The following is a 57,671-nucleotide window of genomic DNA, read 5'->3' on the forward strand; positions in this document are numbered from 1 at the left end:
TGACGCTGCCGCAGGGCTGCGCCACGCAGGTGTACCTCGGCAAGGAGCAGGCGTTCTGCGAGGACGCCGGGGCGATCGTCCGCCGGGGGCAGTACTACACCGCCGACGTGACGGTTAAGGTCGGCGACGGCGTGACCGAGCCGGTGCTGCGCGAGGGCGACCTCTTCGCGTACGGGCTGGACGTCGCCGAGGGCGAGCCGGAGGAGGAGCCGCGAATCGCCGGCCAGGCGCAGCGGAAGGCCTTCTCCGAGACCGACATGGGAGACAACCACACGTTCTTCGAGGCCTTCGTCGACCTGTCGGCGCAGCCGAGCCCGACGCCGACGCCGACCGTGGCGCCGACGGCCACCCCGACCGGCGGTCCCACGGCGGTCCCGACCACGACCCCGGGCGGCGGTGGCGGTGGCGGCGACGGCGGGCTGCCGGTGACCGGCGTGCAGGCCGGCCTGATCGGCGGCATCGGCGCGGCCGTGCTGCTGGCCGGCGGCGCGCTGCTGCTGCTCTCCCGGCGGCGCAGGGTCGTGCTGGTGGCGCCCGGCGACGAGAAGTCGACCGACTGACGTACGACCACACAGGGGCGGGATGGGCGACCACCCCGCCCCTGTGGCGTGTCCGGCCCGGTCCTCCCCCGCCGCCGCCTCACGTGTGGCGTTCATGACCGGCGGTCGACCCACCCACCGCCACGGTGGGCCGGGCTGGCAGAGTGGAGGGGTGAGCCGTACCCCGCAGGGCCAGCGCGCCAACCTGGACAAGCAGCCGCACGAGGTCGCCGCGATGTTCGACGGCGTGGCGGCTCGCTACGACCTGACCAACACCGTCCTCTCCTTCGGGCAGGACCGGTTCTGGCGCCGGGCCACCCGGACCGCGCTCGACCTGCGGCCGGGTGAGCGGGTGCTCGACGTGGGTGCCGGCACCGGCGTCTCCACCGAGGAGCTGGCCCAGTCGGGCGCGTACGCGGTGGGCGCCGACCTGTCCCTCGGCATGCTGCGCGTCGGCAAGCGCACCCGTCCCCAGGTGCCGCTGCTGGCCGGGGACGCGTTGAAGCTGCCCTTCGCCGACGCCAGCTTCGACGCGGTGACCATCTCCTTCGCGCTGCGCAACGTGAACGACACCGACGCGGCCCTGCGGGAGCTGGCCCGGGTCACCCGGCCGGGCGGCCGGCTGGTGGTGTGCGAGTTCAGCACCCCGGTGAACCCGGCGTTCCGCACCGTCTACCTGTCGTACCTGATGCGTTCGCTGCCGAGCGTGGCCCGCGCCGTCTCCAGCAACCCCGACGCGTACGTGTACCTGGCGGAGTCGATCCGGGCGTGGCCCGACCAGCCGGCCCTGGCCGCGCGGATCGGCGCGGCGGGCTGGGGCCGGGTGGCCTGGCGCAACCTGACCGGCGGGATCGCGGCGCTGCACCGCGCGGTCCGCGCCTAGGCCGATCCGGCGTCTTTTTCGTAAGTATCCGTTTTTGCTCCACTTTGTTCCGTAAGCTCGCCCCCATGACGGGACGACACCAGGCGGTCGGCGCGGAGGCCACCGACGACGACGCGACCGAGCTCATCGCCCAGCTCAAGGAGCTGGCCGGCGCGGATCCCGCCGACGTCCGTCAGGTCGTGGCCGAGGTGCTGGCCGCCCTGGACCGCGCCGCCGGCGGCGCGCTGCGCGAGCACCTGCCGGAGACGATCCGGCACGACGCCGGCCTCGACCCGGCCACCTCCGCGCGGCACTGAGGCCCCGCCCCGGCACCCCGCTTCCGACCTCGGCCGACGTCGCTCCGGCAAGTTAGGTACCCCTGATCCGGCGTGGTCATGACGTCGGTCATAGACTCCCACCGTCTGGCTTGTGAAGCATTTCACGAGCATGCGGGAGGAGGCGCGGGATGGCCGCGGTGGAACATGACGCCGACGTGATCGTCGTGGGCGCCGGTCCCGGTGGGTCGGCTACCGCGTACCACCTGGCTCGGCACGGCGTACGGGTGCTGCTGCTGGAGAAGACCGAGTTCCCCCGGGAGAAGGTCTGCGGCGACGGGCTGACCCCGCGCGCGGTGCGGCAGCTGATCCGGATGGGCGTGGACACCTCGCCCGAGGCGGGCTGGCTGCACAACCGGGGCCTGCGGGTCATCGGTGGCGGCGTCCGGCTGGAGCTGGACTGGCCCGACCTGGCGAGCTTCCCCAACTACGGCCTGGTGCGCACCCGGCTCGACTTCGACGACCTGCTCGCCCGGCGCGCCGTCGACGCCGGGGCGGAGCTGCGCACCGGCGTGAACGTCACCGGCCCGGTGCTGGGTCCGGACGGCCGGGTCACCGGCGTCGAGGCGGAGGTCGGCCCGGGCAAGGAGCCCGCCGCCTTCCACGCGCCGCTGGTCGTCGCGGCCGACGGGGTCTCCGGCCGTTTCCCGCTCGCCCTCGGGCTGGCCAAGCGCGAGGACCGGCCGATCGGCGTCGCCGTCCGGCGCTACTACCGCTCGCCCGCCAAGCACGACGACAACTACCTGGAGTCCTGGCTCGAGCTACGCAGCAAGGACAGCGGCGACAACCTGCTGCCCGGGTACGGCTGGATCTTCGGGCTGGGCGACGGCCGGGTCAACGTCGGCCTCGGCGTGCTCAACTCCTCGTCCGCGTTCGGCAAGACCAACTACCGCCGGCTGCTCACCGACTGGCTGGCCAACACGCCCGCCGACTGGGGCATGACCGACGAGGCGAACGCGGAGGGCCCGATCCTCGGCGCCGCCCTCCCCATGGGCTTCAACCGGGTGCCGCACTACACCCGCGGCGTGATGCTGGTCGGCGACTCCGGCGGCATGGTCAACCCGTTCAACGGCGAGGGCATCGCGTACGCGATGGAGTCCGGCGAGCTGGCCGCGGAGGTCGCCGTGCAGGCGCTCGCGCGTCCGGCCGGCGCGGACCGGGAGCGTGCGCTGACGGCGTACTCGACGGAGCTGAAGGCCCGCTTCGGCGGCTACTACCGGCTCGGCGGCATCTTCGTGAAGCTCATCGGCCGTCCCGAGATCATGCGGATGGCCACGAAGCACGGCATGCCGCACCCGATGCTGATGCGCTTCGTGCTCAAGCTGCTGGCCAACCTGACCGACCCCCGGGACGGGGACGCGATGGACCGCGTCATCAACACGATGACGAGAGTGGCGCCGGCCGTGTAGCGCGAGGAGTGAGCCTGCGAGCCCCTGCGGCCGGCAACGAGGGCAGCCCCGTGTGACGGTCCCGTCCACGGTCTGCGATGACCGCAGGTGCGGACAAGGGAGATCGACCCCCGCCGACGACCGTCGCGAGGGACGTGAATAGTGTGATTTTTGACAAGGACCAGGGCAGGGAAGGACGAGCAGGAGAAAACGATGTCGCTCTCGCCTTACGCACCGATCATCGGGCTGTTCGCCCTCGCCGCGGGGTTCGCGCTGTTCTCCGTGGGCGCTGCCCGCTTCGCCGGTCCCCGGCGCTACAACAAGGCCAAGCTCGAGGCGTACGAGTGCGGCATCGAGCCCAGCCCGCAGCCGGTCGGCGGCGGCCGGTTCCCGATCAAGTTCTACCTGACGGCGATGCTCTTCATCGTCTTCGACATCGAGATCATCTTCCTCTACCCCTGGGCGGTCTCGTTCGACGCCCTGCCGATCTTCGGCTTCGTGGAGATGGTCCTGTTCATCGTCGCGGTCTTCGTCGCCTACGCCTACGTCTGGCGGCGCGGCGGCCTGGACTGGGACTGAGGGAGGAACCTCAGATGGGTATCGAGGAGAAGCTTCCCGCCGGTGTCCTGCTCACCTCGGTGGAGAAGCTGGTCAACTGGTCGCGGAAGACGTCGGTCTGGGGGGCCACCTTCGGTCTGGCCTGCTGCGCGATCGAGATGATGGCCGCCGGTGGTCCGCACTACGACATGGGCCGCTGGGGCATGGAGGTCTTCCGGGCCTCGCCCCGGCAGGCCGACCTGATGATCGTGGCCGGCCGGGTGAGCCAGAAGATGGCCCCGGTGCTGCGCCAGATCTACGACCAGATGGCGGAACCCCGCTGGGTCATCTCGATGGGCGTCTGCGCCAGCAGCGGCGGCATGTTCAACAACTACGCCATCGTGCAGGGCGTCGACCACATCGTGCCGGTCGACATGTACCTGCCCGGCTGCCCGCCCCGGCCCGAGATGCTCATCGACGCGGTCCTCAAGCTGCGCGAGAAGATCGGGCACGAGCCGCTCGGCCCGAACGGCCGCAAGATGCTCGAGGCGCGCAAGGCGCGCGGCGACGTCCCGGTCGTCCCCTACGGCTCGATGCCGTCGTCGTACCGCAGCGACAAGGCCCGGCGGGCCGAGTGGACCAAGGCGGTCCGTGAGGGTCGCGAGGAGCAGCTGCGGATCGAGAACTGGATGAAGGCCCAGAACCACCTGCACCAGCACGGGGGTGTCCAGAAGTGACCGCGCCTCAGGACAGGAAAGACGACGGCGGCGTGCCGGTGCCGGTCACGCCGGCCGGTGCCAGCAGCACCGCACCCGCCGAGTACCCCCCGGCCAGCCCGGCCGGCCGGGGCATGTTCGGCAACCAGGGATCCGGGGACGTGTCCGGCTTCGGTGGCCTCGTCCGCCAGCGCCGGACCATCGAGGACGCGCCCCGGCCGTACGGGGGCTACTTCGACGAGGTCCGCGACGCGCTGGAGGAGGCGTACCCGGCCTTCGCCGACGCCGTCGAGAAGGTCGTGGTCGACCGGGGCGAGCTGACCCTGCACATCCGCCCCGAGCGGATCGCCGAGGTCTGCCAGGTGATGCGCGACGACATGGCGCTCCGCTTCGAGCTGTGCTCCTCGGTCTCGGGGGTGGACTACCTCGGCGCCGACGCCCGCCGCCTGCACGTCGTCTACCAGCTCACCTCGATGACCTACCGCCGCACGGTGCGGCTGGAGGCCGCGGTCTCCGCCGAGGACCCGCACCTGCCGAGCGTCACGTCGGTCTACCCGACGGCGGACTGGCAGGAGCGCGAGGCGTACGACATGTTCGGCATCGTCTTCGACGGTCACCCCAACCTGACCCGGATCCTCATGCCGGACGACTGGGAGGGGCACCCGCAGCGCAAGGACTACCCGCTCGGCGGCGTACCCGTCGAGTACAAGGGCGCTGAGATCCCGCCGCCGGACCGGAGGAGGTCCTACCAGTGAGCGCGAGGAGTGAGCTTGCGAGCCCCGCAGTCGTGAACGGAGGGCCGGCACTGTGACCACGTCGAACTACGCCACCGAGCGCGACACCACCGAGGGGAAGGTCTTCACCGTCACCGGTGGCGACTGGGACAGCGTCGTCTCGGGGACCGACCCGATCAACGACGAGCGGATCGTCGTCAACATGGGTCCGCAGCACCCGTCGACGCACGGGGTGCTCCGGCTGATCCTGGAGCTGGAGGGCGAGACGGTCCGCGAGGCCCGCTCGGTCGTCGGCTACCTGCACACCGGCATCGAGAAGAACCTCGAATACCGCAACTGGGTCCAGGGCAGCACCTTCGTGACCCGGATGGACTACCTCGCCCCGATCTTCAACGAGACCGGGTACGCGCTGGCGGTGGAGAAGCTGCTCGGGATCTCCGAGCAGATCACCGAGCGGGCGAACACCATCCGGGTCCTGATGATGGAGCTGAACCGGATCTCCTCGCACCTGGTCTGGGTGGCCACCACGGCCATGGAGCTGGGCGCCATCAACATGATGCTCTACGGCTTCCGCGAGCGTGAGTACATCCTGGAGATCTTCGAGATCATCACCGGCCTGCGGATGAACCACGCGTACGTCCGGCCGGGCGGCGTGGCGCAGGACGTGCCGGACGAGGCGATCGTCAAGATCCGCGAGTTCCTGAAGCTGATGCCGAAGCGGCTCAAGGAGTACGAGAACCTCCTCTCCGGGCAGCCCATCTGGCTCGAGCGGACGAAGAACGTCGCGGTGCTCGACGTGACCGGCTGCCTCGCGCTCGGCGTGACCGGCCCGGTGCTGCGCTCCGCCGGCCTCGCCTGGGACCTGCGCAAGACCATGCCGTACTGCGGCTACGAGACGTACGAGTTCGACGTGCCGACGCACACCGACGGCGACGTGTGGGGCCGCTACCTGGTCCGGCTCGCCGAGATCCGGGAGTCGCTCAAGCTCGTCGAGCAGGCGTTGGACCGGCTCAGGCCGGGCCCGGTGATGGTGGCCGACAAGAAGATCGCCTGGCCGGCGCAGCTCGCCATCGGCGTCGACGGCATGGGCAACTCGCTGGAGCACGTGGCGAAGATCATGGGTCAGTCGATGGAGTCGCTGATCCACCACTTCAAGCTCGTCACCGAGGGCTTCCGGGTGCCGCCGGGCCAGGTCTACGTCGGCATCGAGTCGCCCCGCGGCGAGCTGGGCGTGCACGCCGTCTCCGACGGTGGCACCCGGCCCTACCGGGTGCACTACCGGGAGCCGAGCTTCGTCAACCTCCAGGCCCTCCCGGCGATGGCCGAGGGTGGCCTGATCGCCGACGTGATCGCCGGTGGGGCATCGCTGGACCCCGTGATGGGTGGGTGTGACAGGTGAGCGCGAGGAGTGAGCTTGCGAGCCTCGCAGTCGCGAACGGAAGGCGACGCTGATGAGCGTTTTCACTGACGAGACCCGCGAACGGGCACGGGAGATCATCGCCCGCTACCCGGCCGACCGGTCCCGGTCGGCGCTGCTGCCGCTGCTGCACCTCGTGCAGGCCGAGGAGGGCTACGTCTCCCCGGCCGGCGTGGCGTTCTGCGCCGAGGTGCTGGGCCTGAACAAGGCCCAGGTGGGTGCGGTCGCCACCTTCTACACCATGTACAAGCGCCGGCCGACCGGCGACTACCTGGTGAGCGTCTGCACCAACACGATGTGCAACGTGCTCGGCGGCCAGGAGGTCTACGACACCCTCGCCGAGCACCTCGGCGTCGGGCACGACGAGACCACCGCCGACGGGAAGATCACCCTGGAGCACGCCGAGTGCCTGGCGGCGTGCGACTACGGCCCGGTGATGACCGTCAACTACGACTTCTTCGACGGGGTGGACCCGCAGTCCGCGCGTGGCGTCGTCGACGAGCTGCGCGCCGGTGGCCGGCCGATGCCGACCCGGGGCGCCCGGCTCTGCACCCTCAAGGAGATGGCGGTGCAGCTCGCCGGCTTCGCCGACGAGCGGGACGGCGCGGTCGCCGACGGCGGGCCGGGGGAGCCCACCCTGCGGGGGCTGCGGCTGGCGCAGGAGCACGGCATCTCGGTGCCGGGCTTCGACCCGAACACCCCGATCCGGAGCAAGGCCGAGGCCGACAAGGCCGCCGCCGAGGCGAAGGCCAGGAGCGAGGCCGCGAAGCCGGCTACCGAGCCGGCCAGGACCGCCCCCGCCGCGAGCGGCAACGGCGCCGGGCCCGCCACGGCTACCACCGGCAACGCGGGCGCCGGCGCACCGGCGACCCCGGCACAGGCGGCCGGCAGCACCACCCGGGACGTGAAGGCGCCGGACGACAAGTCGCCCGAGGTGCGGGCCGCCGAGACCCGGCAGCCCGACGCGGCGACCGCCGTGCCGGACGCGCCCGGCACCAAGGTTCCGGTGGACACCACGGCGCCGGCTCCCCGCGACGCGCAGGAGGCGGAGGCCGCCGGCGTGGCGGCCAACGCGCCTGCCGGTGACGGCAAGCCCGCCGGCGACGAGGCCGGGTCGCAGGAGCGCAACCTCAAGGAAGCCGAGGCGGGAACGGGCACCGGTGGCGCCGGTTCCGCCGTCGCGAGCGAGACGGGGGTCCAGAAGTGACCACTCCCCGGCCGGAGACCCTGGCCAAGCTGACGCCGGTACTCACCAAGCGCTGGCTGTCGCCGGACGCCTGGCGGATCGGCACCTACGAGAAGCTCGACGGCTACGCGGCCCTGCGCAAGGCGCTCAAGGCGCACCCGGACGACCTGATCCAGTTGATCAAGGACTCCGGCCTGCGCGGTCGCGGCGGTGCCGGCTTCCCGACCGGCCTCAAGTGGGGGTTCATCCCGCAGGGCGACGGCAAGCCGCACTACCTCGTGGTCAACGCCGACGAGGGGGAGCCGGGCACCTGCAAGGACCTCCCGCTGATGACGCACGACCCGCACGCCCTCGTCGAGGGCGTGATCATCGCGTCGTACGCCATCCGGGCCAACCGCGCCTACATCTACATCCGGGGTGAGGCGGTGCACGCCGCGCGCCGGCTGCGCAACGCCGTGCGGGAGGCGACCGCCAAGGGCTACCTCGGCCGGAACATCCTCGGCTCCGGGTTCGACCTGGAGTTGGTGGTGCACTCGGGCGCCGGGGCGTACATCTGCGGCGAGGAGACCGCGCTGCTGGACTCCCTGGAGGGGTTCCGGGGCCAGCCCCGGCTGCGCCCGCCGTTCCCGGCCACCCACGGCCTGTACGCGAGCCCGACGGTGGTCAACAACGTCGGCACCATCGCCAGCGTGCCGTACATCGTGCTGGGCGGCGCCGACTGGTGGAAGACCATGGGCACGGAGAAGTCGTCCGGCCCGATGATCTACTCGCTCTCCGGCCGGATCGCCAACCCGGGGCAGTTCGAGTGCACGATGGGCGTCACCCTGCGGGAACTGATCGAGCTGGCCGGTGGCATGCAGCCCGGCCACAACCTGCGGTTCTGGACGCCGGGTGGCTCGTCGACGCCGCTGCTCACCGCCGAGCACCTGGACGTGCCGCTGGACTTCGAGGGGGTGGCGGCGGCCGGCTCGATCCTCGGCACCACGGCCACCCAGATCTTCTCCGACCAGGACTGCCCGGTCTACGCGACCTACCGGTGGCTGGAGTTCTACCACCACGAGTCGTGCGGCAAGTGCACGCCGTGCCGCGAGGGCAACTACTGGATGGTCCGGGTCTACCGGCGGATCCTCGCCGGTCAGGGCACCCACGAGGACCTGGACACCCTGCTGGACACCTGCGACAACATCCTCGGCCGCTCGTTCTGCGGTCTGGGTGACGGTGCGACCAGCTCGGTGACCTCGTCGCTGAAGTACTTCAAGCAGGACTACCTCGACTACATCGAGGGGCGCACGGCGCCGAAGCTGTCCGACAAGCAGTTGGTGGGAGCCCACTAATGACTGACGTCGTCAAGGCCCCGGAAACCGTCACGCTCACCATCGACGGCGTCGAGGTCACCGCCCCGAAGGGGGCGCTCCTGATCCGGGTCGCCGAGCAGTTGGGCACCGAGATCCCCCGGTTCTGCGACCACCCGCTGCTGGCCCCGGCCGGCGCGTGCCGGCAGTGCCTGGTCGAGGTGGAGGGGCAGCGCAAGCCGGTCGCCTCCTGCACCCAGACCGTCGCCGACGGCATGGTGGTGCGCACCCAGCTCACCTCCCCGGTCGCCAAGAAGGCGCAGGAGGGGGTCATGGAGCTGCTGCTGCTCAACCACCCGCTCGACTGCCCGATGTGCGACAAGGGCGGCGAGTGCCCGCTGCAGAACCAGGCGATGTCCACCGGGCGCGCCGACTCGCGGTTCCACGAGCACAAGCGGGAGTACCCGAAGCCGTTGCCGATCAGCACGCAGGTGCTGCTCGACCGCGAGCGCTGCGTGCTCTGCCAGCGCTGCACCCGGTTCTCCGAGGAGATCGCCGGCGACAAGTTCATCGACCTGATGGGCCGGTCGTCCGCCGAGGAGATCAACATCTACCGGGACGAGGACTACGGCGCCGGCCCGGACGCGGGTTGCCCCGGCCACGCCGACACCGCGGCCGACTCCGGCGACGTGCCCTTCAACTCGTACTTCTCCGGGAACACGGTGCAGATCTGCCCGGTCGGCGCGCTGACCGGCACCCAGTACCGGTTCCGGGCCCGGCCGTTCGACCTGGTCTCCTCCCCGAGCGTCTGCGAGCACTGCTCGGCCGGGTGCGCCCAGCGCACCGACTGGCGGCGGGGCAAGGTGCTGCGCCGGCTGGCCGGCGACGACCCGGCGGTGAACGAGGAGTGGAACTGCGACAAGGGGCGGTGGGGCTTCCAGTACACCCGCGCCTTCGACCGGCTCACCACCCCGCTGGTCCGCGACCCGCAGACCGGCGAGCTGCGTGAGGCGGCGTGGAGCGAGGCGCTGGCCGTCGCCGCCGAGGGGCTGCGCGCGGCGCGGGACGGCGGACGGGGCACGGCGGTCCTCACCGGCGGCCGGCTGACCGTCGAGGACGCCTACGCGTACGCGAAGTTCGCCCGGGTCGCGCTGAACACCAACGACGTCGACTTCCGGGCCCGGCCGGTCTCCCGCGAGGAGACGGACTTCCTGGCCAGCTCGGTCGCCGGGGTCACCGACGTCACGTACGCCGACGTGGAGAAGGCGCCGGCCGTGGTGCTGGTCGGGCTGGAGCCGGAGGAGGAGTGCCCGATCCTCTTCCTGCGGCTGCGCAAGGCGTACCTGAAGAAGAAGCTCACGGTGTACGCGATCGCGCCGTTCGCCACCCGTGGCCTGGAGAAGCTCGGCGCCAAGCTGGCCCGGGTGGTGCCGGGCGAGGAGGCGACCGTGCTCGCCGAGCACGCGACGGTCGCCGAGGCGCTCAGCGCCGAGGGCGCGATCCTGATCGTCGGCGAGCGGCTGGCCAGCGTGCCGGGCGGCCTCTCCGCGGCGGCCGACGTGGCCCGGCGTACCGGCGCGAAGCTGGTCTGGGTGCCGCGGCGCGCGGGTGACCGCGGCGCGGTCGACGCGGGCTGCCTGCCCAACCTGCTGCCCGGTGGCCGCCTGGTCAACGAGCCGGCCGCCCGGGCGGAGCTGGGCGAGGCGTGGGACATCCCCGCCGGGGTCATCCCGAGCCAGGCCGGCCGGGACACCGACGCGATCCTCGCCGCCGCCGCCGGCGGTCAGCTCGGCGCGCTGGTGGTGGCCGGGGTCGACCCGGCCGACCTGGCCGACCCGCGGCTGGCCGAGACGGCCCTGGACGAGGTGCCGTTCCTGGTCAGCCTGGAGCTGCGGATGAGCGCGGTGGCCCGCCGGGCCGACGTGGTCTTCCCCGTGGCTCCGGTGGCCGAGAAGGCCGGCAGCTTCCTGGACTGGGAGGGCCGGCTGCGCCCCTTCGAGGCGGTGCTGCACACCGCCGCGATGACCGACGGCCGCGTGCTGGACGCGCTCGCCGCGCAGCTCGACGTGCAGCTCGGCACCGGCGACGTGCTCAGCGTCCGCCGCGAGCTGGGCGCGCTGCCGCGGACCCGGACCGACCGTCCCGCCGCCCCGTCGGTGGAGCCGGCCGCGGTGCGCGAGCCGGGCGCCGGTGAGGCGGTGCTCGCCACCTGGCACCAGCTGATCGACCTGGGCAGCCTCACGGACGGCGACGAGCACCTCGCCGGCACCGCCCGCCCGCCGGTGGTCCGCCTGGGCAAGGGCACCGCGGAGGCGCTCGGCGTCGCCGACGGCGACCCGGTGACGGTGGGCACCGACCGGGGGGCGCTGACCCTGCCGGCGGCGATCACGGAGATGCCGGACGGCGTCGTCTGGCTGCCGACCAACTCGCCCGGCGCGACCGTGCGACGCAGCCTCGGCGCGACGTCCGGAGCGGTCGTGCGGATCTCCGCCGCCGCGGTCGCCGCCGACGCGGCCGACCGCCCGGGCCCGCTCCTCAACGCAGGGGGTGTACACCAGTGAACGCGGTCTACCTGGCCCAGGACCCGACGCTGGCCGACTTCGGCCGGGACCCGTGGTGGCTGGTCCTCATCAAGGTCGTCTTTGCCTTCGTCTTCGGCCTGCTCGCCACGCTGCTCGGCGTCTGGTTCGAGCGGCGGGTCGTGGGCCGCATGGCGGTGCGGCCCGGCCCCAACCAGGCCGGCCCGTTCGGCCTGCTGCAGACCCTCGCCGACGGTCTCAAGATGGCCTTCAAGGAGGACATCCTGCCGAGGGCGGCCGACAAGGTCGTCTTCTTCTTCGCCCCGACCATCTCGGTGATCTGCGCGGTCACCGCGCTGGCGGTGGTGCCGTTCGGCCCGATGGTGAGCATCTTCGGCCACTGGACGCCGTTGCAGGTCACCGACGTGCCGGTGGCGGTGCTGGTGCTGCTGGCCTGCTCGTCGCTGGGCGTCTACGGCAGCGTGCTGGGCGGATGGGCCTCCGGCTCGACCTACCCGCTGCTCGGCGGCCTGCGCTCGAGCGCCCAGATGATCTCGTACGAGGTCACCATGGGCCTGAGCATCGTGGCGGTCTTCATGACCGCCGGCACGATGTCGACCAGTGGGATCGTCGCCGCCCAGGGGGACGGCACCCGGCTGAACATCGCCGGCCTCGAGATCCCGGCCCCGGGCTGGTACGCGATCCTGCTGCTGCCGAGCTTCGTCATCTTCTTCATCTCCACCGTCGGCGAGACCAACCGGGCGCCGTTCGACCTACCCGAGGCGGAGTCCGAGCTGGTCGCGGGCTACATGACCGAGTACAGCTCGCTGAAGTTCGCGCTCTACATGCTCAGCGAGTACGTCGCGATGGTCACCATGTCCGCGGTCACCACGACGCTCTTCCTCGGTGGATGGCGGGCCCCGGCACCGATCACCACCATCTGGGCCGGCGCCAACTCCGGCTGGTGGCCGATGCTGTGGTTCTTCGCCAAGGTCGTCATGCTCGTCTTCGTCTTCGTCTGGCTGCGGGGCACGCTGCCCCGGCTGCGCTACGACCAGTTCATGCGCCTCGGCTGGAAGGTCCTGCTCCCGATCAACCTGGTCTGGATCCTGGTCCTGGCCGGCCTGCGTTCGATCGAGGACTGGGACTCGCGCAGCAAGCTGATCGCCGTCGGCATCCCCGCCGGCATCCTGCTGCTCGCCACGCTGCTCTGGCCGAGCCGCAAGCCGCAGCCGAAGCCGACGGTCCAGGAGCAGGTCAACGACCGGCCGTACGGCAGCTTCCCGCTGCCCCCGATGGACCTGCAGGTACCACCGAGCCCGCGCACGAGGCGCGTGGTCGCCGAGCGGGAGCCGGCCAACATCGCCGCCGGCCCGGACTCCAGGGAGGTGTGACGTGGGCGCGATCACCGGAACGTTCAAGGGATTCGGTGTCACCTTCTCGCACATGTTCAAGAAGGTCGTCACCACCGACTACCCGTTCAAGCCGCCGGTGTCGGCGCCGCGCTACCACGGGCGGCACATCCTCAACCGGCACCCGGACGGGCTGGAGAAGTGCATCGGCTGCGAGCTGTGCGCCTGGGCCTGCCCGGCGGACGCGATCTACGTCGAGGGCGGCGACAACACCGACGAGCAGCGCTTCTCGCCGGGTGAGCGGTACGCCAGCATCTACCAGATCAACTACGCCCGCTGTATCTTCTGCGGGCTCTGCATCGAGGCCTGCCCGACCCGCTCGCTCACCATGAGCAACGAGTACGAGCTGGCCCGGGACAGCCGGCAGGATCTGATCTTCACGAAGGAGCAGCTGCTCGCGCCGCTGCTGCCGGGCATGGAGCAGCCGCCGCACCCGATGCGGCTCGGCGACAGCGAGAAGGACTACTACGTCGGCGCGCTGACCAACCCGGGCACCTCTGCCGGCGCGGAGCACTCGGCCGACAACCCGGGCCGGTACCAGGTGGAGGAGCACCCCGGTGTGACCTTCCCCGGCGCCGAGCAGCACGCCCAGCGGGCAGCGGCCGCCAAGGGGGACGGAGCATGACCACGCAGACGGTGCTCGCCGCGGCGGGCGGGGTCTCCGGTGGGGAGCAGGTGACGTTCTACATCCTGGCCCCGCTGGCGCTGATCGGCGCGATCGGGATGGTCGCGGCGCGCAACGCCGTGCACTCGGCCCTCTGGCTGGTGCTGACGATGCTCTGCCTGGGCGTGTTCTACGTGCTCCAGGCCGGGCCGTTCATCGGCATGGTGCAGATCATCGTCTACACCGGCGCGATCATGATGTTGTTCCTCTTCGTGCTGATGCTGGTCGGCCGCGACTCCTCGGACTCGCTGATCGAGACGCTGCGGGGCCAGCGGGTCGCGGCGGTCGTGCTCGGGCTCGGCTTCGCCGGCCTGGTCGGCGGCGGGCTGTGGCGCGCGCTGGAGGGCACCACGGCGGTCGGCCTGGAGCAGGCCAACGCCGAGGGCAACGTGCAGGGCATCGCCCGGCTGCTCTTCACCAAGTACGTCTTCGCCTTCGAGCTCACCTCGGCGCTGCTCATCACGGCCGCCATCGGCGCGATGGTGCTGGCCCACGTCGAGCGGCGCAAGGAGGACAAGATGGACCAGCCGACGACGATGCGGGCGCGCTTCGCCCCGGGCAACTACCCGGGCCCGAAGCCCGGCCCGGGTGTCTTCGCGACCTCCTCCTCCGTGGCCACCCCGGCCCGCCTGCCCGACGGCCGGCTGAGCGAGCGGAGCACCCCGGACATCCTGCCGGTGCGCGAGCTCACCGACCGGGAGACCACGCTGAAGGGGACGGACAAGTGACCCCCGACTACTACCTGGTGCTGGCCGCGGTGCTCTTCACCATCGGCGCCGTCGGTGTGCTCATCCGGCGTAACGCGATCGTGCTGTTCATGTGCGTCGAGTTGATGCTCAACGCGGCCAACCTGACCCTGGTCACCTTCAGCCGGATCAACGGTGACCTCAACGGCCAGATCATGGCGTTCTTCGTGATGGTGGTGGCGGCGGCCGAGGTCGTGGTCGGGCTCGCGATCATCATGGCGATCTTCCGGACCCGGCGCTCCGCGAGCGTCGACGACGCCAACCTGCTGAAGTACTGAGGGGTCCTGCGGTGGGAACGATTCTGACGAACGCCCCGGCTGAGCCGGTGGGCACCGTCGCCTACGCGACGGCGGACGGGCTGCTGGGCAGCGTCTGGCTGCTGGTGGCGATTCCGCTGGTCAGCGCAGCGGTCCTGCTGCTGCTCGGCCGGCGGGCGGACCGCTGGGGGCACTGGCTCGGGGTGGCCGCCATCGGCGCCGCGTTCGTGCTGGGCCTGACCTACTTCCTCCAGCTGCGTGGCCTGGAGAACAAGTCGGTCGAACTGAGCCTGTGGGACTTCATCACGGTCGGTGACCTGCGGGTGGACTTCGGTCTGCTCTTCGACCCGCTGGCCGCCGTCTTCGTGCTGCTGATCACCGGGGTGGGCTTCCTGATCCACCTCTACGCGGTCGAGTACATGTCGCACGACGCGGGACGTCGGCGGTTCTTCGCCTACTTCAACCTGTTCGTCGCCGCCATGCTGCTGCTGGTGCTCGGCAACAACTACGTGATGCTCTACTTCGGCTGGGAGGGCGTCGGTCTGGCGTCGTACCTGCTGATCTCCTTCTGGTACGAGCGGCCCAGCGCCGCCACCGCCGGCAAGAAGGCGTTCCTGATGAACCGGGTCGGCGACGCCGGCCTGGCGATCGGCATCTTCATCATGTTCGCCACCCTCGGCACCACCCAGTACGACGAGGTCTTCAACGGGGTCGGTTCGCTGACCGCGACCACGGTGCTGGTGCTCGGCCTGCTGCTGCTGCTCGGCGCGACCGGCAAGTCCGGCCAGTTCCCGCTCCAGGCGTGGCTGCCGGACGCGATGGAGGGCCCGACCCCCGTGTCGGCGCTCATCCACGCCGCCACCATGGTCACCGCCGGCGTCTACCTGATCGCCCGCTCGAACCCGATCTTCTCGGCCAACTCCACCCTCCAGTTGGTGGTGGTGAGCGTCGGCGCGCTGACGCTGCTGATCGGCTGCATCATCGGCGCGGCCAAGGACGACATCAAGCGGGTGCTGGCCTGGTCGACGGTGAGCCAGATCGGCTACATGTTCCTCGGCGTCGGCCTCGGCGGCGCGGCGTACGCGCTGGCGATCGTCCACCTGCTGGCGCACGGCTTCTTCAAGGCCAACATGTTCCTCGGCGCCGGCTCGGTCATGCACGGCATGAAGGACCAGGTCGACATCCGCCGCTTCGGCGGGCTGTCGAAGCACATGAAGATCACCTGGATCACCTTCATGATGGGCTGGCTCGCCATCATCGGCATGTTCCCGTTCTCCGGCTTCTTCTCCAAGGAGCCGATCATCGTGGCCGCGTTCGAGCGGGACGACTGGACGGCCTGGCTCTTCGGCATGGCCGCGCTGCTCGGCGCAGGGCTCACCGCGTTCTACATGACCCGGCTCTTCGTGCTCACCTTCCACGGGCCGAAGCGCTGGACGGAGGACATCGAGCACCCGCACGAGTCGCCGAAGCTGATGACCATCCCGCTGGTCCTGCTCGGCGCGGGTTCGGTCGGGGCCGGTTTCCTGCTCGCCACCTCGGTGCCGGACTGGCTGGAGGCGACCGCCGGGCTGGGCGCCCAGGAGGAGGGGCACCACGCCGTGCTCTCGCACACGGTGATCACCGTGCTCTCGCTGCTGGTCACCGTCCTCGGCGCGGGTCTGGCCTGGTTCCTGTTCCGCAACGGCACGGCCACCGCGCCGCAGCCGGCCGGGGTGCTGGTCACCGCCGCCCGGAAGAACCTCTACACGGACGCGGTCAACGAGGCGGTCTTCGAGAAGCCGGGCATCTTCCTCACCCGGGCACTGGTCTACCTGGACAACCGGGGCGTCGACGGGCTGGTCAACGGCCTCGCGGCGGGGATCGGTGGCGGCTCGGGCCGGCTCCGGCGGCTCCAGACGGGCTTCGTCCGGTCGTACGCCACCTCGATCCTGACCGGCGCGCTGCTGGTCCTGGCGGCGTTCCTGGCCGTCGAGGCGGGGTGGCTGGCGTGATCGACCTCTTCCAGGCGGCCGTCACCGGCGGACCGCGCAGTGACGACGGAGGTAAGGCCGCATAATGTCCGACTTCCCGTTCCTCTCGGTGCTCACCGTGGCACCGCTGGTCGGCGCCCTGGTGGTGGCCTTCCTGCCGCGCAGCCGGCCGGAGCTGGCCAAGCAGGTGGCGCTCGGCTGGTCGCTGCTGGTGCTGGCGCTGTCGGTGGTCATGTGGGTGACCTTCAAGGTCGGCGGTGACCGCTTCCAGTTCCGCGAGTCCTACGCGTGGATCCCGAACTGGGGCGTCAACTTCACCTTCGCCGCCGACGGCATCGCGCTGGTGATGCTGATGCTGATCGCGGTGCTCGTGCCGCTGGTGATCCTGGCGTCCTGGCACGACGCCGAGTCGTCCAAGCGGTCGGTGCCGGTCTACTTCGCCCTGCTGCTCGTCCTCGAGTGCACGATGATCGGCGTCTTCGCCGCCGCCGACGTCTTCCTGTTCTACGTGTTCTTCGAGGTCATGCTGGTGCCGATGTACTTCCTCATCGGCAGCTACGGCGGTCACCAGCGGCAGTACGCGGCCGTGAAGTTCTTCCTCTACTCGCTGGTCGGCGGTCTGTTCATGCTCGCCGCGGTGATCGGCCTCTGGGTCGTCGGCGGGAAGACCTTCGACTGGCAGGCGCTGTCCCAGGTGGACATCTCCACCGGCACGGAGCGCTGGCTGTTCCTCGGCTTCTTCCTCGCCTTCGCGATCAAGGCGCCGTTCTTCCCGTTCCACACCTGGCTGCCGGACGCCGGTGGCGCGGCCCCGGCGGGCGCGGCGGCGCTGCTCGTCGGTGTGCTCGACAAGGTCGGCACCTTCGGCATCCTGCGCTACTGCCTGCCGCTCTTCCCGGACGCGGCCAAGTGGTTCGCCCCGTGGGCGCTGGCGCTGGGCGTGATCGGCATCATCTACGCCGCGCTGCTGGCGGTCGGTCAGAACGACCTGAAGCGGCTGGTGTCGTACACCTCGATCGCGCACTTCGGCTTCATCGGGGTGGGCATCTTCGCCTTCACCACGCAGGCCGGCACCGGCGCGGTGCTCTACATGGTCAACCACGGGCTCGCCACCGGCCTGCTCTTCCTGGTGGTGGGCATGCTCATCGCCCGGCGTGGCTCGGCGCTGATCAGTGACTTCGGCGGCGCCGGCAAGCTGGTGCCGCTCCTGGCCGGGGTGCTCTTCTTCGCCGGTCTGGCCTCGCTGGCGCTGCCCGGCACCGCGCCGTTCGTCTCCGAGTTCCTGGTGCTGATCGGCACGTTCACGGTGAACAAGCCGGTCGCGGTGATCGCGACGCTCGGCATCATCCTGGCCGCCGCGTACGTGCTGTGGATGGTGCAGCGCACCACCCAGGGCACGCTCAACCCGGCGCTGACCCAGATCGACGGCATGAAGCGCGACCTGAACCTTCGCGAGAAGTTCGTGGTCGCCCCGCTGATCGCGCTGATCGTGCTGCTCGGCTTCTACCCGAAGCCGGTCACCGACGTGATCAACCCGGCCGTGCAGGCGACCATGCAGGACGTCGGCCGGACCGACCCCGCCCCGACCTCGGGCGGCACCGTCCAGGAGGCGGCAAAGTGAGCGCGGGGAGCGAGCTTGCGAGCCCCGCAGTCGCGAACGAAAGGTTTGCGCAGTGACTGAGCTGAAACTGCCGTCGATCGACTACGCGGCGCTCGCTCCGACCCTGATCATGCTGGCTGCCGCGCTGCTGGGCGTGCTGGTCGAGGCGTTCGTGCCCCGCCGGCTCCGGCACGTGGTCCAGCTGTCGATGGCCCTGCTGGCGGTGCTCGCCGCGCTGACCATGGTGGTGTTGGCGGCCGACGAGCGGAAGATCACGATCGGCGGGGCGATCGCGGTGGACGGGCCGACGCTCTTCCTCCAGGGCGCGATCCTGGTCCTCGCCGCGATGGCGCTGCTGCTCATCGGCGAGCGCTCGGTGGAGCGGGGCGGGGCGTTCGTCGCCCAGGCCGCGGTCACCGCCGAGTCGGCCGACGACCGCCGGCAGGCCGAGGGCAAGAACGGCCTCACCGAGGTCTACCCGCTGACCACGTTCGCGATCGGCGGCATGCTGATCTTCGTGGCGGCGAACGACCTGCTGACCATGTTCATCGCGCTCGAGGTCTTCTCGCTGCCGCTGTACCTGCTCTGCGCGCTGGCCCGTCGCCGGCGTCTGCTGAGCCAGGAGGCCGCGCTGAAGTACTTCATGCTCGGCGCGTACGCCTCGGCCTTCTTCCTGTTCGGCGTGGCCCTGATCTACGGCTTCACGTCGGGCGTCCCGGGTCGGCCGGCGGGTGTCGACTTCGCCACCATCGACGCCGCCGTGGCGAACTCCCCGGCCAGCCCGGTGCTGCTCTTCGCCGGCATGGCGCTGCTCGCCATCGGCCTGCTCTTCAAGGCGGCGGCGGCCCCCTTCCACGTCTGGACCCCGGACGTCTACCAGGGCGCGCCGACCCCGGTCACCGGCCTCATGGCCGCCTGCACGAAGGTCGCCGCGTTCGGCGCCCTGCTGCGGGTGTTCCACGTCGCCTTCGACGGGGCCCGGTGGGACTTCACCCCGGTCCTCGGCGTGGTGGCGGTGCTGACCATGCTGGTCGGCGCGGTGCTGGCGGTCACCCAGACCGACATCAAGCGGCTGCTGGCGTACTCGTCCATCGCCAACGCCGGTTACCTGCTGGTCGGCGTGCTGGCGCCGGGGGCCGACGGGATCTCCGGGACGATGTTCTACCTGGTCGCGTACGGCTTCTCGGTGCTCGCCGCGTTCGCCGTGGTGACCCTGGTGCGCGACGCCGACGGGGAGGCCACCCACCTGTCCCGCTGGGCCGGGCTGGGGCGGCGCTCGCCGTTCTACGCCGGGATCTTCACCTTCATCCTGCTGGCCTTCGCCGGAATCCCGCTGACCAGCGGCTTCACGAGCAAGTTCGCGGTCTTCGGCCCGGCGCTAGACGGCGGGCAGGCGTGGCTGGTGATCGCCGGCGTGCTGACCAGCATGGTGCTGGCCTTCCCGTACCTGCGGGTCGTGGTGATGATGTGGCTCTCCGAGCCCGGCGAGTCGACGCCGACCGTCGCCGTGCCCGGCGGGCTGACCTCGGCCGCGCTGATGATCGGCGTGCTCGCCACGCTGGTGCTCGGTGTCGCGCCCGCGCCGCTGCTCGACCTGGCCACCGGCGCCGCCGAATTTGTCAGATGACCGACGCTCACGCCCGCGGGGGCCGGTACGCCACGGCGTGCCGGCCCCCGCGCCGTATCCCCCGTCCCGGGCAGGTCGGAGGGGTGTGGCATGGTTGATGGCGTGGTGAATCCGGCTGGCGAGCGTTCAGGTGCCTCCGGGTCCGGCGGCCGTCGGACCAGGGTGAGCACGAGTCAGTTCGGCGCGCTCGGCCTCTATCTCGCCGATCCCCGCGTCGAGGCGTCCGTGCTGGGCCTGCTGGAGGGCGTCGAGTCCGAGTTGCGGGCGAGCGTGGCCAGCGCCGACCCGTTCGTCACCGAGGCCGCCCGGCACCTCGTGGAAGCCGGCGGCAAGCGGTTCCGGCCGCTGCTGGTGGCGCTGGGCGCGCAGTTCGGCGACCCGGCCAGGGCGCAGGTCGTACCGGCCGCCGTGGTGATGGAGCTCACCCACCTGGCGACGCTCTACCACGACGACGTGATGGACGAGGCCGCCGTGCGCCGGGGGGCGCCGAGCGCCAACTCCCGGTGGACCAACTCGGTCGCCATCCTCGTCGGCGACTACCTCTTCGCCCGCGCCGCCGACATCGCCGCCGACCTGGGCATCGAGGCCGTACGCCTCCAGGCGCGCACCTTCGCCCGGCTGGTGCACGGCCAGATCGCCGAGACCGTCGGCCCCCGCCCCGGCGACGACCCGGTGGCCCACTACCTCGACGTGATCGCGGGCAAGACCGGCTCGCTGATCGCCACGTCGGCCCGCTTCGGCGGCATGTTCGGCGGTGCCGCCCCGGAGCACATCGAGGCGCTCGCCGGCTACGGCGAGACCATCGGCGTGGCCTTCCAGCTCTCCGACGACCTGCTCGACATCGCCTCGGAGTCGGTGGAGTCGGGCAAGACGCCCGGCACCGACCTGCGCGAGGGCGTACCGACCCTGCCGGTGCTCTACGCGCTCGGCTCGGACGACGCCGACGCCGCCTCGGTGCGGCTGCGGGAGATCCTGGCGACCGGCCCGCTGACCGACGACGACCTGCACGCCGAGGCGCTCGGCCTGCTGCGCGAGAGCCCGGCGCTCAAGCGGGCCCGGGAGACGGTCCGCAGCTACGCCGAGGACGCCCGGGAGCAGCTCTCGCCGCTTCCGCAGGGCCCGGCCCGCCGCGCCCTCGAATCCCTCTGCGACTACATCGCCGACCGCACCAGCTGACGCCCCGCCCGTTCGACGGGCGGCCACCGTGCTGGTGGAGCCGGAACCCCGCACGACGACGCGGCGGCCGGCGCCGACAGGGTCGGGCCGGCGGGCCCAGGAGGCGAGCAGGCGGCTCAGGGGCGGGCGAGCAGCCGGCTGCCGGCGAGCATCAGGGCGGCGGCCAGCAGCATCGACCCGGCGGCCACGAGCCACATCGCCGGGTAGCCGGCGTGCGCGGCCACGGCACCCAGGCCGAGCGGGCCGAGGCAGCCGCCCGCGTACACCCCGGTCTGGGTGACCGAGGTGGCGGCGGCCGGGGCCTGCGGGTGCAGCCGGACCACCGCGAAGGTCATCAGGCCCGGCCACGCCCAGCCCAGGCCGAAGCCGAGCAGCACGCCGGCCACCAGCGGCACCGGCCCGGCCGCCGCGAGCAGGCCGAGCCCGGCCGCGCCGACCACGAGCATGCCGGCGATGAGGGCGACGTGCCCGGTGGCGCGGCGGTCCGCGAGCCAGCCGACGACGACCCGGGCCGCCACGCAGACCGCGCTGCCCAGGGTCAGGGTCAGCCCGGCCAGCCCCGGTGACAGCCCCCGGCCGGCGGAGGAGTCGACGACGAAGGTGCCGAGCGCGTTCGCGGCGGCCGCGGCGAAGGTCCCGGCTGCTCCGACCACCACCAGGGCCGCGGTGGCGCGGCCGCCGCGGGTGGGGGCGGCCGTCCGGGCGGGGCGCGGCTCCCGCGCGGGTACGGCCGGCAGCGCCGCCAGGGCCGCGGCGGCGGCCGCCACGAACGCCCAGCGCCAGCCGGCCGTCAGCGCCACGGTCGGCACCGCCGCCCCGGCCAGCAGGGTGGCGACGGGGATGGCGGCCTGCTTCACGCCGAACGACAGCCCTTGTCTGCGGGCCGGCACGTGCCGGGCGAGCGTGGCGTTGCTGGCGAGCTGACCGAGGGCGTTGGCGGTGCCGGCGAGCGCGAGCAGCCCGAGCAGGACCGGGTACGAACGGGCCAGCCCCGCCACGGCCAGCAGGCAGGCGGCGGAGAGCAGGATGCCGGCGCGCGCCACCACCGTCGACCCGTGCCGCTCGGCGAGGGCGCCGGAGGGCACCGAGGCCAGCGCGCCCACCCCGAAGTAGACCGACACGGCCAGGCCCAGCCCGGCCGGGGAGAAGTCCAGGTCCTCGCCCATCTGCACGGCGAGCCCGCCGAGCAGGAAGACCGGCAGGACGCAGGCGATGGTGACGGCGACGGCCCCGCTCACGGCCCGGACGGGCCGGGGCGGGGTGACGCCCGGGGCGGGCTGCAACGCGAGGTCGGTCATGGTCCGGCAAACCTACGCGAGCGGCGTTTGCGTCACGGAACGTGCCTGTCGAGCAACGCGGCGTTCATGACGATCTGGCATCCTCCACCCGAACAGGCATTTCGCACCGGGCCTGTTTTTCATATGGTGTAAGTCCCCGGCGGCGGAGGTGGTTGTGCGCGACCCCTTGGCGGAACCTTCGGATCTCATCCGGAGTGTGTCCCGCGCGCTACGAGTGCTCGAATCGGTCGGTCGCGCCCCGAAGGGGCTCACCGTCAAGCAGATCGCGCGGCGCTGCGAGCTGACCGTGGCGACGACCTACCACCTGGTCCGCACCCTGGCTTACGAGGGCTACGTGATCCGGCGCGAGGACGGCACGTACATCGTGGGCCTGGAGGTGGCCGACCGCTACCGCGAGCTGGTGACGGCTTTCCGGGGGCCGCCGACGGTCGGGGAGAGCCTGCGCCGGGCCGCCCTGGACACCGGCTACAGCCACTACCTCGGCCGCTTCGTGGGCGGCCAGGTGGCAGTCACGGCCGTGGCCGAGGGCCCGCGCTCGCCGTACCTGGAGGACGTGGTGCCCGGGTTCGACGAGGGGGCGCACGCGACCGCGCTCGGCAAGGCGCTGCTCGCCACGCTGACCGCCGAGCAACGCTTCCGCTACCTGCGCGACTACGGCATGCGTCCGTTCACCTCCGCCACCCTGACCACCGCCGAGGCGTTCGAGGTCGACCTGGCCGCCGGCGACCGGCGGGGCATGCAGCTGGAGCTGGGCCAGTTCCGGCAGGGCGTGGCCTGCGCGGCGGTGCTGGTCAGCCCCGACAAGGACATGGAGCGCCGGGTCGTGCTGGCCTGCGCGCTGCCGGCCGGCGAGATGATGACCTCCGCCCGCGTGGTCCGGGCGAAGCTGCTCACCGTCGCCCGGACGATCGCCGACAACCTGGCCGCCGACAGCTGATCCCGCCCGCCGCCGGCCGGGCGGGCCGCTCCGGGGGACGCTTCCGTGTCCCGCCCGCCGTCCCGGCGCCGACCGCGTCGGGCCGCAACGACCGAGGGCCCTCTCCCCGGCTGGGAGAGGGCCCCGGCGGCGTCCGGCGCCGACCGCCCGAGGAGTGGTCAGCTGCCGATCGGCCCGCCGTCCAGGCGCCAGGCCACCACCACACCCGGCTTGGCGTAGTCGCCGTCCGGCCAGTTCGAGGCCGGCTTCTCGACCGAGGCGCCGCTGAGCTCGCCCGGGTGCTGCACGGCCACGAAGACCGACCGGTTGTCCCCGGTGATGAACGGGCCGCAGGCCTCCGCACCCACCGGCACGGTGAGGAACTGCTTCAGGTGGCCCCGCTCCGGCCCCTCGACGGCCGTGGCGAAGAGGCCGTCGTTGCTGCCCAGCGCGTTGCCGTCCGTGGAGATCCAGAGGTTCCCGGTGGCGTCGAACGCCACGTTGTCCGGGCAGGAGATCGGGGAGACCTTCGTCTTGTCGTACCCGGCGAAGAAGGTCGACGGGTCCGTTGGGTCACCGGCGACGATCGGCAGCGACCAGGCGAAGGTCTCGCCCGCGTTGTCGCCGTGGTCCTCGACCAGCTCCAGCACCTGACCGTGCTTGTTCAGGTTGCGCGGGTTGGCCTCGTCGGCGGCCGGCTTGCCGGCCTTGCCCCGGTCGGTGTTGTTGGTCAGCGCCACGTACACCTTGCCGGTGAGCAGGCTCGGCTCGACGTCCTCCGGGCGGTCCATCTTGGTCGCCCCGACCTTGTCGCCGGCCAGCCGGGTGAAGGTGAGCACGTCGGCGGCCGTCATCCCGTCGACGTACGAGCGGTTGCCGCTGACCAGCCTGATCCACCGGCCCCGGCCGTTGAACGCCCCGTCGGAGGGGAGCCTGCCGGAGCCGTCGATCTCGCCGGCGCTGGTCTCGTCGAGCTTGGCCACGTAGAGAGTGCCGGACTCCAGCAGCGTCAGGTTGTGCCGGCGGGCCACCCAGGAGTTGCCCTTCATGAACTTCTTGTCGGAGACGAACTTGTACAGGTAGTCGAACCGCTCGTCGTCGCCCATGTACGCGACCACGTGCCCGCTCTTCGCGACGATGACGTTCGCGCCCTCGTGCTTGAACCGGCCCAGCGCGGTGTGCTTGCGTGGGCGGCTCTCCGGGTCGTACGGGTCGATCTCCACGACCCAGCCGTGCCGGTTGGCCTCGTTGGGGTGCCTCGCCAGGTCGAACCGCTCGTCGGCGCGCTCCCACTTGCGGCTGCCGCTCGGGTAGCGGGTGGTGGTGGTGATGCCGTAGCGGGCCAGCTTCGGCTTCACCTCCTCGGCGACCGCGTCGCCGCCGACGAAGTACTGGTTGAAGTTCTCCTCGCCGGAGAGCACGGTGCCCCACGGGGTCACCCCGCCGGCGCAGTTGTTCAGCGTGCCGACGACCGTACGGCCCTTCGGGTCGGCGGCGGTCCGCAGGTGCGCCGAGCCGGCGGCCGGCCCGGTCAGCTCGAACTTCGTGGCCAGCGCCGTGACCCGCCGGTTGTACTGCCGCCGGCCCTTGGTGACCGGCCGCCACTGCCCGGTGCCGTCGACCCGCTCCAGCTCCACCACGGACATGCCGTGCGCGGCCATCGCGATCCGCAGCTGCTCGACGCTCAGCGCGTCCTGGCTGGTGAAGCCGGGGAACATCAGGTCCTCGTTGGTGTACTCGTGGTTGACCACGAGCAGCGCCCGGCGGCGCCCGTCCAGCGGCAGCACCCCGACGAAGTCGTTGTTGTAGCCGAACTGCCGGGCCTGGGCGGCGGCGGTCTGGGCGTGCACGTCGAAATCGGGGGCGCCCGGCACGACCGGGTCGCCCCAGCGCAGGACGACCGCGTGGTCGTACCCGTTGGGCACGACGAGGCTGTCGAGGGTGTTCGGCGGGACCGGCTTGAAGGTCAACGCGCCGTTGCCGACGCCGCCGGCGGGGCGGCCGAAGCCGGCCGCCTCCGGGACCACGGGGGTGGCGGGGGCGGCCGCTGCGGGGGCGGCGCCGGCGACCGCGCCGCCGAAGCCGAGGACCAGCGCGCCGACCGCGCCGGCCCGGACCACGCCGCGCCGGGACACCTCCGCGTTGACCACGTCTCCGAAGTACGCGTTGTCGGACGTGTTCGGCACCGGGTGGTCGCACGCGTTGCCGCACCGGTAGAGACAGGTCATGGCGTCGCGGCTGCCGTGGCGGGTGGCGCCCAGCAACGGGAGCAGCCGGGGACGGTCGCTCATGGAAGGAGCCTCCTGATGGGGGTCGGTGCACGCCGGACCAGCCGCTGGCGTGCGTACCCGCCGGACGCTAGGAGGGCGCGGTGAGCGAGCGTCGGCGGCGGCGTGAACCGGGCGTGAACACCTTGGCCGGGAATCCCACGGTGACCTGCGGCTGAACCGATCGGGGCGACGGCACGTATTCCCGGGCGTACGCCACTGCCGGACTCGCGCCGACAGCGAGGAGACCGCCATCAGCGACCACGACGCCCACCTGCTCCGCGCGCTGCACGACGAGCACGCCGAGGCGCTGTACGCGCACGCCCTGCGGCTGGTCAACGGCGACCGGCAGCGGGCCGAGGACCTGGTGCAGGAGACGCTGCTGCGGGCCTGGCGGCACCCGGAGTCCCTCGACCCGACGCGCGGCTCGGTCCGGTCCTGGCTCTTCACCACCGCCCGCAACCTGGCCATCGACGCCTGGCGGCGCCGCTCCGCCCGGGTCGGCGAGGTCTACACCGACGAGCTGCCCGAGCCCCCCGAGGCCGTGGACGAGGCGGAACGCGCGGTCGAGGCGTGGACCGTCGCCGAGGCGCTGAACCGGCTCAGCCCCACCCACCGTGAGGTGCTGGTCGAGTGCTTCTACCAGGGACGGTCGGTCGCAGAGGCGGCCTCCAGGCTGGGCGTACCGCCCGGCACGGTCAAGTCCCGGACCCACTACGCCCTGCGCTCACTACGGTTGGTCCTGGCCGAGATGGGGGTGACGGAATGACCCGGTGCGAGTTCGCGCACGACGACGGCGCGTACGTGCTCGGTGCGCTGGCCCCCGCCGACCGGGTGGCCTACGAGCGGCACCTCGCCGGCTGCGCCGCCTGCCGGCAGGCGGTCGCCGAGATCGCCGTCCTGCCCGGACTGCTCGGCCGGCTCGACCCGGCCGGGCTGGAGCAGTTCCTGCCGCCGCCGGAGGATCCCCGGGTGCCCGAACTGCTCGCCGCCGCGCGGGAGCGCCGTCGCCGCGAGCGGTCGGCCACCCGCCGCCGGTACGCCCTCACCGCAATCGCGGCCGCCGCGCTGGCCCTGGTCGTCGGCGTCGGCACCGCCGTCCTGCTGCCCCGGGAGGCGGCCGGCCCGACCTCGGTCGAGGTGCGGATGGTCGCCATGCAGCCGGTCGCCGGGACGGTGCCGGTGCACGCCGAGATCGCCCTCAACGGCACCGAGTGGGGCACCGAGGTGCGGATGCGCTGCGGGTACGACGCGAAGGCCGGCTACGCCAAGGCGTACACCTTCCGGCTGGTGGCGCACGGCCCGGGCGGCGCGACGGAGCAGGTCGGGTCCTGGCTCGCCGCGCCCGGTGACGACCTGCGGATCACCGGCGCGACCCGGTTCACCGACGCGGATCTGGTCCGGCTGGAGCTGCTGCGCGCCGACGGCACCCCCGTCCTCGTCTACGACGTCCGCTGACCCGCGCCGGTCAGCGGGGCGCGGCGGCGGCCTCGGCCCGGCGGGCGGCGAGGGTGGCGGCGCGGGTATGGCGGGAGTGGCGCACGGCGTCGACGGTGAAGACGATCAGCGCGGCCCAGACCAGGGCGAAGCCGGCGAGCCGGGCCGGCGGCATCGGCTCGTGGAAGATCAGCACACCGCAGCCGAGCTGGAGGATCGGGGCGAGGTACTGGATCATGCCGAGACCGGTGAGCGGAAGCCGGTTCGCCGCCCCGGCGAAGAGCAGCAGCGGGATCGCGGTCGCCGCCCCGGCCGACACCAGCAGCAGGGTGTGCCCGACCGACACCTGCCCGAACGTGCCGTCGCCGGCGGCGGTGAGCCAACCCAGGTACGCCAGCGCGGGCAGCGCCAGCACCGCCGACTCGACGAAGAGCCCCTCGGCGGCGGGCAACCCGAGCTGCTTCTTGGCCAGCCCGTACCCGGCGAAGCTGAACGCCAGGACCAGCGCCAGGTACGGCAGCCGGCCGTAGTCGACGGTCAGCACGGCCACCGCCAGCCCGCCGATGCCGAGCGCCACCCACTGCGTGGGCCGCAGCCGCTCGCGCAGCACGGTGACGCCCAGCAGCACCACCACCAGCGGGTTGATGAAGTAGCCGAGGGCCGTCTCCACCACCCGGTCGGAGTTCACGCCGTAGATGTAGGTGCCCCAGTTCACCGCGATCAGCGCGGCGGCGACGCCGATGCCGGCCAGCGCCCGGGGCCGGCGCAGCAGCGCCCGCAGGAAGCCGACGTTGCGCATCGCCGCCAGCAGCAGGGCGACGAACGCCACCGACCAGACGATGCGGTGGGCCAGGATCTCGATCGACCCCGCCGGCCGCAGCAGCCGCAGGTAGAGCGGGAAGAACCCCCAGAGCAGGTACGCGACGAAGCCGTAGAGGTAGCCGAGGCGGAGTGGCGTCACGCCTCCACCGTAAGGGCCGGGTGGCCGCCCGGTTCCTTGCCGGTGACCGGGCTCACCGGCTGGTTGCGCTGGTCGAGCTGCATCCAGCGGTGCGGATCGGTCATCGGGGCGAACCCGACCTTGGCATACACCGCGTGGGCGTCGGCGGTGGCCAGCAGGATCCGGCGTACGCCCAGGGCGGCGAGGTGGTCGCGGACCGCCCCGGCCAGCCAGGTGCCCAGCCCCCGGCCGCGCTCGCCGGGGCCGACGTAGACGTCGCAGAGCCAGGCGAAGGTGGCCCGGTCGGTGACCACCCGGGCGACGGCGACCTGGCGGCCGTCCCCCGGGCGGTAGACGCCGAACGGCACCGACCCGGCGAACGCCCGCGCCACCGTCTCCCGGTCCCGCCCGATCGCCCAGTACGCGTCCGTGCAGAGCCACTGGTGCACCAGGTCCAGGTCGATCCGGTCCGGGTCGGTGCTGAGCAGGTAGCCGTCGTCGCGGGTCACGGTGAACATGCCCGCGACGCTAACCCGGCCGCCCGGCCCGATCAGCAACCAATTCCCGCCCTCTGGTCGCGGCCCGCGCATCTGGTCGGTTCGGGTCAGTCCCGGTCCAGGGCGGCCCCGAGGATCCAGGTGACGATGCCGACGAAGAGCGCGCCGAGCACCGCCTCCGGCCAGAAGCCGTCGACGTGGAAGGGCAGCCCGGCCTGGTCGGCGATCCAGCTCGTGAGCAGGAACAGCAGCCCGTTGACCACCAGCGCGATCAACCCGAGGGTCAGCAGGTAGAAGCCGCAGCCGACGGTCTTGATGATCGGCTGGAGCACCGCGTTGACCACGCCGAAGATCACCGCGACGAGGACCAGCGTGACGACCGCCTCGCTGGCGGACGCCGAGTCCAGCGTGATGCCCGGGATGAGCAGCGTGGCCAGCCAGAAGGCGAGCGCCGTGCTGCCCAGCCGGATCAGCAGCCCTTTGAGGAAACCCATGGCCGGGATCGTGCCACGGACGGACAACGTGCGGAAGGCGCGTGACCGTCGCCTGTGCTCAGCGGCGGGACGGGCGGCCGACCAGCTGGGACTCGATCGGGGTCGGGGAGAGCAGCGCCCAGCGCAGCGCCCGGCGGTTGACCACCGCGACCATGTCGTCCCGGATCCGGGTCAGCCACTCCGCCGACCCGCCGAGCCCCAGCGCGGCGCCCGCCACGGCGGCCTCGGCCGGGTCGAGCGGTTGCAGCACGGCCAGATCGGCGCGGCCCAACGCGTCGGCGTCGGCGGGGGTCAGCTCGTCGCGCACCAGCAGCGTGGTCCGCCACGGGGACCCCGGCTCCGTCTCGCCGGGCGTGGGACCGGCGTCCACCACCACCAGCAGCGGGCGCAGCGGCGAGCCCGGCTCGCCCACCGGACGGCCCGGCGGCACCACCGGGATCATCGCGCCGGGGGTGCCGACGCCCCGGACGAACGGCTCCCACCCGCGCGGGCGGGCGGTCTGCACCACCACCCGGGCCCCGAGCGCCATCGCCCGCACCGCCACCAGCTGCGCCGCGCGTATCCCGCCGACCAGCATCACCCGGGTGCTCTCCGGCCGGAACAGCCGGACGGTCACCGCGCCGCCGTGCCGGTTCGTGCCGACCATCAGCCCCGCCTCGCCGAGGGTCAGCTCCAGGCCGTCGGGTGCCGGACCCGGACCCGCCGCGCCCGCCGCCGCGAGCGGCAGCGTGCCGGCCAACCCGTCGAGCTGCGCGCCGTCGAGCCGGTGCACCTCGCCGCCCGCCTCGGCCACCAGCCGGCGCAGCGCCTGCGCCGCGATCGAGAGCTCCGCCGGGGTGGCGGCGGCAAGTCGTACGGCCAGCTCGGTCGGCGCCGACGCGCAGTCGGCGCCGGCCCACGGCCCGACGCCGAGCGAGACGGTGGTCGCCGTCGCGGGCAGCGCGAGCAGCCGGGTCACCAGCCGCCGGCCGGCGTCGGTACGCGGGTCGGGCCAGCGGCGCAGCCGGAACGTGGTCTGGAGCAGGTCGCCCGCCCGGACCGCCTGCCAGGACTCCTGCGCGGGATGGTTGTCGTGGTGGGCCAGCTCCGCCAGCACCCGCAGCGTCGCGTGCTCGCCCAGCGGGCGGGCGGTGACGGGCCCGACCCGGCGCGCGATGCGGCGCACCGTTCCGGAGAGCGCCCGCCGCAGCTCCTCTGCCGTCCAGCCCTCGACGCGCAGCACCCGCACGGCGAGCACGGCCCGTTCCCGGCCGGCGAGCCGCCCGTCGGTCAGCTGCCGGTACGAGGTGGCGACGGCGCCGCCACCCGCGACCAGGGTCGGCGCCGGTGCGCCCGTCAGCAGGAGCTGGATCAGCACCGGGGGGCCGTCCGGCGCGGCGGCCGGCAGCAGCGTCGCCGGGACGGGCAGCGCGCGGGGAGCGTCGCCGAGCAGGTCGGCCGGGTCGCCGACCTCCAGCACGGCCACCATGCCGGCGGCGTCGTCCAGCACGGCGGCCGGCGTGCCGGCCAGCTCGGCGGGGCGCACGACCGCGCCCGGGTCGACCAGGTCCAGCAGGGCCGCCGGGCCGGCGGCCGGAGGCAGGGCCCGGCGGCGGGTGGCGTAGCCCAGGCCCGTGGTCAGCCACTCGAAGAGCCACCGCCCCCGCAGCCGCACCCAGGCCAGGGGCAGCAGCAGCGCGGCCACCCCCACGGCGGCCAACGTCAGCAGCACGCCCCGGCCGGCGGCCGCGACCACGGCGGCCACCGCCACCTGCGTGGCGACGACCTGACCGGCCCGGAGGCCGGTGCCCCTGCGTTGGGCGGCCGGGTTCCGCGACGGCGACAGGGCGGCCGGGGGTGCGGGCGCGCCGGCCACGGTGCCGATCGGGCCGACCACGGTGCCGATCGGGCGGGTCGACCCGGGCGGTGCCGGCGCGAGGGCCGCGGCGGTCGGGCCGGGATCGTGGCCCGGGGCCGGCCGGTGCGGGCCCGCGCCGGTGGTCACCGTCACCGCGCCTCCTCGACCGGTCACTCGCCGCGACATCGACGCCGCCCATCGTAAGGGGCGTGCCCGGCGGGGTGGGGGCCGCAGTCGTCCACAGGGGATGGCCACGGGGTAGCAGAAACGCGACCGGGCCGCTACCGTCAGCGACGAGTTTCGCTGACCCCCGCGCCCGCCGTGTTCGACATCCGGGCGGCGCGAGCCGACGGCCAGCCACGATCGATGAGACGAGGTGACGTCCCGGGTGTCCCAGACCCAGGCAGAAGCAGCGGTGATGCAGCAGACCGCCGCGAAGTTCGAGCAGGTCGACCAGTCCCTGCAGTCCATGCTGAGCAGCCTGATGGCCGAGTTGGAGGTGTTGCAGCAGGCCTGGCGCGGTGCCGGCGGGCGCTCGTTCGAGCAGGTCAAGCAGCAGTGGGCACAGGACCAGGCGGCGCTGCAGCGGGCGCTGCGGGAGACCGCCGGCGCCGTCCGCAGGGCCGGCCAGCAATACGACGTCTCGGACACCGAGGCCGCCAGCCGGGTGTCCACCACCAACCGCGGCGGCATCCAGCTGCCGCTCTGACCCGGTCTCGGGGGAGGAGACATCCGATGGACCACGGTGTACTGGTCGTCAACTTCGCCGCCCTGCAACAGGCGAGCGCGGACATCCAGAAGGCGCTGAACGCGCTCGACTCGCAGCTCGGGCAGCTCGAACGGGACGCCGCCCCGCTCGTGGCGAGCTGGTCCGGCGAGGCCCGCCAGGCCTACGAGCAGCGGCAGGGCCGGTGGCGTTCGGCCTCGCAGGACCTCCAGGCCATGCTGCGCGACATCAAGCTCGCGGTGGACGACTCCGCCACCGACTACCTCGACACGGAGAAGAAGAACGTCGGCCTGTTCCAGTGAGCCCCGCCCGGTGGTGGCGTCGACCGTGAGCCGGTCGGCGCCACCACCGGCCGTTCCGGGCGCCGACCAGCAGGTCGCCGAGGCGGCGGTCGGCCGGTTCGCTGTCGACCGCCGGCCGGGTCAGGCGGGGTCGGCCGGCCGCCAGCGGCGCCGGGCTCCGCGCGGCACGACGAGCGCCAGCAGCGCCGCCAGGGCCACCACCGTTCCGCTGGCCCCCGCCACCAGCAGCGCCCGGTCCCGGGCCGTCGTCCGGCGCGCCCGCTGCGCCAGCACCGCCGGTTCGGGCCGGCCGTCCGCGAGCGCGCTGGCCCGGAGCGCCCGTTCCGGCGTCCCGCCCCCGGTCTCGGTGACCGCCCGGTGCGGGTTCAGCACCCCCGCGCCGTACCCGCCACCCCGACCGTCGCCCGGGGCAGGATCGGCGGTCGCCACGATCCGCTGCGCCACCTGCGCCGCGGTCAGCTCCGGCCGGTACTGGCGCAGCAGTGCGGCGGTGGCCGTCACGAAGGGCGCCGCGTAGCTGGTGCCCTCGGCCCGGTGGTGGCCCTCGCCGGGGGCGGCCATCAGCACGTCGCTGCCCGGGGCAACCAGGTCGACGTACGAGCCGGTCTGGGAGAACGGTGCCCGTGCCCCGTCCGCCCCGATCGCGCCCACCCCGAGCACCCCGTCGTACGCGGCCGGGTAGGGCCGGGGATCACCGGCGTCGTGCAGGTTCCCGGCGGCGGCCACCACGACCACGTCCCGGTCGACCGCGTAGCCGATCGCCGCCCGCACCGCCGGGTCGTCCGCGTACAGGACGACGGAGAGGTTGAGCACGTCGGCGTCGTGGTCGACCGCCCAGCGGACGGCGCGGGCGAAGTCCCCGGCGCTGACCGTGCGCCCCGACTCCCGGCCCTCGACCACCTGCTGCTCGCTGACCCGTACCGGCAGGATCCGGGCGCCCGGGGCCAGCCCACGGAACGCCGTACCGTCGCGGGGCGCGGCGGCGATGATGCTCGCCACACCGGTGCCGTGGCCGGCGCAGTCCCGGCTGCCGTCGCCGCCCGGGTCGAGCAGGTCGGTGCCGTCGAGCACCCGGCCGGCCAACTGCGGGTGCCGCCGGTCCACCCCCGAGTCGATCACCGCCACCGTCACCCCGGCGCCGGTGGCCAGCGGTGCCAGCCGCTCCGGGGCGTACCGCTGCTGGGGCCAGGGTCGCGCGGACACCGGCCGGACCGGGGCGAGCGGCGAGGCGCAGCCGGGGGCCGCGCGGGCGACGGTCGGCGCGGATGCGGACCAGCCGGCCGGCATCGGGCCGGGGGTGGGCCCGGCGGGGCGGCCGGCGATCGTGGGGGCGGCCGGGACGGCGGTCAGCAACGCCGTCGTCAGGGCGGCGAGGAGCGGGCGCGAGGGGGACCGGGACATCGACCGCCTCCGTATCGTGTCGACTCCGGAACGGGATGTTAGCGCCTCCGGCGGCACCGGCGGACCGCCGCCGGCCAGCGATTGTGATCTTGCTTCTACCTTGTAGGTTGTACGCGATACCTATGGCCTGTTCGCGGGAGGAGGGGTGGCCGTGACCGAGTGGGAGCCGGCCACCGACGCCGAAGCGGCGATGCGGGACGCGCTGCGCGCCAGCGACCAACAGCTCTACTTCCGCGTCCTGGCCCGGAGCGAACTGCTGCTGCCGGTCTCCGCCGAGGCGCTCGCGGGGACGGCGCCGGTGGGCTGGGGCACCTGGACCACCGGCGGCCGCACCCACGTGTTGGCGTTCACCTCCGGAGCGGCGGTGCGCGCCTGTCTCGGGGAGCACGGCGGCGCCGTCCGGCGCATCTCGTACGCCGATCTGTCCGACGGCTGGCCCAACCACGAGTGGTGGCTGGCGGTGAATCCCGGGCTGCCCATCGAGGGCTACCTGCCGGCCTGGTTCGTCGCCCAGCTCTCCCGGGGCGACGTCCGGCTGCCCGGCCGCACCATGGGCGCGCGGGCCCGGCTGGAACGCGTGGAGACGGCCGCCCGGGCGCGGGCCCAGGCCGCCGGCCAGGACGCGCCGGGCGGGCCGGAGACCGGGCCGACCACCCGTGTGGCCCGGCCCGACGGCACGCTCCGGCCCGAGTCCACGGCCGCGCCGGTCACCGGCAGGATCCCCGCACCCGCCCGACCCGGCTCGGCCCACCCGCCCGTCCCGCCCACGTTCCCGGCGGAGCACCTGGACCCGCGGCGTGGCGACCCGACGGCCGGCGGACCCGACCGGTTCGACGCCGTGGCGGCCCCGGACCGGCTTCCGCCGCGTCCCGCGCCGCTCACCGAGCGCCCGAGGGGCCTGCCGACGCCCGACGCCCACCCCTCGCCGTCGATGAACGGTCGCCCGGCGGGGGAGGCCCCGGAGCGGCCGAACCGGTCGTTCTTCGAGCCGGCCTCCGGTCGCGCGGCCGCCTACCGGCAGGAGGCGTTGCGCTCGGGCGAGCGGGCGGCTCCGCCGTCCCGCCTCGCACCCGGCAGCCAGCCGTTCCCCCGCCGCCGGCCGCTCGCAGAGCCGGTACCGGAGGAGCCGACCCGCCCGATCCCGAGCGCCCCGACCGAAGCGGAACCCACCCACGCCTTCACGGCGCCGGCCGGCGAGCCGACCCGGGCCTTCGCGGTGCCCGCCGCGGAACCGACGCACGCCTTCACGGTGCCGGCCGCCGAGCCGACCCACGACTTCACGGTGCCCGGGGGCGAGGCCACGCAGGTGTTGCCGCCGCGCGGGCCCGACGAGGACGCCACCCGCGACCTCCGGCCCCCCGCCCCGGGGTCCGGGCCGCCGCCTCCGGCGTACGGCGGAGGCCGAGCGGAACCGGCCGAGGACGTCACCCAGGCGCTGCCCCGCCGGCAGCCCACCCCGGAACCGGTCGGGCCCGAGCCGGTCGCGGAGGCGGAGCCGGTGTCCGGACCGCCCGCCCCCCGGCGCGGCTTCACGCCGATCGTCATCGAGGGCACCGTCATCGAGTCGCGAGACCTCACCGGACCGCCTGCCCCCGTGCCGGCCCCGCCCGCCGAGGAGACCGTCTCGCTGTTCGAGCCGGTCCGGCGCCGCCGGGAACCGGTGACCGCCGCCACGGCCGATCCGGCACCGACCGCGCCCGCCCACCCGTCGTCGCCCGCCGACACCGTGCGGTCCGCCGCCCCGTCGTGGTCCGGCGACGCCACCGCGTCTCTGGATCCGACCGTGTCTCTGGATCCGACGGTGTCTCTCGATCGGACGCAGCCGGTCGTGTCGTCGGGGTCGGGCGATGCGACGGTGTCTCTGGATCCGACGGTGTCCCTGGACCGGACGCAGCCGGTCGTGTCGTCGGGCGACGCGACCGTGTCTCTGGATCCGACCGTGTCCCTCGATCCCGAGCCGCCTGCCGAGGCGGTGTGGCCCGGGGACGCGACCGTGTCCCTCGGATCCGGGCCGCCCGCCGGCGCGTGGTCCGGGGATCCGACGGTGCCGACCAGCGTCGCCGCGCCCGCACCGACGACGGACGGGGCCGCCCGGCAGGGGGCCGCGACCGACGCCGGCGTTCCCGGTGTCGGACCGGCTGAGGACCCCGGTCAGTCGGTCGCCGACGAGCCGGTGACCGCGCCCCTGACCGGGGCCGGAGACGGGTCGCCGGGCGCGGGTCCCGGGCCGGTCGGCTTCGAGCCGGCCAACGAGGTCGAGGAGAACCTGCTCGACGCCGCCGGCGCCGGCAGCACCGACACGTTCCTGTCCACCCTGCTGCTGGCCCGCGTGCTGTTGCCGGTCGCGGCCGACTCCGCGCCGGGCAGCCGGCCCGGCGAGCCCGGCTTCGTCTGGCGTACGGAGCAACTCGACGGCGAGACGTTCGTCGTGGTGCACACCTCGCCGGAGCGGCTCGCCGACCACACCGACGCGACGGTCGAGACCATCGAGGTGAAGTTCGTCCAGTTGATCCGCCGCTGGCCGGACGAGTCCTGGTCGTTCGCGGTCAACCCGGGCACCCCGGTCGGGGCGAAGCTGCCCGGCGAGCAGATCGTCGGGCTGGCCAACTGGGCGGCGGAGGTGGGACTCGGCGACGACACCGGGGCCGAGGCCGAGCCGGCCGCCGCCGAGGAACCGGTCAGCCGCCCCCGCTACGCCCCACCCGCACCCGACCCGGCGCGCCCGATCGTGATGCAGAAGGCGGTCGCCCCCAGCCAGCTCGCGTACTACCTGGAGCGGGGCTACGACCGGGTCTCCGGCTTCGTGCACCGGGCCGGCGAGCTGGCCCACCTCAACACCCCGGCCCAGCTGCACGACGCGCTCGGCCTGGCCTACCCGGACTCCCCCTTCGCCCGGGACGCCGGCGAGATCTACGTGCTGCGCTGGCCCGCGCACCGGCCGAGCCTCTACCGGATCCCGTACGGCGGGCAGAACGAGGCCGCCATGCGGGCCATGGAGGGCTGGGTCATCGAGCGCCCGCCGTTCCGGGGCAACGGGTTCGCGCCGGGCGAGAGCAGCGACGTGGTGGCGGAGTTCAAGGTGGACAGCGCCCGGCTGCCGCACGGCGCGCAGCTGTGGCGGATCGGCGCGGACGGCACCGAACGGGTGGTCGCCATCCTCGACACGGACGCGCTGCGGTGGCGACAGGTCGGTGAGCAGTGACGCGCGACGGTTACGTGGTCCGCTGGCAGGGCCGGGAATACCAGGCGAGCCCGGACGGCGACGACGTCCGGCTCTACCAGCCGGAGCCGGGCGAGGGTTTCGAGGAGATCCGCCCCGGCCGGTACGTTCGGGTGCTGCCGGCCACCGAGATCGACGACCTGGCGTACGTGCGGACCGTCTGCACCTGGCAGGGGCAGCCGTTCATCGTCCTCGGCGAGCACGACGGCTGGCTACGGGTGGAGTACACGGGCGGACGCTGGCCGGTGGCCCGGGCGATGGGGCTGGAGGTCTTCGACTTCGGCGTCTACCAGGGCTGGGCGCCCGCCGCCGAGGTCGCCGACCTGCGCGAGCAGCGGGTCTGAGTCAGGACTTCGCCCAGCGCAGGACCTCGCCCAGCACCAGGTCGCCGGCCTCCACGTGCGGGAAGTGCCCGACGCCGTCCAGGAGCCGCCACTCGTAGGGCGCCACCACGTACCGGCCGGAGCCCTGGGCGGTACGCGGCAGGGAGGCCTCGTCCAGCGCGCCGTGCAGCTGGAGGGTCGGCGTGATGAGCGGCTTCTGCATCAGCCGGACGAAGCGGTAACCGTGCAGCCGGAGCACCGAGCGGAACGCCCAGCGGTAGCCCTCCAGGGCGCAGAACGCCGCCTGCGGGATGCGCATGGCCTCCCGGCACCGCTGGGCGTACGCCTCGAAGCCCGGTCCGTCGACCCAGCGCGGCCCACCCCAGCGGCGCAGCATCTCCTCCACGGCCGCCGCGTCGTCGCGGGTCAGGACGTGCTCGTAGCGGGGGAGCTGGAACTTGAGGGTGGGCGTGGCGGCGGCGAACTGCCCGCGCGGGTCGGCGAAGATGGCGGCGCGGAGCCGGAGCGGGTGGGGGGCGCCGAGCACCACCAGCCGGCGGACCAGGGACGGGTGGAACGAGGCCACCGTCCACGCGATCATGCCGCCGACGCCCGTGCCCACCACCGTGGCGGAGCGCTCGCCGAGGGCCCGGATCAGCCCGGCGACGTCGGCCGCGAGGGTGTAGCCGTCGTACCCCCGGGGCGGCTTGTCGCTGGCGCCGTAGCCGCGCAGGTCGACCGCCACGGCCCGGAAGCCGGCGTCGGCGATCGCCGGCAGCATCTCGTGCCAGGCCCACCAGTGCTCGGGGAAGCCGTGCAGGAAGAGCACCATCGGTCCGGTGCCGGCCTCCACCACGTGGAAGCGGCTGCCGTTGGCGCCGACGAACCGGTGCGTCCACGGCCCCTCGGTGAGGACGCAGGATTCGTCGACGGGTCCGCCGCGCTGCTCGGTCATGGCAGACAGCCTAGGACCCCGACGCTGGTCGCCCCCGACGCCGACCCACGGCGTGGTCGGGATCGCTCGACGGGGCGCCCCGACCCGGTCGGCGGCGGTGAGGCCGCCGGGCCGCCGTGGCGGTGAGACGGCCGGGCTGCCGTCCCACCGGGCTGCCGGGCCGCCGGGCCGGTGGTCGATGGGTCGGTGGGTCGGTGGGTCGGTGGAAAAGGGCGATGCCCGGGCAGGTGACCTGCCCGGGCATCGCGTGGTGCGGGTGGTGCGTGATCAGTGGATCAGGAGATACGGATCTTGGTGTAGACGCCGTCCTTCTCCAGGACCTTGATCTTGGTGCCGGTGGCCGGGAGCTTGACGCCGTGGTTCGGCAGCTCCGGGAACCAGTACTGCTGGGTGTCGTCGAACAGCGGCTGCGCGGCCTGGCCACGGATGTACTGCGGCTGGCTGTTGAGGTGCAGCGTGAACGAGTCGGCCTTCTTCAGGCTGAACGGCGCGTCGTAGACCTGGACGCGGGCCCGCCAGGGCTGGCCGGTCAGGTTGTAGATCGGCCGCGGGTGCGCGTCGATGATCAGGTTGCGACCCTCACCCGGGTGCACGAACGTGTCGTTGTCCGCCCACCGGGTGTTCCAGTAGGAGATCAGCAGACCCTCCTGGTACGCGTAGTGGTCCACGTAGTCCGGGCGGGTGTTCGAGTAGCCGAAGAAGTACGGGCCGGTCTTCAGGTACTTGTCGTACGAGATGTACTGCCGGGTGCCCGCGATGTAGTAGTTGTCGTACGCCTTGGTGTAGCTCTTCTCGGCGGTCTCGAAGCCACCGGCGAGCGTCCAGCCCGCGGCGCCGGTCTCGGCGCCGTCGGAGAGGACGGTCTGGCCGTCGGCCGTCACGGTGATCGCGTCACCGTAGAAGCCACCCTCGGAGACGCCGCCGTCGGTCTGGTAGCGCAGCCGGAACTGCGCGACCTTGCCCGCCGCCACGTCCATGGGGATGTTGACGTCGACCCACTCGCCGCCGCTGCTGCCGTCCAGCGCGTAGCGACCGGCCGAGATCTCCTTCAGCGGCTGGCCGTTGGCCGTGCCGGGCAGGGTCACCCAGGACTGGCCGCCGTCCAGCGACGCCTCGAAGAACAGGTAGTCGTAGTCGGCCTCGATGTTGTAGCGGCCCTTCATCGACAGGGACGCCGACGACTTCCCGGTGAAGTCCAGGGTCCGGGTCATCGTGCTGTTGAGGTCGTCCGCGTTGCCGGAGAAGAACTGCTTGGTGCCCTCGAAGGGCGCGCCGTGCTCGAACGTGTAGTCACGCTTCGGGAGCACCACGACGACGGCCTGCGCCTCGTCGCTGTTGTACTCCTGCGGGCCGAGGGTCATGGTCCGCTTCTGCCCCGCGACGACCACCTCGTAGTCGAGCCAGCCGAGCTGGAGCTTGTTCCACGCGCCGAGGTCGCCGCCACGGTCGCCGATGCCGGCGTCGTTCTTGGCGCCGAGCCGGCTCTGGGCCATCAGGGTCCAGTGCTCGTTGTTGTTGTCCCCACCACTGGTGACGTTGTAGTCGTCCGGCAGACCGAGGTCGTGGCCGTACTCGTGGTAGAAGACGCTCCGGCCACCGTTCTCCGGCTGGATGGTGTAGTCGCCGATCCAGATGCCCGTGTTGCCGATCTGGGTGCCGCCGGCCGGGTTGGCGACCGGGCCGGTCGAGCCCTGGTCGGACGCGAAGGCGTACCAGCGGTGGCTCCAGATGGCGTCCTCGCCCTGGTGCGGGTCACCGTCGGCCTCGTCGCCACCGGAGTGGACGATCTGGAAGTGGTCGATGTAGCCGTCCGGCTCGTTGAAGTTGGCGTCGCTGTCGTGGTCGTACCGGTCCCACTGGTCCATCGCCGACAGGTCGGCGGCGATCTGGGCGTCGGTGCGGCCGGCGGCCTTCTGGTCGGCGACCCACTGGTTGGCGGCGTCGCGGACCAGCGCCCAGGTGTTGGTGCAGACGTTCGAGGCGCACGGGTAGCCGCCGGAGCGGCCGTAGCGGGCCTCGTTGTACTTCACCTTCACCCAGTCGGTGACCTTGCCGTCGACGCTGTAGCGACCCGAGGACTGGGCCTCGTAGTACTGCTTCACCGACTCGTCACCGGGGTTGGTGCCGAAGTAGAGCTTGCGGTAGTAGTCGGCGTTGTAGTCCGCCTGCCACACCGTGGAGTTGTCCACCGCCCGGTTGGGCTGCGGGATCTCGTTGTGCAGCGGCCCGTCGAACCGGGTCGGACCCGCGGTGTCCGGGTCGGTGTCCTGGTCCGGGTAGCTCGGGTGCCGCTCGTTGCCGAACTCGGCGAGGATGACGAAGATCCGGTCCGTCTTCTCCCGGGAGAGCTCGACGTACTGGTCCTCCGTCTGGGTGGCGGCGTTGGCCCGGGTCGAGCGGGCGGCAGCCCCCTCGGCCTGGGTCTTGCCGACCTTGACGACCGTGCTGCCGTTGACCTTCTGCGGCTTGGCCCGGCCGGAGAGGACGTCGCTCAGGCCCTCCTGGCGCAGGGCGCGACGCTTGTCCTCCAGCGGGTTCGGCAGGTCGTGGTCGACATGGGCTGGCTCGGCGACCGACGGAGCGGCCGTCGGCAACTTCGGCTGCGGCGCGGCGGTGGCGGACGAACCGAACGCCAGTCCCGTCGCCGTCAGCGAAAGCCCGAGCAGACCCACTGCGACTTTGCGCACGTGGTACCTCCGGTGTGAGGGAACCGGCCCAACGGGGGTTCGGGCCGGTGCTACCGGTCCCACTAGTGGGACCAATGGTGAACATAGACACTCGTGTGACCGGTGGGAAGATGCGTGCGTCGATTTGTTGCAAACTTTTGTTGGGAATGCTTTTCACCGTCACATCCCGGCCGTTCATCCACGGCGTGAGCAGCGCGAACGGTCACCCCGGAGAAGAAAGAGACAGTTCTCGATAGGCGTGATCGCGTACGCGAAAAGTGGGGCCGGTGACGTCACCGCCACCGGCCCCACGAGTGCCCGATCGTCATTTCCGGCGGGCGGGGCCCGCCCGGAGAGCACTGTGCTCCCGGACGGGCCCCGCCTCTCACCGCTCTGCCGACCCTCGGTCAGTTCCTCGCGGGGGTGACGTACACCGTGGCGTACGAGTTGTCCCGCGCGGTGCGCTTGATGGTGATGGTGACGCCGTAGGACACGCCCTGGTCGCCGGGGTTCCCGCTGCCCAGCACGATGCCGCTGCCCAGGCTGACCCCGTAGTAGGACGTCGCCGGCGTACCGTCCGGGTTGGTGACCCGGGTCGTGTACGGCGCGTTGCCCTTCGACGGGATGACCACGGAGGCGTCGTTGTCCCGCGCGTACGGCGAGCCGTCGCGCATCTCGATGCCCGGGTACCAGCCCTTCGCGTCGGTGAAGCCCCGCACCGGCGCCTGCCGGCCGAAGCTCGTGCAGTACTCGCTGTACGGCTCGTCCGCCGCCTCCAGGCACTCCGTGAAGGGGTACGTGGGGTTCAGCGAGAAGGCCGCGTTCGCGGACTGCGGGCGGCTGGGCAGGTTGTCCAGCACCGACGGGTCCTTGACGGCCGCCTCGCCCTTGCGGCGGTACGGGTCGAAGTGCGAGTCGACGATCAGCAGACCACCCTTGGCGCCGTAGCTGGGCAGCGCGGTCATCTGCGCCGTGGTGTGGTTGACGTCGCCCAGCGCGGTGTCCCGGTACCAGACCAGCATGCCCGGGGCGTTGTAGGCGACCCGGTCGACCTTCCACGCGTCGCGCGAGTAGATCGTGTCGTAGGTGTACTTCAGGCCCTTGTCGAAGCCGTCGAAGTTGCGCCACTCGGCCAGGTAGTAGTGCGACTGGGTCGAGGTGCCGGTGTCGATGTGCCAGCCCTGGCCGGTGGTGTCGACGAAGCTGCCGCCGGTCGCCGTCCAGCCGTTGGCCCCGCCCTCGACGTCGTCGCTCCACGTGGTGGTGCCGCCGCCGGTCACCGAGAAGTCGTCGGCGAACCAGCCGCGCTCGGCGAACGCCTCGTCGGTGGCGTAGCGGAGCCGGACCTGCACGTTCTGCCCGGCGTACGCCGACAGGTCGACGTAGTCGTGCCGCCAGCCGTGCGTGTCGCCGGTCAGGCCGTACTTCTTGTTGCCGAAATCCACCATCCGGCCGTTCGGGTCGGCGTAGCCGTCGTTCGTGGTGACGAGGTTGCCGGCCGCGTCGTAGACCTTCTGCTCGGTCCAGGTGGTGCCGCCGTCGGTGGAGAGCTCGACGAAGCCGTAGTCCCAGTCGGCCTCGATGACGAAGTTGTTCCACATCCAGAACTTCGCGTCGGCCGCCGCCGGCACGGCCACCTGGCGGGTGATCTTGACGTCCGCCCAGTCCTGGTCGGCGCCCGAGTACCACATGTTCGCGCCGCTGTGCGGCGTGGCCAGCGTGATCACCTTGTCCGGCAGGTCGATCTTGATGCCGTCCTGGGTGCCGCGCGGGGTCCGCGAGGTCTGGCCGAGCTGCACGGCACGCGGGTCCGAGCCCGGGGCGAAGGTCAGCGGGTCGGCCCAGCCGAGCACCCACTTGTCCCACAGGCCCATGTGCGTCGGCAGCGCCTGGAAGATCTCGCCCGAGTGCGAGCCCGAGGCCATCAGGTCCCAGAAGTCGACGTCGGAGTCGGCGTTGCCGGAGGTGTCGTAGAGGTCCGGCAGGCCCAGGTCGTGACCGAACTCGTGGGCGAAGACGCCGACGCCGGCGTCCTCCGGCTGCACGATGTAGTTCGAGACCTGGAGGTTGGTGCCGGGGATGGTGTAGCCGCCGGTCACCGTCGACGAGTGCGCCCAGACGGCGTACGTGCCCTCGGCGCCGCCGCCGCGGGACTTGCCCTGCCCGGCGTGCACCAGCACCAGGTGGTCGATCACGCCGTCCGGCTCGAAGAGGTTGCCGTCACCGTCGCGGTCGCCCTGGTCCTCGATGTCGTAGTCGGCCCACGGGAAGCTGGGGTCCATCTTCGCGAGGGCGTCGATCGCGTCGGTGGCGAGCCGGCCCGCGCCCTGCGGGTTGTCCGGGTGGCCGTTCATCGACTGCTGGCGGCCGGGGACCCAGTTGCCGTTCTCGTCCTGGAAGCAGCGCGAGGCCGCGTACCAGCCCTCGGAGTGCGGAACGGTGATCCACGGGCTGGCCTGCCCGTCGACCGTGTACGCGCCCTTGGACATCTCCAGGTACATGTTGTGCATCGTGCGGCCGGTCAGGTCGATGCCCTGCCTGCCGTCCGGGCCCTTGAGGTCCTTGCGGACCCGCTCGGTGATGCCCCGCTTCGAATAGAGCATCTTGTCGTAGTGGCTCGGCGAGAAGTCCGGCACCCACATCGAGTTGTTGTCCTCGTGCGGCAGGTTCGCCGGGTTCGGGATGTTGTTGTGCCTGGGCCCGTTCTGCACGGTGCCGGGGACGCAGGTCCGGTCCTCGAAGACCGTCCTGGGCACCATGACGCCGGTGAAGTCGTCGTTGGCCTGGTCGTTGAACTCCACGAGCAGGGTCAGCAGCTTGGCGGTCTGGGTGCTCGGGGCCTTCTTGATCTGCCGCGGGCTCTTGCCCGTCTTCATCGCCTTGGCCTCGTGCTTCGCGAGCTGCTCGGCGGCGACCGGGTTGCCGCGGGCGAACTTGCGGTCGTACGCGCGCGCGTCCTCGACCGCCGGGGCGTAGACGCCGCCCTTGCCCTTGACCTCGCGGCCGCCGCTGTCCGGCTGGACGGCGGGCTCGGCGTAGTTGATGTAGTGCTCGTCCGCCCCGATCGTGGCTCGGGCGGGGCCGGGCTCCGCCGCCGCCGCGCCACCGGTCACGGTCAGTGACGTGGCGGCGAGGGCGATGGCGGGCAGCGCGACGAGCAGGCGTCGGCGCGACCCGGATTGCGGGTTTTTGTTCATGCCGCTCCGTTTCTCGGGCATGGGGGAGGAGGAAGTCGGTCGGCCCTCCATCGATGTGACGTCCATCGAACCGACCCGACGTGCGTGAACCTAAATCAGAAAACAGGGGAACGACAGGGGTCGACGTCCGCCTGTGTCCGTTCAGCTTCACCCGGCTCACCCGACCGACCGATGTGACAGTTCGCATCCGGCCGGTCGCACACCCGTAAGAAACGACGATGGGTGACGGTCCGCGTGGGACCGCCACCCATCGGGGCGTACGCCTCGCGTCAGTCCTCGTCGGACTTGCCGCCGCCCATGCCGGACGAGATCAGGTCCATCACGGACGAATCCTGGAGCGTGGTGACGTCGCCGAGCGAGCGGTTCTCCGCCACGTCGCGCAGCAGCCGGCGCATGATCTTGCCCGAGCGGGTCTTCGGCAGCTCCGGCACCAGCATGATCTGCCGGGGCTTGGCGATCGGGCCGAGCGTCTTCGCCACGTGGTTGCGCAGCTCGGCGATGAGCTTCTCGCCGGCGTCGCCGGCGATGTCCGTGGTGCCGCGCGGGATGGCGAACGCGACGATGGCCTGCCCGGTGGTCGGGTCGGTCGCGCCGACCACCGCCGCCTCGGCCACCGCCGGGTGGGAGACCAGCGCGGACTCCACCTCGGTGGTGGAGATGTTGTGCCCGGACACCAGCATCACGTCGTCGACGCGGCCGAGCAGCCAGACGTGCCCGTCGTCGTCCTTCTTCGCCCCGTCCCCGGCGAAGTACATGCCCTCGAACCGCGACCAGTACGTCTCGATGAACCGGTTGTCGTCGCCCCAGATGGTGCGCAGCATCGACGGCCACGGCTCACGCAGCACCAGGTAGCCACCGCCGCCGTTCGGCACCGACTGGCCCTGGTCGTCGACCACGTCGGCGACGATGCCGGGCAGCGGCGTCATCGCGGAGCCGGGCTTGGTCGCCGTCACGCCCGGCAGCGGCGAGACCATGATCGCCCCGGTCTCGGTCTGCCACCAGGTGTCCACGATGGGCAGCGCACCCCCGCCGACGTGCTGCCGGTACCACATCCACGCCTCGGGGTTGATCGGCTCACCCACGCTGCCCAGCAGCCGCAGCGAGGACAGGTCGTAGCCGGCGGGGATGTCCTCGCCCCACTTCATCATCGTGCGGATGAGCGTCGGGGCGGTGTAGAGGATGCTGACCTTGTACTTGTCGACGATCTCCCAGAACCGTCCCTTGTGCGGGGTGTCCGGGGTGCCCTCGTACATCACCTGGGTGGCGCCGTTGGAGAGCGGACCGTAGACGATGTAGGAGTGCCCGGTCACCCAGCCGATGTCGGCGGTGCACCAGTAGACGTCGGTCTCCGGCTTCAGGTCGAAGACCGCGTGCGTCGTGTACGACGTCTGGGTCAGGTAGCCGCCGGTGGTGTGCAGGATGCCCTTCGGGCGGGCCGTGGTGCCGCTGGTGTAGAGGATGAACAGCGGGTGCTCGGCGTCGAACGGCTGTGCGGTGTGCTCGGCCGAAGCGGTCTCGACCGTCTCGTGCCACCAGCGGTCCTTGCCCGACCAGGCCACCTCCTCGCCGGTGCGGCGCACCACCAGCACGTGCTCGATCGACGGGCAGTTCGCCACCGCCTCGTCCACGGTCGGCTTCAGCGCCGACGGCTTGCCCCGGCGGTAGCCGCCGTCGGCGGTGATCACCACCTTCGCGCTGGCATCCTGGATCCGGTTGGTCAGCGCGTCGGCGGAGAAGCCGCCGAAGACCACGCTGTGCGTGGCGCCGATCCGCGCGCAGGCCAGCATCGCGACCGCCGCCTCCGGGACCATCGGCAGGTAGATCGCCACCCGGTCGCCGGCGGTGACGCCCAGGTCGGTGAGCGCGTTCGCCGCCTGGCAGGTCAACCGGTGCAGGTCGGCGTACGTGATGGTCCGGGTGTCGCCCGGCTCGCCCTCCCAGTGGATGGCGACCTTGTCGCCCAGTCCGGCCTCGACGTGCCGGTCCAGGCAGTTGTACGCCACGTTGAGCTGCCCGCCGACGAACCACTTCGCGAACGGCGGCTTCGACCAGTCGAGCACCTGGTCCCACTGCCGCGCCCAGGTCAGCCGCCCGGCCTGCCGCTCCCAGAACGCCAACCGGTCGGCGTCCGCGTCCGCGTACGCGTCGGCGGTGACGTTGGCGTTCGCGGCGAGTTCGGCCGGCGGCGGGAACTGGCGCGTCTCGTTCAGCAGATTGGCCAATGCCTCGCTCATGCCGTGCTCCCTCGTCGCTCGGGTGACCTGCGTCTCTCTAGGGCACGAGGTTAGTCGGGGCGGCCGGCACGGGCGACCGCCGGTCCGGCCGACGCGCGCCGAGCGGCCTCCACCGCGCGCCGGACGGCGACGCGGGCCGCCGGGTCGACGCCATTTGTCCGGGCGGGCCCGCCGGCCGACGGATCGCGGGGTGGCGGTGGTCGCTTCCAGGCGGCTCGTCGGCGGCCCGCGCCGGGCAGTCGATAGCGTGACGGGGTGACCGCTGACCCGCTCGCCCCGCTGCTCGCGCTCGCCGACGTCGCCCCCGCCGTGGAGCGGGCCCGCGAGCGGTTCGACCGGGCCCTGGGGCACCGCGCGCTGCGCCGGCACGGCGGCCAGGTCGCGGCCGAGGTCAGCCTCCGCTCCGCGGTGGCCAGCGCCGCCCTGGAGGGGTACGCCCGCGAGCGCGAGGCCGTGCGCGCCGGGACGGTGACCGAGCCGGTGGTGCAGGGCGCGCTGCGGGTCGCCGGGGCGCTGCCGGGGCTGTCCGAGCTCTGGCCGAAGGCGCCCCGGCAGGCGCTGGCCAGGCTGCACGTGCTCGCCGCCCGCGACGTCGTCGGCGAGGCCGAGCTGGGCCGGCCGGTGGCCGACCCGGTCGTCGCCGCCCGGCTGGACGGGCTGGCGGGGCTCGTCACCGGCGGCACGAAGGTCTCGCCGCTGGTGCTGGCCGCGGTCGTCCACGGCGAACTGCTGAACCTGCGCCCCTTCGCCGGGCCGTCCGGGGTGGTGGCCAGGGGCGCCGCCCGCCTGGTGCTGCTGTCCAGCGGGCTGGACCCGCGCGGCCTGCTCGCCGTGGACGTGGGTCACCACGAGCGCGAGCCGGAGTACGTCGGCTCGGCCGGCGCCTTCGCCACCGGCACCCCGGACGGGCTGCGCTCCTGGCTGCGCCACTACATGGCGGCGGTGGAGGTCGGCGCCGACCAGGTCACCACGATCGGCGACGAGGTCCTCGCGGCGGCCTGAGCGGCCGACGCCTGGCGGCCGGCTCAGGCAGCCGGTCGTCTCGCGGGCTCAGGCGGGCGCGGGGGCGGTGCGGGTGCGGCGGTGGCGGCCGTACCAGGCGATGCCGATGGCGACTCCCACGCCCACTCCGAGCGCCGCGGCGGCGACCGGAACGGCCGGGCGCTCGCGCAGCCGCCGCCCCAGTGGGATCGGGTGCCGGAACTCCAGCACCGGCCAGGAGTTCTCGACCGCGAGCCTGCGCAGCTGCCGGTCCGGGTTGACCACCGAGGGATGGCCGACGCACTCCAGCAGCGGACGGTCGCTGTACGAGTCGGAGTAGGCGTACGAGTCGGCCAGGTCGTAGCCGCGCTCGGCGGCCAGCTCGCCGACCGCGTCGACCTTGCTCGGGCCGGCCGCGTAGAACTCGACCTCGCCGCTGTAGCGGCCGTCCACCACGCCCATCCGGGTGGCGATCACGTCGGTGACCCCGAGCAGCACGCCGATCGGCCGGACCATCTCCTCGCCGGAGGCGGAGACCAGGACGACGTCCCGGCCGGCGGCCTGGTGCTCCTCGATCAGGGCGGCGGCCTCGGCGTACACGTACGGATTGATCAGCTCGTGCAGCGTCTCCGCGACGATCTGGCGGACCTGCTCCACCTGCCAGCCCTTGCAGAGCGCGGCGAGGTAGTCCCTGGTCCTGGCCATGGTCTGCTCGTCGGTGCCGCCCAGCCGGAACATCAGCTGCGCGTACGCCGACTTGACCACGTCACGCCGGGTGATCAGACCGTCCCGGTAGAACGGCCGACCGAACGCCAGGGCGCTCGACTTGGCGATGACGGTCTTGTCCAGATCGAAGAAAGCGGCACTTCGGCCCACGGCGCGAAAGTCTAGCCGGATGGTCTATGGTCGGCGGGTGCCCGGGGCCCGGCGACCCCTCGGACCTGCGGGCCGGCCCTCCGCCACCCTCGCTCATCGTGATGATGGTCACACTCTGCGAACATTATTTCGCAGGGAGTGGAGGCAACACCACTCGACGTATACAGGTTCGCTCAGGCAGACTTGTTGATGCGACGAGTGTTCACATCTCGTACAACAGGCAGACCCTCGGCGGTTGCACCCCCCGTGACCGCTGAGTGGGTTCGGCTCGACCCCCCCGGAGCCGAACCTTCGACGACCCCCGTCTCCCCCCGACGGGGGTCGTCCCTTTCCTGCGGGAGCGCTTCTACCCAGGTCATAGGTCGTCTCCGTCCCGTGGAGGCCGCTCTCCGGAGGGTGGATCCTCCGCCCGAGGCAGAACCGTCGAAGGCCGCCGACCCCGGACGACTACGCCGTCCGGGGTGTGCGTATAACGATTGAGCGTCGTTGACCCGAGCAGCCCGGAGCGCGCCGGCGAGGGCAGCCGGACACGCCGCCTCTGACCTACCACCACTTCGGGTACCACCTCAGAACCTTCTCCGCGGCTCTGACTACTTCTGTTTCCTGCCCATCGTCGTCCCCCTCCACGCCCGCCATGCGGGAGGACTCGCGCCGGCCGAAACCGTAGGACCACTGGATGGCGAGCATCCCTGCGCCCGTGAGGAGCCAGGCTGCGAGACCCCAATGCAGCCACAGCCCGATGCCCGCTGCGAGGTAGAGCGCCCAGCCAACGACAGCCGACAACCTACGAAGGCGGGGGTGCGTCACTACAGGATCCTAAAACCGCCAACCAGCCTGATCTTCGTGTACGGGCGCGGCGTGGGTGGCTGTCGACAGCCACAGTGACAGCAGCAGGGCCGGACGTGGACGGCTCCGGACGCCGAGCGCGGACAGACGCCCGAGGCCGATACGAGGCACGCCGCCAGACGAAGCGCCCGCAGCTTGTGTACGAGGCGTCAGGCGTCGAGGCGGCGGGAAGTCAGCGGAGCGTCGACGCGGGCCGATCCCGTGAACCAACCAAGCCCGGCACCTGCGTCGACTGACCGGCTCGCCCGAGCGGCTCTCGACGCGCCGACACAGGTGTCACGGCCAGGTTCTGGCCTCGGCATCGAAGACCTCAGGCCGGCTCTCCACCGGCAGCACGCAGACCAGATGCCCACCGGGTACGCGCAGCACCCGGCACTCCTGCCACTGCGCGACCTGCGTGGCGCCGAGGGCGAGCAGGCGAGCGGTCTCGGCCTCGACGTCGTCGGTCTCGAAGTCGAGGTGGAAGCGGGGCTCGTCGTCGACCTCCTGCACGGCGATGACGAGCCCGGGCAGGGCGTCGTGCAGGTTGATGAACTGCGGATACGACGGGTCGGACTCGGTTGGGACACCCAGGGCTCCCGACCAGAAGGCCACGGCCCGGGCAGCCTCCGCACGAGGGGTGTCGATCAGGACGGCGTACACGCGACTGCGATGCATGCAGCGCAGACTATCGATCCGTACGGTCCGCGCGGAGCCCTCGCCGCCGTGGCGGTAGCCGGGTGATTCCGGAGCTGGAGGCGCGTGCGGCCCGCCGGCGGCCATAGCAGATCGACTCGCTCGGCGGGCGTTGTCCACAGGGCGCGCGGTTGTCCACAGGCTGTGGGGACGGGGCGACGTTCCGGCTGGCGTCGGAGCAGGGTCTCGGGTCAGCAACCCCGAGCCCGACCGCTGGAGGCCGCGATGCCACCCCGTACCTCCGTCCCGCCGCACCGGCCCCTGCCGCTGCTCGTCACCTCGGACGGCGACCTGCTCGACGACCTGCTCCGGCTCGCCGCGGCGGGCGGCGTCGAGGTGGAACTGGCCGCCGACCCCGCCGCGGCCCGCACCCGCTGGCTGCCGGCCCCGCTGGTGCTGGTTGGCGCCGACCAGGCCCAGCCCTGCCTGCGGGCGCGGCTGCCGCAGCGGCCCCGGATGGTGCTGGTCGGGCGGTCCGGGGAGCTCGATCCCGGCTGGCAGGTCGCCGAACTGATCGGCGCGGAGCACGTGGCGACGCTCCCGGCCGCCGAGCCCTGGCTGGTCGACCGGTTCGCCGAGTGCGGGCCGGAGGGCGTCGAGCGGGGCGGCGCTCGGATCGTCGCAGTCCTGGGAGGGCGCGGCGGCGCCGGGGCGAGCATCCTGGCGGGCGGGCTCGCCGTCACCGCCGCCCGGGCCCGGCTACGCACCCTGCTCGTCGACGCCGACCCGCTCGGCGGCGGGCTCGACCTGGTGCTCGGCTGGGAGCAGTTGGAGGGGCTGCGCTGGCCGGCGCTGACCGGTGCCGACGGTCGGGTGGACGCGCCGGCGCTGGTGCGGGCCCTGCCGAGCCGGGGCGACCTGGTGGTCCTCTCCTGGGACCGGGGCGACCTGCTCGCCCTTCCCGCCGAGGCCATGGCGGCGACCGTCGACGCCGCCCGGCGGGGCCGGGACTTCGTGGTGGTGGACCTGCCCCGACAGCTGGACGACGCGGCCGTGACCGCGCTGCAGGCGGCGGACCAGGTCTACGTGGTGGTCCCGGCGGAGCTGCGGGCCACCGCCGCGGCGGCCCGCGTGGTGGCGGCGGCCGCCCCGCACTGCGCCGCGATGTCGGTGATCGTGCGCGGTCCGGCACCGGGCCGCCTCGGAGCGGCGGAGGTGGCCCGGGCGCTCGGGCTGCCGCTGGCCGGCACGCTGCGCCCGGAACCGGCGCTGGCTCGTGGGTTGGAGCGGGGCGAGGCCCCGGCCGCGCACGGCCGGGGCCCGCTGGCGACACTCTGCCAGCGGATCGTCGCCGAGCTGACCGGCGCACCGGCGGCGGGTGCGGCATGACCGGGCCGTCCGAGGGCGAGACCCTGGCCGCCCGGGTGCGACAGCGCATCGCGGCCGCCGCGGCCCCGGTCACCCCCGCGGCGATCGTGTCGGCCGTACGGGCGGAGCCCACCTCCGCCGTCCTCGGCGACACCGCCGTGCTGCGGATGGCCGACCAGGTGCACGACGACCTGGTGGGAGCCGGTCCGCTCGCCCCGCTGCTGGCCGACCCGGAGGTCACCGACGTGCTCGTCAACGGCGTCCGGGTCTGGGTCGACCGGGGGCGGGGCCTGCACCAGGTCGCGGTGCCGCTCGGCACGGTGGACGACGTACGCCGGCTCGCGCAGCGGCTCACCGCCAGCGCCGGCCGGCGGCTCGACGACGGCTCCCCGTACGCGGACGCCCGGCTTCCCGACGGCACCCGCCTCCACGCCGTGCTGCCGCCGGTGGCGACCGACGGGCCCTACCTGTCCCTGCGCACCTTCCGGCAGCGGCCCTTCACCCTGGACGAGCTGGTGAGCCGGGGGACGGTGCCCCGGCCGGTGGCGCCGGTGCTCTCCGCCGTGGTGGCGGCCCGGCTGGCGTACCTGGTGACGGGCGGCACCGGATCCGGCAAGACGACGCTGCTCAACACGCTGCTCGGACTGGTCCCCGCCACCGAACGGATCGTGCTGGTGGAGGACGCGGCCGAGCTGCATCCCCGGCACCCGCACGTCGTCGGGTTGCAGGCGAGGACGGCAAACGTGGAGGGCTCCGGTGCCGTCGGGCTGACCGACCTGGTGCGGCAGGCCCTGCGGATGCGGCCCGACCGGCTGGTGGTCGGCGAGTGCCGGGGCGGGGAGGTGGTCGACCTGCTCGCCGCCCTGAACACCGGCCACGACGGAGGCGCCGGCACCCTGCACGCCAACGCCCCGTCGGACGTGCCGGCGCGGCTGGAGGCCCTCGGGATGCTCGGCGGGCTGCCCCGTCCCGCGCTCCACGCCCAGGTGGCCGCCGCACTCCAGGTGCTGCTCCAGGTGCGCCGGAACACCGAGGGGCGCGTACTGGAATCGGTCTGCCTGCTCCTGCCGGAGGGCCCGGACCGGCTGGTCACGGCGGTTCCCGCCTGGGTACGCGGGCGTGGGCCCGACCTCGCCGCACCGGCGCTCGCCGAGCTGCTGCGGGAGCGGGCCGTACCAGTGCCGCCGGTCCTGACCGAGCCGTGGCCCGGATCGGCGGGGCCCAGGTGACCGCCCCGTACGCGCTGGTGGCACTGCTCTCCGTCCTGGCGGCGGTGCTGGTGGCCGGGGCGGTGCGTGGTGGCCGGAGCCGGCGGGGCGTGCTGGCCGCCGGCGTCGGCGGGAGCGCGCGTGCCGGCGCGGAGGACCCGCTCGTCGCCTGGATCACCGAGCTGCGCCGGACACCCGGTCAGGACGCGGACGGCGCCGCGGCGCGCATCGCCGGCGGCGTTCCTCGCCCGCAGGCCGTCGACCGCCGCGACCCACGCGACGAGTCCCGGGTTCGCCGCCGGCAGCCGCCGACCGGTCCGGACGCCCCGGCCAGCGGTACTCCCGGGCGTGGGCGCGTGCCGGAGGGCGGGGCTCGGTGGGCGTCGCGGGACGTGGTCGACCGGTCGTCCTGGCCCTGGCCGGCCGGAGACGACCCTGGCGCTGCACGAGGAGGAGACGGTGACCCACGACTGACGCGACCCACGGGCCCGGCCCGACCCGTGCGCCACCTGGACTACCGGGACGCGCCGCGCGGGGGCGGAGACCCCGGTCGGGTCCGGCCGCCCGCTCGGCGGGACGCCCGGCGCCCCGGCGGACCGCCCGCCCCGGCGGCTGCCCAGGCGCGTCGGCCCGGCACGGTGACCGATCCGCCCCCCGGCGGAGGCCGGCGACCGAGGTGGCTCCGGCCGGACGTACTGGCGGCGTCCCCCAGGCGCACCCTGCTGCTCGCCGCGTCGGCCGGCACCGGAGTTGGCCTGCTGCTGGCCGGTCCGGTCGCGGCGGTGGCCGTCGGCGCCTACGGCACGCTGGCCGCTCGCGCGCTGCTCCGACGCAACGACGGCCGGTACGCCGTCCGGGCCCGGCGGCACCGGCTGGACCAGCTCTGCGGGCTGGCCGCGGATCTGCGGGCCGGCCTACCGGTACCGGTCGCCGCCGAGCGCCTCACCCCCGGCCCGCCGGGGACCGACCGCGGATCCCCGGGGCGACAAGACGGGTCGGCAGCAGCCGGAAGCCGGGGCCACGGCGACGCGGGGGCCCGCGACGAGCGGGGCGGCGCGGGGCGGCTGGACCGACTGGCCCGCGCGGCCGTACGCCTCGCCGACCAGACGGGCGCGCCGCTGGCGGAGCTGCTGGAGCGGATCGAGGCGGACGCCCGCTCGGCCGACCGTGGACTGGCCGCGGCGGAGGCCCAGGCGGCCGGGGCCCGGGCCACCGCTCTACTGCTCGCCGCCCTGCCGCTCGGCGGCATCGGGCTCGGCTACGGCATCGGCGTCGACCCGGTGGCGGTGCTGCTGCACACCCCCGTCGGTGGTGCGTGCGCGGTCGTCGCCATCGCGCTCCAGGTCGCGGGACTGTTCTGGGCCGAGCGGCTCGGTGCGTCGCCGGGACGGGTGAACTGATGCCTCGGACGGCGCTGGCAATGGGCTTCGTGGCCGCGGCGGGCCTGCTCGTCGCGATGCTCGCGGCGGGCCGGCGGCCCCTGCGCCGGCTGCGCGCGCTGCGCAGGGCGCCGGTCGGCGTGCACCCGGCCGCCTCGCCCCGTCGGCCGGTCGGTCCGGACGACGACATGACCGACGAGGTCCGTCCTCGGTGGCGGCCGGACGCCATTCGAGTCGCCGCCGGTCTGGGCGGTGTGGCCGTGGCCGTCATCGTCGGCGGCTGGCCCGGGGCGGTGGCGGCCGTGCCGACGGCGCTGCTGCTCGACCGGCTGCTTCGTCGGATCGAGCCGCCGGCCGTGCGGAACCGGCGGCTGCGTGAGGCGGCCGATCTTCCGCTGGCCGCCGACCTGCTGGCGGCGGCGATGCGGGCGGGGGCGCCCGTGGACAGGTCGATCCTGGCCGTGGCCGGGGCGCTCGACGGGCCACTCGCCGACCGGCTCGCCCGGGTCGGCCGGTTGCTGCGGCTCGGCGGGGGCCCCGAGGAGGCGTGGGCTCCGCTCGCGGCGGTGCCGGGGGCCGAGCGGCTGACGGCCGCCGTGCTTCGCAGCGCCAACAGCGGAGCCGCGCTGGCCGGCGCGCTGACCCGACTCGCCGACGACCTTCGCGCAGACCGGTCCACGGCCGCGGAAGCGGCCGCCCGCCGCGCCGGCGTGCTCATCGTCCTGCCGTTGGGGCTCTGCTTCCTGCCGGCCTTCATTCTCGCCGGCCTGGTGCCGGTGATCGTCGCCGTCCTCGGCGACGTGCTCTGACCATCGTCAAGAAAGGACAAGGAAATGCGTAAACTGCTCGCCCGCCTGCGCGGGGACGCCGGAATGAACACCGCCGAGTACGCCGTCGGCACCCTGGCCGCGGTCGCCTTCGCCGGGATCCTGCTGAAGGTGCTGACCTCGGGCAACGTGCAGTCCGCGTTGACCGCCGTCATCGACCGGGCGCTCAAGTGACCGAGCGCCGGTCGGTTGGCCGTGACCGGGGTTCCTTCACCGCCGAACTGGCGGCCGGCCTGCCGGCGCTCCTGCTGCTCCTGCTCGCCGGGCTGTCGGCGGTCAACGCCGTCGGCACAAGGGCGGGTTGCCTGCACGCGGCCCGGGAGGCGGCGCTGGCCGCCTCCCGGGGCGCCGACGGGGCGGCCGAGGCCAGCCGGGCGGCCCCGCCGGGAGCGGAGGTGACCGTCACCGTCGACGGCCAGCAGGTCGTCGCCACCGTCCGGGCGCCCGTACGCGCACTCGGCTCCCGGCTGCCCCGGATCTCCGTGACCGCGAGGGCGGTTGCGGCGGTGGAACCCGGCGTCGTGGGGACGGACCCCCTGGGGCCCGGTGTCGCGGAGCCCGCGACCCCGGGCGTCGAGCCGTCGGAGGGCGGACCGTGAACGGGCGGATCAGGGGCGTCGACCGGCAGTGCGGCGGTGGCCGTGACTGGCGGGGCGGCGGTGGCGCTGACCAACGGGGCGGTGGCGCTGACCAACAGGGCGGCGGCGCTGACCGGCGGGGCGGTGGCGCGGTGGCAGTGCGGGGGAGCGGGGTGGAGGTGCGGGGGGACGCGGTGGGGCAGACGGGGGAGCGTGGTGGGGCGACCGTCTGCCTGCTCGCCGTGGGGCTGGCGTTCGTCATGGTCGGGTTGTTCGGTGCCGCCGTCGGCGCGGCCCGGGCGGCCCGGCAGCAGGCCCGGGTGGCGGCGGACCTCGGCGCGCTGGCCGGTGCGGCCCGGGCCCTCCTGGGCGAGTCGGCGGCCTGCGGCCGGGCCGCCGAGATCACCGCCGCCAACGGTGGTCGGCTGCTCGCCTGTCGACTCGACGGACTCGACGTCCTGGTGACCGCCGAGGTGGCCGTCACCCCGCTGCCCGGCCTGGCGCGGGTCGCGGCGGCCAGCGCCCGCGCCGGCCCGCTCCGCGGCTGAACGACAGGCGGCGCAGCTCGATCGGGACCGCCCGCCCGAAATTACCTCCACCAGCCCGGCCGGACACGAGTAGTTCCGGGAGACGTTCGCGTTCTCCGCCGTTGCCGGCGGCGGTCGACGTCGTCACCGGGACGTCGGCAGCTTCACCAGATCAGGCGAAGCCTCCCGGGTGGCGGCAGTGGCACGGCCAGGCCGCCAGTGGCGGCGAGGCGCTGCGGGAACCGGGTGTCGAGCGGCGTGGTGCCGGGCCGGGCGGCACCGGGCCGCGCCGTACGCGACCGGGCCGGGGTGACGGAAGCCGGCACCCCGACCCGGGCGGATCAGCGTCCCTGAAGAGCGTCGAGGGCGACGGCCATCGCGATCACGAGGCGGCGGTCGACCTGCGGGTGATGGATCTGGACGACGTACCGGTCGCGCAGACCCCACTGCTTGATGACGGAGAAGACCGGCTGACCGCCGGCGACGAAGTCGAAGTGGTAGGGCAGCCAGGACAGCGAGTCGACGAACCGGCGCAGCAGCGCCACCGGCATGCTGCGCTCCTGGCCGGTGACCTGCGGCAGGCCGGCCTGCTCGACGTGCCAGGTGGACCGCAGCAGGGACTGGGCGAAGTCCTTGCGGAACAGGCCGATCGGGTTGCCGGCGTGGTCGGTCACGTCGTACGTGGCACCGATGTCGAGGCGCTGGCGGGCCTTGAACCCGAGCAGGGGCTGCTGCTTCGAGTCGTCGGTGTAGATCGTCACCTGCTCCTTGAAGGCGAGCCGCTTCTGCTGGGCGAACGCCAGCAGGCCACCTTCGGAGCCGTCCGGTGCCACGGCGTGGACCTCGTACTGGTTGACCATCATCCGGAGCCGCTGCCGGATGTGGAACTGCTGCTGGGCCTGCAAGTTGTCGAGTTGCATAAATTCTCCTTCGAGGGGTCGCCGGAGTGTCGCACAGCTCCATCCGTGCCGCCGCCGACAGGTCACGCGTCCCTCCCCGCAGGCTACGCGGCCCGACCTGCCAGAACGCGGCGGTTCCGGCCGGCCCGCCACCCCGTCCGGACCCTGCCGCGCTGCCCGACCCTGCTACCGCGCCGGCCCCGGCGGCGCCGTCCGACCGGCGACCCCGCCGCGCCCCGCGACCCCGCCGTGGCCGATCCCTTCGCGCGACTGGCAACCGCGCCGCGAGCGGGAACCGCGCCGCGACCCAACCCCTCCCGCGACCGGCAAACCCGGCCACGAGCGGAATTCCGCAGCGCTCCGCGACCCCGCCGCGGCCATGCTGGGTTGTCCGGAGCGGGGTCACCGGCCCCCGTCGACGGTGGCCTTGAGCGCCCACGCGTTGAGGACCTGGTGGATGCTGCGCAGCCGCTCGTTGATCTGTTCCAGGCGTTCGGCCTGTGCCAGGCTCGCGAGCGCGGTGCCCAGGGCGATCTGCTGGTCGGGAGTGAGTTTCTCCTGGTCGATCGTGTAGAGCAGGTCGACGGTCTCGGCGATGGTGTCGGCCACGACTCCTCCTTCGACGGGAAACACGGCAAGGATCCGCGAGCAGCGATGGAAGCGCTCCCACGTATTCGTTGCCCCGAGAGAAGGGGTTCTATGCCTGCTTTCCACCACCCGGGACGGGGGCGTCCCCCGAACCTGCCTCCACCACCCGGGACGGGGAGCCACCCGGACCCCCAGGGCCGCCTGCGGCGAGGTCGTCCGGAGCGACGCGTTCCCCCGGAACCGGAGGGCCGCTCGGCAGGACGGCACCTCGAACCCCGCGGCGGCCCGGGACCGCGACATCGCCACCGGACGAACCGCGGGACTGCGCGTCGGACGAGCTGCCGGACGAACCGCTGGACGAACCGTCGGACGAGCTGCCGGATGAACCGTCGGGCGAGCCGCTGGAGGAGTTGCCGGACGGGACTCGGGACGGAACGTCGGGCGAGTCGCCGGACGGGGTGCCGGACAAGCCGCCGGACGAGTCGCCGGACGGGCGGGGGGCCGGTACGCCGTCGGGCAGGTTGGCGAGCACCACGTCCAGCACCCTGACGGCGTCCGACTTGGAGAGCGGGTTGTTGCCGTTGCCGCACTTCGGGGACTGCACGCAGGACGGGCAGCCCGTCTCGCAGCCGCACTCCGCGATCGCGTCGCGGGTGGCCCGCAGCCAGGCCGCCGCCGTCCCGTACGCGCGCTCGGCGAAGCCCGCCCCACCCGGGTGCCCGTCGTAGACGAAGACCGTCGGGGCCCCGGTGTCCGGGTGCACCGCCGTGGAGAGCCCGCCGATGTCCCAGCGGTCGCAGGTCGCGGTGAGCGGCAGCAGGCCGATCGCGGCGTGTTCGGCGGCGTGCAGCGCGCCCGGCACGTCGGCGGGTTCCACGCCGGCGGCCGTCAGGGACTGCGGCGACAGGGTGAACCAGACCGCGACCGTACGCAGTTCCCGGGCCGGCAGGTCCAGCGGGCGGGTGTCGATGACCTCGCCGGTGGCGATCCGCCGCCGCTGGTACGACACCACCTGGCTGGTCACGTCGACCTCGCCGAGGAAGAGCCCGACGGGGCCGGCGTCCACGTACGAGCGGACCGACACCACCGACAGCGAGGTGACGTCGCGGGCGTGGGTGGACCAGTCCGGCTCCTCGGGGTGCACCAGCGCGCACCCGTCGGCCAGGTCGAGCGAGTCGACCACGTACGAGACGCCCTGGTGCAGGTAGACCGCGCCGGGGTGGAGCAGGAAGTGCGACGAGCCGCCGTCGACGGTGCCGAGCAGCCGCCCGGTCGCCGCCTCGACCACGCA

At 73.2% G+C, this 57,671-nt stretch carries 49 protein-coding genes and 1 pseudogene (2 of these 50 running past the window's edge); 34 read left to right on the forward strand and 16 right to left on the reverse strand.

The genetic code is table 11. The features are described from left to right. The 19 genes from ACFHW0_RS16375 to ACFHW0_RS16465 form a co-directional block, all read left to right on the forward strand. Window positions 1–560, forward strand: partial view of a cell wall anchor protein gene (locus tag ACFHW0_RS16375; RefSeq protein WP_416608544.1) — the 3' portion only. The gene continues 679 nt to the left of window position 1, outside the view; 560 of the gene's 1,239 nt are visible here — the last part of the coding sequence; its start codon lies beyond the left edge, outside the window; it ends in the stop codon at window positions 558–560. A gap of 151 nt (window positions 561–711) precedes the next feature. After that, a complete protein-coding gene (locus ACFHW0_RS16380; RefSeq protein WP_366641209.1) occupies window positions 712–1,422 on the forward strand; it encodes a demethylmenaquinone methyltransferase in 711 nt (236 codons plus the stop codon). 65 nt (window positions 1,423–1,487) lie between these two features. Then, window positions 1,488–1,718, forward strand: coding sequence for a hypothetical protein (locus tag ACFHW0_RS16385; protein WP_416608546.1), 231 nt, complete (start codon window positions 1,488–1,490; stop codon window positions 1,716–1,718). Window positions 1,719–1,867: 149 nt separating this feature from the next. Further along, window positions 1,868–3,145: a geranylgeranyl reductase family protein gene (locus ACFHW0_RS16390; RefSeq protein WP_416608548.1), complete on the forward strand. Its 1,278-nt coding sequence runs from the start codon at window positions 1,868–1,870 to the stop codon at window positions 3,143–3,145. Window positions 3,146–3,337: 192 nt separating this feature from the next. Beyond that, complete coding sequence (locus ACFHW0_RS16395) at window positions 3,338–3,703, forward strand: NADH-quinone oxidoreductase subunit A (RefSeq protein WP_091099323.1); 366 nt, start codon at window positions 3,338–3,340, stop codon at window positions 3,701–3,703. A 14-nt stretch (window positions 3,704–3,717) separates the two neighbouring features. Beyond that, window positions 3,718–4,398 carry a NuoB/complex I 20 kDa subunit family protein gene (locus tag ACFHW0_RS16400; protein WP_366641207.1) on the forward strand — a complete coding sequence of 227 codons (681 nt, stop codon included), beginning with the start codon at window positions 3,718–3,720 and terminating at the stop codon, window positions 4,396–4,398. Then, window positions 4,395–5,132, forward strand: coding sequence for an NADH-quinone oxidoreductase subunit C (locus ACFHW0_RS16405; protein ID WP_121397086.1), 738 nt, complete (start codon window positions 4,395–4,397; stop codon window positions 5,130–5,132). The genes ACFHW0_RS16400 and ACFHW0_RS16405 overlap by 4 nt, the downstream gene beginning before the upstream one ends. Before the next feature lie 52 nt (window positions 5,133–5,184). Beyond that, the gene (locus ACFHW0_RS16410; RefSeq protein ID WP_416608551.1) at window positions 5,185–6,510 is read left to right on the forward strand and encodes an NADH-quinone oxidoreductase subunit D; all 1,326 of its coding nucleotides are present in this window, start codon (window positions 5,185–5,187) and stop codon (window positions 6,508–6,510) included. A gap of 52 nt (window positions 6,511–6,562) precedes the next feature. Beyond that, window positions 6,563–7,735, forward strand: a complete 1,173-nt coding sequence (gene nuoE, locus ACFHW0_RS16415) for an NADH-quinone oxidoreductase subunit NuoE (protein WP_416608553.1) — start codon at window positions 6,563–6,565, stop codon at window positions 7,733–7,735. Continuing rightward, window positions 7,732–9,048: an NADH-quinone oxidoreductase subunit NuoF gene (gene nuoF / locus ACFHW0_RS16420; protein WP_121397083.1), complete on the forward strand. Its 1,317-nt coding sequence runs from the start codon at window positions 7,732–7,734 to the stop codon at window positions 9,046–9,048. Before nuoE ends, nuoF begins: the two co-directional genes overlap by 4 nt. Next, window positions 9,048–11,567 (forward strand): NADH-quinone oxidoreductase subunit G, encoded by a 2,520-nt coding sequence (locus tag ACFHW0_RS16425; RefSeq protein ID WP_416608555.1) that lies wholly within the window; start codon window positions 9,048–9,050, stop codon window positions 11,565–11,567. The genes nuoF and ACFHW0_RS16425 overlap by 1 nt, the downstream gene beginning before the upstream one ends. Beyond that, window positions 11,564–12,919 (forward strand): NADH-quinone oxidoreductase subunit NuoH, encoded by a 1,356-nt coding sequence (gene nuoH, locus ACFHW0_RS16430; RefSeq protein WP_416608557.1) that lies wholly within the window; start codon window positions 11,564–11,566, stop codon window positions 12,917–12,919. Before ACFHW0_RS16425 ends, nuoH begins: the two co-directional genes overlap by 4 nt. A 1-nt stretch (window position 12,920) precedes the next feature. Continuing rightward, a complete protein-coding gene (gene nuoI, locus ACFHW0_RS16435; RefSeq protein WP_416608559.1) occupies window positions 12,921–13,562 on the forward strand; it encodes an NADH-quinone oxidoreductase subunit NuoI in 642 nt (213 codons plus the stop codon). Continuing rightward, on the forward strand, window positions 13,559–14,329 hold the full coding sequence (locus ACFHW0_RS16440) for an NADH-quinone oxidoreductase subunit J (protein WP_416608561.1): 771 nt from the start codon (window positions 13,559–13,561) through the stop codon (window positions 14,327–14,329). Before nuoI ends, ACFHW0_RS16440 begins: the two co-directional genes overlap by 4 nt. Further along, on the forward strand, window positions 14,326–14,625 hold the full coding sequence (nuoK, locus tag ACFHW0_RS16445; protein ID WP_089002424.1) for an NADH-quinone oxidoreductase subunit NuoK: 300 nt from the start codon (window positions 14,326–14,328) through the stop codon (window positions 14,623–14,625). The genes ACFHW0_RS16440 and nuoK overlap by 4 nt, the downstream gene beginning before the upstream one ends. An 11-nt stretch (window positions 14,626–14,636) precedes the next feature. Next, window positions 14,637–16,595 carry an NADH-quinone oxidoreductase subunit L gene (nuoL, locus tag ACFHW0_RS16450; protein WP_416608563.1) on the forward strand — a complete coding sequence of 653 codons (1,959 nt, stop codon included), beginning with the start codon at window positions 14,637–14,639 and terminating at the stop codon, window positions 16,593–16,595. A 64-nt stretch (window positions 16,596–16,659) separates the two neighbouring features. Further along, window positions 16,660–18,195, forward strand: coding sequence for an NADH-quinone oxidoreductase subunit M (locus tag ACFHW0_RS16455; RefSeq protein WP_416608565.1), 1,536 nt, complete (start codon window positions 16,660–16,662; stop codon window positions 18,193–18,195). A 52-nt stretch (window positions 18,196–18,247) separates the two neighbouring features. Beyond that, the gene (nuoN, locus tag ACFHW0_RS16460; protein ID WP_416608567.1) at window positions 18,248–19,801 is read left to right on the forward strand and encodes an NADH-quinone oxidoreductase subunit NuoN; all 1,554 of its coding nucleotides are present in this window, start codon (window positions 18,248–18,250) and stop codon (window positions 19,799–19,801) included. A gap of 90 nt (window positions 19,802–19,891) precedes the next feature. Then, window positions 19,892–20,977: a polyprenyl synthetase family protein gene (locus tag ACFHW0_RS16465; RefSeq protein WP_416608569.1), complete on the forward strand. Its 1,086-nt coding sequence runs from the start codon at window positions 19,892–19,894 to the stop codon at window positions 20,975–20,977. A gap of 116 nt (window positions 20,978–21,093) precedes the next feature. Here the strand turns inward: ACFHW0_RS16465 and ACFHW0_RS16470 are convergent, their stop codons facing one another. After that, window positions 21,094–22,275: an MFS transporter gene (locus ACFHW0_RS16470; RefSeq protein ID WP_416608571.1), complete on the reverse strand. Its 1,182-nt coding sequence runs from the start codon at window positions 22,273–22,275 to the stop codon at window positions 21,094–21,096. 154 nt (window positions 22,276–22,429) lie between these two features. Between ACFHW0_RS16470 and ACFHW0_RS16475 the strand changes: the two genes are divergently transcribed. Then, window positions 22,430–23,212 carry an IclR family transcriptional regulator gene (locus tag ACFHW0_RS16475; RefSeq protein ID WP_416608573.1) on the forward strand — a complete coding sequence of 261 codons (783 nt, stop codon included), beginning with the start codon at window positions 22,430–22,432 and terminating at the stop codon, window positions 23,210–23,212. 158 nt (window positions 23,213–23,370) lie between these two features. Here ACFHW0_RS16475 and ACFHW0_RS16480 read toward each other — a convergent pair whose 3' ends face one another. Then, a complete protein-coding gene (locus ACFHW0_RS16480) occupies window positions 23,371–25,482 on the reverse strand; it encodes a PhoX family protein (protein ID WP_416608575.1) in 2,112 nt (703 codons plus the stop codon). Between the two features lie 250 nt (window positions 25,483–25,732). On the opposite strand from ACFHW0_RS16480, the gene ACFHW0_RS16485 reads away from it, so the two are divergent. Beyond that, on the forward strand, window positions 25,733–26,227 hold the full coding sequence (locus ACFHW0_RS16485; RefSeq protein ID WP_416608755.1) for a sigma-70 family RNA polymerase sigma factor: 495 nt from the start codon (window positions 25,733–25,735) through the stop codon (window positions 26,225–26,227). Further along, window positions 26,224–26,916, forward strand: a complete 693-nt coding sequence (locus ACFHW0_RS16490; protein WP_416608577.1) for an anti-sigma factor family protein — start codon at window positions 26,224–26,226, stop codon at window positions 26,914–26,916. Before ACFHW0_RS16485 ends, ACFHW0_RS16490 begins: the two co-directional genes overlap by 4 nt. A 10-nt stretch (window positions 26,917–26,926) precedes the next feature. Here the strand turns inward: ACFHW0_RS16490 and rarD are convergent, their stop codons facing one another. The 4 genes from rarD to eccE all read right to left on the reverse strand — a co-directional run bounded on the left by rarD (window position 26,927) and on the right by eccE (window position 30,816). Then, on the reverse strand, window positions 26,927–27,856 hold the full coding sequence (gene rarD, locus ACFHW0_RS16495; RefSeq protein ID WP_416608579.1) for an EamA family transporter RarD: 930 nt from the start codon (window positions 27,854–27,856) through the stop codon (window positions 26,927–26,929). Beyond that, entirely contained in the window at window positions 27,853–28,353 is a 501-nt protein-coding gene (locus ACFHW0_RS16500; protein WP_416608581.1) for a GNAT family N-acetyltransferase, read from the reverse strand. The genes rarD and ACFHW0_RS16500 overlap by 4 nt, the downstream gene beginning before the upstream one ends. A gap of 86 nt (window positions 28,354–28,439) precedes the next feature. Next, complete coding sequence (locus ACFHW0_RS16505) at window positions 28,440–28,826, reverse strand: phage holin family protein (RefSeq protein WP_416608583.1); 387 nt, start codon at window positions 28,824–28,826, stop codon at window positions 28,440–28,442. A gap of 58 nt (window positions 28,827–28,884) precedes the next feature. Further along, window positions 28,885–30,816 carry a type VII secretion protein EccE gene (gene eccE / locus ACFHW0_RS16510; RefSeq protein ID WP_416608585.1) on the reverse strand — a complete coding sequence of 644 codons (1,932 nt, stop codon included), beginning with the start codon at window positions 30,814–30,816 and terminating at the stop codon, window positions 28,885–28,887. A 235-nt stretch (window positions 30,817–31,051) separates the two neighbouring features. On the opposite strand from eccE, the gene ACFHW0_RS16515 reads away from it, so the two are divergent. Together ACFHW0_RS16515 and ACFHW0_RS16520 are read left to right on the forward strand one after the other, a co-directional pair. Beyond that, window positions 31,052–31,372: a WXG100 family type VII secretion target gene (locus tag ACFHW0_RS16515; protein WP_121399122.1), complete on the forward strand. Its 321-nt coding sequence runs from the start codon at window positions 31,052–31,054 to the stop codon at window positions 31,370–31,372. Between the two features lie 26 nt (window positions 31,373–31,398). Then, window positions 31,399–31,692: a WXG100 family type VII secretion target gene (locus ACFHW0_RS16520; protein ID WP_121397065.1), complete on the forward strand. Its 294-nt coding sequence runs from the start codon at window positions 31,399–31,401 to the stop codon at window positions 31,690–31,692. Between the two features lie 120 nt (window positions 31,693–31,812). On the opposite strand, the gene mycP is transcribed toward ACFHW0_RS16520, so the two are convergent. Next, window positions 31,813–33,093, reverse strand: coding sequence for a type VII secretion-associated serine protease mycosin (gene mycP, locus ACFHW0_RS16525; RefSeq protein ID WP_416608588.1), 1,281 nt, complete (start codon window positions 33,091–33,093; stop codon window positions 31,813–31,815). 151 nt (window positions 33,094–33,244) lie between these two features. On the opposite strand from mycP, the gene ACFHW0_RS16530 reads away from it, so the two are divergent. Together ACFHW0_RS16530 and ACFHW0_RS16535 are read left to right on the forward strand one after the other, a co-directional pair. Next, on the forward strand, window positions 33,245–36,295 hold the full coding sequence (locus tag ACFHW0_RS16530) for an SseB family protein (protein WP_416608590.1): 3,051 nt from the start codon (window positions 33,245–33,247) through the stop codon (window positions 36,293–36,295). Beyond that, the gene (locus ACFHW0_RS16535) at window positions 36,292–36,657 is read left to right on the forward strand and encodes a hypothetical protein (RefSeq protein ID WP_416608592.1); all 366 of its coding nucleotides are present in this window, start codon (window positions 36,292–36,294) and stop codon (window positions 36,655–36,657) included. The genes ACFHW0_RS16530 and ACFHW0_RS16535 overlap by 4 nt, the downstream gene beginning before the upstream one ends. Window position 36,658: 1 nt before the next feature. Here the strand turns inward: ACFHW0_RS16535 and ACFHW0_RS16540 are convergent, their stop codons facing one another. The 4 genes from ACFHW0_RS16540 to acs form a co-directional block, all read right to left on the reverse strand. Continuing rightward, entirely contained in the window at window positions 36,659–37,591 is a 933-nt protein-coding gene (locus ACFHW0_RS16540) for an alpha/beta hydrolase (RefSeq protein ID WP_334606450.1), read from the reverse strand. 275 nt (window positions 37,592–37,866) lie between these two features. Continuing rightward, window positions 37,867–40,263, reverse strand: a complete 2,397-nt coding sequence (locus ACFHW0_RS16545; RefSeq protein ID WP_416608757.1) for an immune inhibitor A domain-containing protein — start codon at window positions 40,261–40,263, stop codon at window positions 37,867–37,869. A gap of 401 nt (window positions 40,264–40,664) precedes the next feature. Further along, complete coding sequence (locus ACFHW0_RS16550; protein WP_416608594.1) at window positions 40,665–43,454, reverse strand: immune inhibitor A domain-containing protein; 2,790 nt, start codon at window positions 43,452–43,454, stop codon at window positions 40,665–40,667. A gap of 269 nt (window positions 43,455–43,723) precedes the next feature. Beyond that, the gene (gene acs / locus ACFHW0_RS16555) at window positions 43,724–45,688 is read right to left on the reverse strand and encodes an acetate--CoA ligase (protein ID WP_416608596.1); all 1,965 of its coding nucleotides are present in this window, start codon (window positions 45,686–45,688) and stop codon (window positions 43,724–43,726) included. 255 nt (window positions 45,689–45,943) lie between these two features. Between acs and ACFHW0_RS16560 the strand changes: the two genes are divergently transcribed. Beyond that, entirely contained in the window at window positions 45,944–46,690 is a 747-nt protein-coding gene (locus ACFHW0_RS16560) for an oxidoreductase (RefSeq protein WP_416608598.1), read from the forward strand. 48 nt (window positions 46,691–46,738) lie between these two features. On the opposite strand, the gene ACFHW0_RS16565 is transcribed toward ACFHW0_RS16560, so the two are convergent. Next, window positions 46,739–47,545: an HAD family hydrolase gene (locus tag ACFHW0_RS16565; RefSeq protein WP_121397056.1), complete on the reverse strand. Its 807-nt coding sequence runs from the start codon at window positions 47,543–47,545 to the stop codon at window positions 46,739–46,741. A gap of 1,122 nt (window positions 47,546–48,667) precedes the next feature. Further along, window positions 48,668–49,048 carry a VOC family protein gene (locus ACFHW0_RS16570; RefSeq protein ID WP_416608600.1) on the reverse strand — a complete coding sequence of 127 codons (381 nt, stop codon included), beginning with the start codon at window positions 49,046–49,048 and terminating at the stop codon, window positions 48,668–48,670. A 243-nt stretch (window positions 49,049–49,291) separates the two neighbouring features. Between ACFHW0_RS16570 and ssd the strand changes: the two genes are divergently transcribed. The 7 genes from ssd to ACFHW0_RS16605 all read left to right on the forward strand — a co-directional run bounded on the left by ssd (window position 49,292) and on the right by ACFHW0_RS16605 (window position 54,914). After that, on the forward strand, window positions 49,292–50,395 hold the full coding sequence (gene ssd / locus ACFHW0_RS16575; protein WP_416608601.1) for a septum site-determining protein Ssd: 1,104 nt from the start codon (window positions 49,292–49,294) through the stop codon (window positions 50,393–50,395). Next, window positions 50,392–51,603: a TadA family conjugal transfer-associated ATPase gene (locus ACFHW0_RS16580; RefSeq protein ID WP_416608602.1), complete on the forward strand. Its 1,212-nt coding sequence runs from the start codon at window positions 50,392–50,394 to the stop codon at window positions 51,601–51,603. The genes ssd and ACFHW0_RS16580 overlap by 4 nt, the downstream gene beginning before the upstream one ends. Then, complete coding sequence (locus ACFHW0_RS16585; RefSeq protein WP_416608604.1) at window positions 51,600–52,982, forward strand: hypothetical protein; 1,383 nt, start codon at window positions 51,600–51,602, stop codon at window positions 52,980–52,982. Before ACFHW0_RS16580 ends, ACFHW0_RS16585 begins: the two co-directional genes overlap by 4 nt. Before the next feature lie 20 nt (window positions 52,983–53,002). Then, window positions 53,003–53,770 (forward strand): type II secretion system F family protein, encoded by a 768-nt coding sequence (locus ACFHW0_RS16590; RefSeq protein WP_416608759.1) that lies wholly within the window; start codon window positions 53,003–53,005, stop codon window positions 53,768–53,770. 24 nt (window positions 53,771–53,794) lie between these two features. Next, window positions 53,795–53,962: a DUF4244 domain-containing protein gene (locus ACFHW0_RS16595; RefSeq protein ID WP_076470820.1), complete on the forward strand. Its 168-nt coding sequence runs from the start codon at window positions 53,795–53,797 to the stop codon at window positions 53,960–53,962. Continuing rightward, complete coding sequence (locus tag ACFHW0_RS16600; protein WP_416608606.1) at window positions 53,959–54,387, forward strand: TadE family type IV pilus minor pilin; 429 nt, start codon at window positions 53,959–53,961, stop codon at window positions 54,385–54,387. Before ACFHW0_RS16595 ends, ACFHW0_RS16600 begins: the two co-directional genes overlap by 4 nt. Window positions 54,388–54,518: 131 nt before the next feature. After that, window positions 54,519–54,914, forward strand: a complete 396-nt coding sequence (locus tag ACFHW0_RS16605) for an Rv3654c family TadE-like protein (protein ID WP_416608608.1) — start codon at window positions 54,519–54,521, stop codon at window positions 54,912–54,914. Window positions 54,915–55,234: 320 nt separating this feature from the next. On the opposite strand, the gene ACFHW0_RS16610 is transcribed toward ACFHW0_RS16605, so the two are convergent. The 3 genes and pseudogenes from ACFHW0_RS16610 to ACFHW0_RS16620 all read right to left on the reverse strand — a co-directional run. Continuing rightward, window positions 55,235–55,813 (reverse strand): hypothetical protein, encoded by a 579-nt coding sequence (locus tag ACFHW0_RS16610; RefSeq protein ID WP_416608610.1) that lies wholly within the window; start codon window positions 55,811–55,813, stop codon window positions 55,235–55,237. 381 nt (window positions 55,814–56,194) lie between these two features. Further along, complete coding sequence (locus ACFHW0_RS16615; protein ID WP_121397051.1) at window positions 56,195–56,401, reverse strand: hypothetical protein; 207 nt, start codon at window positions 56,399–56,401, stop codon at window positions 56,195–56,197. A gap of 466 nt (window positions 56,402–56,867) precedes the next feature. Then, window positions 56,868–57,671: pseudogene (locus ACFHW0_RS16620) on the reverse strand (DEAD/DEAH box helicase); its annotated part runs 1,590 nt beyond the window's last position; the annotation flags it as partial.

This window comes from Micromonospora sp. LOL_025, assembly GCF_048060285.1.
Lineage (GTDB): Bacteria > Actinomycetota > Actinomycetes > Mycobacteriales > Micromonosporaceae > Micromonospora.

Bases quoted from the DNA above. Each gene is read 5' to 3' on its own strand.
- ACFHW0_RS16540 (WP_334606450.1), bottom strand. From the start codon at position 37,591: ATGACCGAGCAGCGCGGCGGACCCGTCGACGAATCCTGCGTCCTCACC.
- ACFHW0_RS16400 (WP_366641207.1), top strand. From the start codon at position 3,718: ATGGGTATCGAGGAGAAGCTTCCCGCCGGTGTCCTGCTCACCTCGGTG.
- ACFHW0_RS16610 (WP_416608610.1), bottom strand. From the start codon at position 55,813: ATGCAACTCGACAACTTGCAGGCCCAGCAGCAGTTCCACATCCGGCAG.
- ACFHW0_RS16505 (WP_416608583.1), bottom strand. From the start codon at position 28,826: ATGGGTTTCCTCAAAGGGCTGCTGATCCGGCTGGGCAGCACGGCGCTC.
- ACFHW0_RS16550 (WP_416608594.1), bottom strand. From the start codon at position 43,454: ATGAACAAAAACCCGCAATCCGGGTCGCGCCGACGCCTGCTCGTCGCG.
- ACFHW0_RS16465 (WP_416608569.1), top strand. From the start codon at position 19,892: ATGGTTGATGGCGTGGTGAATCCGGCTGGCGAGCGTTCAGGTGCCTCC.
- ACFHW0_RS16425 (WP_416608555.1), top strand. From the start codon at position 9,048: ATGACTGACGTCGTCAAGGCCCCGGAAACCGTCACGCTCACCATCGAC.
- ACFHW0_RS16470 (WP_416608571.1), bottom strand. From the start codon at position 22,275: ATGACCGACCTCGCGTTGCAGCCCGCCCCGGGCGTCACCCCGCCCCGG.
- ACFHW0_RS16520 (WP_121397065.1), top strand. From the start codon at position 31,399: ATGGACCACGGTGTACTGGTCGTCAACTTCGCCGCCCTGCAACAGGCG.
- nuoE (WP_416608553.1), top strand. From the start codon at position 6,563: ATGAGCGTTTTCACTGACGAGACCCGCGAACGGGCACGGGAGATCATC.
- ACFHW0_RS16500 (WP_416608581.1), bottom strand. From the start codon at position 28,353: ATGTTCACCGTGACCCGCGACGACGGCTACCTGCTCAGCACCGACCCG.
- ACFHW0_RS16390 (WP_416608548.1), top strand. From the start codon at position 1,868: ATGGCCGCGGTGGAACATGACGCCGACGTGATCGTCGTGGGCGCCGGT.
- ACFHW0_RS16480 (WP_416608575.1), bottom strand. From the start codon at position 25,482: ATGAGCGACCGTCCCCGGCTGCTCCCGTTGCTGGGCGCCACCCGCCAC.
- ACFHW0_RS16385 (WP_416608546.1), top strand. From the start codon at position 1,488: ATGACGGGACGACACCAGGCGGTCGGCGCGGAGGCCACCGACGACGAC.
- ACFHW0_RS16590 (WP_416608759.1), top strand. From the start codon at position 53,003: ATGGGCTTCGTGGCCGCGGCGGGCCTGCTCGTCGCGATGCTCGCGGCG.
- ssd (WP_416608601.1), top strand. From the start codon at position 49,292: ATGCCACCCCGTACCTCCGTCCCGCCGCACCGGCCCCTGCCGCTGCTC.
- ACFHW0_RS16595 (WP_076470820.1), top strand. From the start codon at position 53,795: ATGCGTAAACTGCTCGCCCGCCTGCGCGGGGACGCCGGAATGAACACC.
- ACFHW0_RS16455 (WP_416608565.1), top strand. From the start codon at position 16,660: ATGTCCGACTTCCCGTTCCTCTCGGTGCTCACCGTGGCACCGCTGGTC.
- ACFHW0_RS16580 (WP_416608602.1), top strand. From the start codon at position 50,392: ATGACCGGGCCGTCCGAGGGCGAGACCCTGGCCGCCCGGGTGCGACAG.
- ACFHW0_RS16570 (WP_416608600.1), bottom strand. From the start codon at position 49,048: ATGCATCGCAGTCGCGTGTACGCCGTCCTGATCGACACCCCTCGTGCG.
- acs (WP_416608596.1), bottom strand. From the start codon at position 45,688: ATGAGCGAGGCATTGGCCAATCTGCTGAACGAGACGCGCCAGTTCCCG.
- ACFHW0_RS16440 (WP_416608561.1), top strand. From the start codon at position 13,559: ATGACCACGCAGACGGTGCTCGCCGCGGCGGGCGGGGTCTCCGGTGGG.
- ACFHW0_RS16490 (WP_416608577.1), top strand. From the start codon at position 26,224: ATGACCCGGTGCGAGTTCGCGCACGACGACGGCGCGTACGTGCTCGGT.
- mycP (WP_416608588.1), bottom strand. From the start codon at position 33,093: ATGTCCCGGTCCCCCTCGCGCCCGCTCCTCGCCGCCCTGACGACGGCG.
- ACFHW0_RS16395 (WP_091099323.1), top strand. From the start codon at position 3,338: ATGTCGCTCTCGCCTTACGCACCGATCATCGGGCTGTTCGCCCTCGCC.